Annotated in this window: 55 protein-coding genes and 1 riboswitch (1 of these 56 cut by a window edge); of the genes, 21 read left to right on the forward strand and 34 right to left on the reverse strand. The window is 65.7% G+C overall.

What is annotated here, in order from left to right; genetic code table 11:
* Positions 1–342 precede the first annotated feature (342 nt).
* The 6 genes from yacG to miaB form a co-directional block, all read right to left on the reverse strand.
* On the reverse strand, positions 343–537 hold the full coding sequence (gene yacG / locus ACSVIK_RS15475) for a DNA gyrase inhibitor YacG (protein ID WP_442445154.1): 195 nt from the start codon (positions 535–537) through the stop codon (positions 343–345).
* Positions 534–1,145 (reverse strand): dephospho-CoA kinase, encoded by a 612-nt coding sequence (gene coaE / locus ACSVIK_RS15480; protein WP_442445155.1) that lies wholly within the window; start codon positions 1,143–1,145, stop codon positions 534–536. Before coaE ends, yacG begins: the two co-directional genes overlap by 4 nt.
* Positions 1,146–1,230: 85 nt before the next feature.
* The gene (locus ACSVIK_RS15485; RefSeq protein ID WP_442445156.1) at positions 1,231–2,070 is read right to left on the reverse strand and encodes an HlyC/CorC family transporter; all 840 of its coding nucleotides are present in this window, start codon (positions 2,068–2,070) and stop codon (positions 1,231–1,233) included.
* Positions 2,071–2,076: 6 nt separating this feature from the next.
* A complete protein-coding gene (gene ybeY, locus ACSVIK_RS15490) occupies positions 2,077–2,556 on the reverse strand; it encodes an rRNA maturation RNase YbeY (RefSeq protein WP_442445157.1) in 480 nt (159 codons plus the stop codon).
* On the reverse strand, positions 2,549–3,541 hold the full coding sequence (locus ACSVIK_RS15495; RefSeq protein WP_442445158.1) for a PhoH family protein: 993 nt from the start codon (positions 3,539–3,541) through the stop codon (positions 2,549–2,551). Before ACSVIK_RS15495 ends, ybeY begins: the two co-directional genes overlap by 8 nt.
* An 87-nt stretch (positions 3,542–3,628) precedes the next feature.
* On the reverse strand, positions 3,629–4,972 hold the full coding sequence (gene miaB / locus ACSVIK_RS15500) for a tRNA (N6-isopentenyl adenosine(37)-C2)-methylthiotransferase MiaB (protein WP_442445159.1): 1,344 nt from the start codon (positions 4,970–4,972) through the stop codon (positions 3,629–3,631).
* Positions 4,973–5,199: 227 nt separating this feature from the next.
* Between miaB and ACSVIK_RS15505 the strand changes: the two genes are divergently transcribed.
* Entirely contained in the window at positions 5,200–5,523 is a 324-nt protein-coding gene (locus ACSVIK_RS15505; protein ID WP_013717157.1) for a DUF1820 family protein, read from the forward strand.
* A 92-nt stretch (positions 5,524–5,615) separates the two neighbouring features.
* On the opposite strand, the gene ACSVIK_RS15510 is transcribed toward ACSVIK_RS15505, so the two are convergent.
* From ACSVIK_RS15510 to ACSVIK_RS15530, 5 genes are all read right to left on the reverse strand, one after another.
* Entirely contained in the window at positions 5,616–6,164 is a 549-nt protein-coding gene (locus tag ACSVIK_RS15510; protein WP_268179093.1) for a tetratricopeptide repeat protein, read from the reverse strand.
* A gap of 106 nt (positions 6,165–6,270) precedes the next feature.
* Positions 6,271–6,903: a DUF6962 family protein gene (locus ACSVIK_RS15515; RefSeq protein WP_442445160.1), complete on the reverse strand. Its 633-nt coding sequence runs from the start codon at positions 6,901–6,903 to the stop codon at positions 6,271–6,273.
* A complete protein-coding gene (gene hemL, locus ACSVIK_RS15520; RefSeq protein ID WP_442445161.1) occupies positions 6,903–8,192 on the reverse strand; it encodes a glutamate-1-semialdehyde 2,1-aminomutase in 1,290 nt (429 codons plus the stop codon). The genes ACSVIK_RS15515 and hemL overlap by 1 nt, the downstream gene beginning before the upstream one ends.
* Before the next feature lie 22 nt (positions 8,193–8,214).
* Positions 8,215–8,838 carry a thiamine phosphate synthase gene (gene thiE, locus ACSVIK_RS15525; RefSeq protein WP_442445162.1) on the reverse strand — a complete coding sequence of 208 codons (624 nt, stop codon included), beginning with the start codon at positions 8,836–8,838 and terminating at the stop codon, positions 8,215–8,217.
* Positions 8,835–9,632 carry a bifunctional hydroxymethylpyrimidine kinase/phosphomethylpyrimidine kinase gene (locus tag ACSVIK_RS15530; RefSeq protein ID WP_442445163.1) on the reverse strand — a complete coding sequence of 266 codons (798 nt, stop codon included), beginning with the start codon at positions 9,630–9,632 and terminating at the stop codon, positions 8,835–8,837. Before ACSVIK_RS15530 ends, thiE begins: the two co-directional genes overlap by 4 nt.
* Positions 9,633–9,988: 356 nt before the next feature.
* Here ACSVIK_RS15530 and ACSVIK_RS15535 point away from each other — a divergent pair, with 356 nt between their 5' ends.
* The 4 genes from ACSVIK_RS15535 to ACSVIK_RS15550 all read left to right on the forward strand — a co-directional run bounded on the left by ACSVIK_RS15535 (position 9,989) and on the right by ACSVIK_RS15550 (position 15,294).
* On the forward strand, positions 9,989–12,382 hold the full coding sequence (locus tag ACSVIK_RS15535; RefSeq protein WP_442445164.1) for a 7TM diverse intracellular signaling domain-containing protein: 2,394 nt from the start codon (positions 9,989–9,991) through the stop codon (positions 12,380–12,382).
* Between the two features lie 186 nt (positions 12,383–12,568).
* Positions 12,569–13,210, forward strand: a complete 642-nt coding sequence (locus tag ACSVIK_RS15540; RefSeq protein ID WP_442445165.1) for a TetR/AcrR family transcriptional regulator — start codon at positions 12,569–12,571, stop codon at positions 13,208–13,210.
* Positions 13,207–14,856 (forward strand): acyl-CoA dehydrogenase family protein, encoded by a 1,650-nt coding sequence (locus ACSVIK_RS15545; RefSeq protein ID WP_442445166.1) that lies wholly within the window; start codon positions 13,207–13,209, stop codon positions 14,854–14,856. Before ACSVIK_RS15540 ends, ACSVIK_RS15545 begins: the two co-directional genes overlap by 4 nt.
* Before the next feature lie 12 nt (positions 14,857–14,868).
* Positions 14,869–15,294: a PaaI family thioesterase gene (locus tag ACSVIK_RS15550; protein ID WP_442445167.1), complete on the forward strand. Its 426-nt coding sequence runs from the start codon at positions 14,869–14,871 to the stop codon at positions 15,292–15,294.
* A 435-nt stretch (positions 15,295–15,729) separates the two neighbouring features.
* Here the strand turns inward: ACSVIK_RS15550 and ACSVIK_RS15555 are convergent, their stop codons facing one another.
* Positions 15,730–16,473 (reverse strand): carbonic anhydrase, encoded by a 744-nt coding sequence (locus tag ACSVIK_RS15555; RefSeq protein WP_442445168.1) that lies wholly within the window; start codon positions 16,471–16,473, stop codon positions 15,730–15,732.
* A gap of 325 nt (positions 16,474–16,798) precedes the next feature.
* Positions 16,799–17,002: riboswitch (cobalamin riboswitch) on the forward strand.
* A gap of 39 nt (positions 17,003–17,041) precedes the next feature.
* Between ACSVIK_RS15555 and ACSVIK_RS15560 the strand changes: the two genes are divergently transcribed.
* Both ACSVIK_RS15560 and amn read left to right on the forward strand, forming a co-directional pair.
* Positions 17,042–17,728, forward strand: coding sequence for an energy-coupling factor ABC transporter permease (locus ACSVIK_RS15560; protein ID WP_442445169.1), 687 nt, complete (start codon positions 17,042–17,044; stop codon positions 17,726–17,728).
* A gap of 96 nt (positions 17,729–17,824) precedes the next feature.
* The gene (gene amn, locus ACSVIK_RS15565; protein ID WP_442445170.1) at positions 17,825–19,297 is read left to right on the forward strand and encodes an AMP nucleosidase; all 1,473 of its coding nucleotides are present in this window, start codon (positions 17,825–17,827) and stop codon (positions 19,295–19,297) included.
* An 86-nt stretch (positions 19,298–19,383) separates the two neighbouring features.
* Here the strand turns inward: amn and ACSVIK_RS15570 are convergent, their stop codons facing one another.
* Positions 19,384–19,611: a hypothetical protein gene (locus ACSVIK_RS15570; protein WP_442445171.1), complete on the reverse strand. Its 228-nt coding sequence runs from the start codon at positions 19,609–19,611 to the stop codon at positions 19,384–19,386.
* Between the two features lie 16 nt (positions 19,612–19,627).
* On the opposite strand from ACSVIK_RS15570, the gene ACSVIK_RS15575 reads away from it, so the two are divergent.
* Positions 19,628–20,242 carry a hypothetical protein gene (locus ACSVIK_RS15575; RefSeq protein ID WP_442445172.1) on the forward strand — a complete coding sequence of 205 codons (615 nt, stop codon included), beginning with the start codon at positions 19,628–19,630 and terminating at the stop codon, positions 20,240–20,242.
* A 2-nt stretch (positions 20,243–20,244) separates the two neighbouring features.
* Here ACSVIK_RS15575 and ACSVIK_RS15580 read toward each other — a convergent pair whose 3' ends face one another.
* Positions 20,245–21,216, reverse strand: a complete 972-nt coding sequence (locus ACSVIK_RS15580) for a threonine dehydratase (RefSeq protein WP_442445173.1) — start codon at positions 21,214–21,216, stop codon at positions 20,245–20,247.
* Positions 21,217–21,296: 80 nt separating this feature from the next.
* Between ACSVIK_RS15580 and ACSVIK_RS15585 the strand changes: the two genes are divergently transcribed.
* Positions 21,297–22,640, forward strand: a complete 1,344-nt coding sequence (locus ACSVIK_RS15585; protein ID WP_442445174.1) for an aminotransferase-like domain-containing protein — start codon at positions 21,297–21,299, stop codon at positions 22,638–22,640.
* Here the strand turns inward: ACSVIK_RS15585 and ACSVIK_RS15590 are convergent.
* Complete coding sequence (locus tag ACSVIK_RS15590; RefSeq protein ID WP_442445232.1) at positions 22,630–23,073, reverse strand: acetyltransferase; 444 nt, start codon at positions 23,071–23,073, stop codon at positions 22,630–22,632. The genes ACSVIK_RS15585 and ACSVIK_RS15590 overlap by 11 nt on opposite strands.
* A gap of 59 nt (positions 23,074–23,132) precedes the next feature.
* Positions 23,133–24,164: an NADPH-dependent aldehyde reductase Ahr gene (gene ahr, locus ACSVIK_RS15595; RefSeq protein ID WP_442445175.1), complete on the reverse strand. Its 1,032-nt coding sequence runs from the start codon at positions 24,162–24,164 to the stop codon at positions 23,133–23,135.
* A gap of 174 nt (positions 24,165–24,338) precedes the next feature.
* On the opposite strand from ahr, the gene ACSVIK_RS15600 reads away from it, so the two are divergent.
* Positions 24,339–24,908: a pseudouridine synthase gene (locus tag ACSVIK_RS15600; protein ID WP_442445233.1), complete on the forward strand. Its 570-nt coding sequence runs from the start codon at positions 24,339–24,341 to the stop codon at positions 24,906–24,908.
* 136 nt (positions 24,909–25,044) lie between these two features.
* Here ACSVIK_RS15600 and ACSVIK_RS15605 read toward each other — a convergent pair whose 3' ends face one another.
* The 6 genes from ACSVIK_RS15605 to ACSVIK_RS15630 form a co-directional block, all read right to left on the reverse strand.
* Positions 25,045–25,437: a globin gene (locus ACSVIK_RS15605; RefSeq protein ID WP_442445176.1), complete on the reverse strand. Its 393-nt coding sequence runs from the start codon at positions 25,435–25,437 to the stop codon at positions 25,045–25,047.
* Positions 25,438–25,490: 53 nt separating this feature from the next.
* Positions 25,491–25,709 (reverse strand): DUF2788 domain-containing protein, encoded by a 219-nt coding sequence (locus ACSVIK_RS15610; protein ID WP_268179077.1) that lies wholly within the window; start codon positions 25,707–25,709, stop codon positions 25,491–25,493.
* 156 nt (positions 25,710–25,865) lie between these two features.
* Complete coding sequence (locus tag ACSVIK_RS15615) at positions 25,866–26,345, reverse strand: Lrp/AsnC family transcriptional regulator (protein WP_442445177.1); 480 nt, start codon at positions 26,343–26,345, stop codon at positions 25,866–25,868.
* Positions 26,346–26,665: 320 nt separating this feature from the next.
* Positions 26,666–27,085, reverse strand: a complete 420-nt coding sequence (locus ACSVIK_RS15620; RefSeq protein WP_442445178.1) for an MAPEG family protein — start codon at positions 27,083–27,085, stop codon at positions 26,666–26,668.
* Between the two features lie 80 nt (positions 27,086–27,165).
* Entirely contained in the window at positions 27,166–28,065 is a 900-nt protein-coding gene (locus ACSVIK_RS15625) for a cation diffusion facilitator family transporter (protein WP_442445179.1), read from the reverse strand.
* Between the two features lie 4 nt (positions 28,066–28,069).
* Entirely contained in the window at positions 28,070–28,489 is a 420-nt protein-coding gene (locus ACSVIK_RS15630; protein ID WP_442445180.1) for a polyribonucleotide nucleotidyltransferase, read from the reverse strand.
* Between the two features lie 175 nt (positions 28,490–28,664).
* Here ACSVIK_RS15630 and hrpB point away from each other — a divergent pair, with 175 nt between their 5' ends.
* Both hrpB and ACSVIK_RS15640 read left to right on the forward strand, forming a co-directional pair.
* Positions 28,665–31,208: an ATP-dependent helicase HrpB gene (gene hrpB, locus ACSVIK_RS15635; protein ID WP_442445181.1), complete on the forward strand. Its 2,544-nt coding sequence runs from the start codon at positions 28,665–28,667 to the stop codon at positions 31,206–31,208.
* A 7-nt stretch (positions 31,209–31,215) separates the two neighbouring features.
* Positions 31,216–32,022, forward strand: a complete 807-nt coding sequence (locus tag ACSVIK_RS15640) for a prolipoprotein diacylglyceryl transferase family protein (protein WP_442445182.1) — start codon at positions 31,216–31,218, stop codon at positions 32,020–32,022.
* 3 nt (positions 32,023–32,025) lie between these two features.
* Here ACSVIK_RS15640 and ACSVIK_RS15645 read toward each other — a convergent pair whose 3' ends face one another.
* Both ACSVIK_RS15645 and ACSVIK_RS15650 read right to left on the reverse strand, forming a co-directional pair.
* The gene (locus ACSVIK_RS15645) at positions 32,026–32,760 is read right to left on the reverse strand and encodes a substrate-binding periplasmic protein (RefSeq protein WP_442445183.1); all 735 of its coding nucleotides are present in this window, start codon (positions 32,758–32,760) and stop codon (positions 32,026–32,028) included.
* A gap of 186 nt (positions 32,761–32,946) precedes the next feature.
* Positions 32,947–34,038, reverse strand: coding sequence for an endonuclease/exonuclease/phosphatase family protein (locus ACSVIK_RS15650; protein WP_442445184.1), 1,092 nt, complete (start codon positions 34,036–34,038; stop codon positions 32,947–32,949).
* Between the two features lie 123 nt (positions 34,039–34,161).
* Here ACSVIK_RS15650 and ACSVIK_RS15655 point away from each other — a divergent pair, with 123 nt between their 5' ends.
* Positions 34,162–35,007, forward strand: coding sequence for an SDR family oxidoreductase (locus ACSVIK_RS15655; protein ID WP_442445185.1), 846 nt, complete (start codon positions 34,162–34,164; stop codon positions 35,005–35,007).
* Positions 35,007–35,753 (forward strand): substrate-binding periplasmic protein, encoded by a 747-nt coding sequence (locus ACSVIK_RS15660; protein WP_442445186.1) that lies wholly within the window; start codon positions 35,007–35,009, stop codon positions 35,751–35,753. The genes ACSVIK_RS15655 and ACSVIK_RS15660 overlap by 1 nt, the downstream gene beginning before the upstream one ends.
* 140 nt (positions 35,754–35,893) lie before the next feature.
* On the opposite strand, the gene ACSVIK_RS15665 is transcribed toward ACSVIK_RS15660, so the two are convergent.
* Both ACSVIK_RS15665 and ACSVIK_RS15670 read right to left on the reverse strand, forming a co-directional pair.
* Positions 35,894–36,298 (reverse strand): VOC family protein, encoded by a 405-nt coding sequence (locus ACSVIK_RS15665; RefSeq protein ID WP_442445187.1) that lies wholly within the window; start codon positions 36,296–36,298, stop codon positions 35,894–35,896.
* A gap of 190 nt (positions 36,299–36,488) precedes the next feature.
* Positions 36,489–37,157 (reverse strand): YciC family protein, encoded by a 669-nt coding sequence (locus ACSVIK_RS15670; protein ID WP_442445188.1) that lies wholly within the window; start codon positions 37,155–37,157, stop codon positions 36,489–36,491.
* Between the two features lie 156 nt (positions 37,158–37,313).
* Here ACSVIK_RS15670 and ACSVIK_RS15675 point away from each other — a divergent pair, with 156 nt between their 5' ends.
* The 3 genes from ACSVIK_RS15675 to ACSVIK_RS15685 all read left to right on the forward strand — a co-directional run bounded on the left by ACSVIK_RS15675 (position 37,314) and on the right by ACSVIK_RS15685 (position 39,888).
* Positions 37,314–37,793, forward strand: a complete 480-nt coding sequence (locus ACSVIK_RS15675) for a LabA-like NYN domain-containing protein (protein ID WP_442445189.1) — start codon at positions 37,314–37,316, stop codon at positions 37,791–37,793.
* An 8-nt stretch (positions 37,794–37,801) separates the two neighbouring features.
* A complete protein-coding gene (locus ACSVIK_RS15680) occupies positions 37,802–38,401 on the forward strand; it encodes a 3'-5' exonuclease (protein ID WP_442445190.1) in 600 nt (199 codons plus the stop codon).
* Positions 38,402–38,541: 140 nt separating this feature from the next.
* Entirely contained in the window at positions 38,542–39,888 is a 1,347-nt protein-coding gene (locus tag ACSVIK_RS15685; protein ID WP_442445191.1) for a DEAD/DEAH box helicase, read from the forward strand.
* Between the two features lie 6 nt (positions 39,889–39,894).
* Here ACSVIK_RS15685 and ACSVIK_RS15690 read toward each other — a convergent pair whose 3' ends face one another.
* Positions 39,895–40,350, reverse strand: a complete 456-nt coding sequence (locus ACSVIK_RS15690; protein WP_442445192.1) for a DUF2214 family protein — start codon at positions 40,348–40,350, stop codon at positions 39,895–39,897.
* A 49-nt stretch (positions 40,351–40,399) separates the two neighbouring features.
* Positions 40,400–41,788 carry an MATE family efflux transporter gene (locus ACSVIK_RS15695; protein WP_442445193.1) on the reverse strand — a complete coding sequence of 463 codons (1,389 nt, stop codon included), beginning with the start codon at positions 41,786–41,788 and terminating at the stop codon, positions 40,400–40,402.
* Positions 41,789–41,927: 139 nt separating this feature from the next.
* Between ACSVIK_RS15695 and ACSVIK_RS15700 the strand changes: the two genes are divergently transcribed.
* The 4 genes from ACSVIK_RS15700 (at position 41,928) to ACSVIK_RS15715 (ending at position 50,863) form a co-directional block, all read left to right on the forward strand.
* Entirely contained in the window at positions 41,928–46,826 is a 4,899-nt protein-coding gene (locus ACSVIK_RS15700) for an alpha-2-macroglobulin family protein (protein WP_442445194.1), read from the forward strand.
* 83 nt (positions 46,827–46,909) lie between these two features.
* The gene (locus ACSVIK_RS15705; protein ID WP_442445195.1) at positions 46,910–47,437 is read left to right on the forward strand and encodes an REP-associated tyrosine transposase; all 528 of its coding nucleotides are present in this window, start codon (positions 46,910–46,912) and stop codon (positions 47,435–47,437) included.
* A gap of 72 nt (positions 47,438–47,509) precedes the next feature.
* A complete protein-coding gene (pbpC, locus tag ACSVIK_RS15710) occupies positions 47,510–49,834 on the forward strand; it encodes a peptidoglycan glycosyltransferase PbpC (protein WP_442445196.1) in 2,325 nt (774 codons plus the stop codon).
* Positions 49,835–49,927: 93 nt separating this feature from the next.
* Positions 49,928–50,863 (forward strand): SdiA-regulated domain-containing protein, encoded by a 936-nt coding sequence (locus ACSVIK_RS15715; RefSeq protein WP_442445234.1) that lies wholly within the window; start codon positions 49,928–49,930, stop codon positions 50,861–50,863.
* A 21-nt stretch (positions 50,864–50,884) separates the two neighbouring features.
* Here the strand turns inward: ACSVIK_RS15715 and ACSVIK_RS15720 are convergent, their stop codons facing one another.
* The 6 genes from ACSVIK_RS15720 to ACSVIK_RS15745 all read right to left on the reverse strand — a co-directional run.
* Entirely contained in the window at positions 50,885–51,367 is a 483-nt protein-coding gene (locus tag ACSVIK_RS15720) for a GNAT family N-acetyltransferase (RefSeq protein WP_442445197.1), read from the reverse strand.
* Positions 51,368–51,383: 16 nt separating this feature from the next.
* Complete coding sequence (locus ACSVIK_RS15725; RefSeq protein ID WP_442445198.1) at positions 51,384–51,938, reverse strand: DUF4136 domain-containing protein; 555 nt, start codon at positions 51,936–51,938, stop codon at positions 51,384–51,386.
* Between the two features lie 16 nt (positions 51,939–51,954).
* The gene (locus tag ACSVIK_RS15730; RefSeq protein WP_442445199.1) at positions 51,955–52,551 is read right to left on the reverse strand and encodes a DUF4136 domain-containing protein; all 597 of its coding nucleotides are present in this window, start codon (positions 52,549–52,551) and stop codon (positions 51,955–51,957) included.
* An 88-nt stretch (positions 52,552–52,639) separates the two neighbouring features.
* The gene (locus ACSVIK_RS15735) at positions 52,640–53,389 is read right to left on the reverse strand and encodes a methyltransferase (RefSeq protein ID WP_442445200.1); all 750 of its coding nucleotides are present in this window, start codon (positions 53,387–53,389) and stop codon (positions 52,640–52,642) included.
* Complete coding sequence (locus tag ACSVIK_RS15740) at positions 53,386–53,691, reverse strand: nucleotide pyrophosphohydrolase (RefSeq protein ID WP_442445201.1); 306 nt, start codon at positions 53,689–53,691, stop codon at positions 53,386–53,388. The genes ACSVIK_RS15735 and ACSVIK_RS15740 overlap by 4 nt, the downstream gene beginning before the upstream one ends.
* Positions 53,692–53,918: 227 nt before the next feature.
* Positions 53,919–54,667, reverse strand: the 3' portion of a protein-coding gene (locus tag ACSVIK_RS15745; protein WP_442445202.1) for a MaoC family dehydratase. Its footprint extends 109 nt past the window's final position; only the last 749 of its 858 coding nucleotides appear in the window; its start codon lies off the right edge, out of view — the gene reads right to left on this strand; its stop codon occupies positions 53,919–53,921.

Genomic DNA, 54,667 nt, shown 5'->3' on the forward strand with positions numbered 1-54,667 from the left:
ACCTCTTCCACGACGATTCCGTTCGCCCTCCTGGGCGGGCTCTGCACGCGCCTGAACCTGAGGTAACCCAGAATTAGCGCAAAGTGTTTGAGAGGTCAGCCGTAGGGCGGACTCAGGAGCCTAAGCGAACAGTCCGCCGGGCCATGTCAAGTTCGGCACCAAGGCTCATGCCTAATACTCTCATCAACGGCGTACTGCTTCGCGAGTACGCCCTACTAGAACACGCCGAGCAGCCTGTGGAGTGCCGGTTCGTTCAGGCGCGCAAATGCGCCCTTTCAGGAGGCCGAACGAAGCGAGACCCGGATGGCGGGGGCGTTTCTTTGCCTAGCGAGAGCGCGCCGCTCAGTGCTGCCTGGTCGGCAGGTCGCCGCTGAACAGCTCGTCTTCCAGATCGTTGCCCGGAATGGCATGTTCTTCGGCCGCCCAGGCGCCCAGGTCGATCAGCTTGCAGCGTTCGCTGCAGAACGGTCGGTAGGTGCTCTCGGCTTTCCATTCCACGGGTGCGCCACAGGTCGGGCATTGAACGATGGTGGTCATGCTTGGCCTCCACGCAGGGTCAGATAAAAGTCATGCAGGCGCTCGACCTCACGATCCAGCCAGGCCAGATCACGGTCGTTGCACAGCACGTCGTGGGCATGGCGCAGGCGCTCTTCGCGGCTGGCCTGCGCCTGCAGGATGGCGCGCACCTGCTCTTCGTTGGTGGTGTCGCGGGCCATGGTGCGTTCGATCTGCAGCGCTTCCGGCACATCCACCACCAATATCCGGTTGGTCAGGCGATGCTGGCCGGACTCGATCAGCAGCGGCGACACCAGAATGGCGTAGGGCGACTCGGCACGGGCCAGCACCTGCACGATCTCCTGGCCGATCAGCGGGTGTAGCAGGGCTTCCAGCCAGCGCCGTTCCTCGGGGGCGGCGAAGATACGTTGGCGAAGCGCGGCGCGATCCAGCGTGCCGTCGGCCTGCAGGATGTCCGCGCCGAAATGCTCGACGATCTTCGCCAGCGCCGGGCGGCCCGGCTCGACCACCCAGCGCGCGGCGTGGTCGGCGTCCACCGTGTGCACGCCGCGGTCGATGAAGGCCTGGGCGACGGCGGTCTTGCCGCTGCCGATGCCGCCGGTCAGGCCGAGAATCCAGGGTTTCATCACGAGGTTGCGATCCCGTTGCTGCTCAAGGGCGCGATTGTAGGGGGGATTGCCTGAGGACGCGAACGTCGCGCCTCAGGCCGGAGGCTCAGCGGCTGACCGGCGTCAGGCGCAGTAGGTGGATGCGGCGGCTGTCGGCGTTGAGCACGCGGAAGCGGAATTCGCCGATCTCGGTGACTTCGTTGCGCTTGGGCAGGTGGCCGAAAGCGTTCATCACCAGGCCGCCGACGGTGTCGTACTCGTCGTCGGAGAACTGGCTGTCGAACGTTTCGTTGAAACTGTCGATGGGGGTCAGCGCCTTGATCAGGTAGTCGCCGGAGGGCAGCGGCTTGATGTAGCCGTCTTCCTCGACATCGTGCTCGTCCTCGATGTCACCGACTATCTGCTCCAGCACGTCCTCAATGGTCACCAGGCCGGCGACGCCGCCGTATTCGTCGATCACCACGGCCATGTGGTTGTGGTTGGCGCGGAACTCGCGCAGCAGCACGTTGAGGCGCTTGGACTCGGGCACGAAGGTGGCCGGGCGCAGCAGATCCTTGATGTTGAAGTTGGGCTGGTCGCCCTGCAGGATCAGCGGCAGCAGATCCTTGGCCAGGAGGATGCCGATGACGTCGTCGAGGCTCTCGCCGATCACCGGGTAGCGCGAGTGAGCCGCTTCGATGATGGCCGGGAGGAACTCCTGCGGCGTCTGGTTGGCCTTGATGCTGATCATCTGCGAGCGCGGCACCATGATGTCGCGCACCTGCAGGTCGGCGACCTGAATGGCGCCTTCGACTATGGTCAGCGCTTCGCTGTCGAGCAGTTTGTTCTGGTGGGCTTCGCGCAGGACTTCCAGCAGTTCCTGGCGGTTTCTCGGCTCATGAGCAAAAGCCTGGGTCAGCTTGTTGAACCAGGACTTCTGCTCGTTGCTCGATCGGTCTTCGCTCATGGCGTTTTACTCAGGATCCTTTTCATTAGGAGGTTCGTCGCCGGCATAAGGGTCGGGGTGACCCAGTTCGGCGAGCAATTGTCGTTCCAGATCTTCCATCTCGAGGGCTTCGTCTTCCTCGATATGGTCATAGCCCAGCAGGTGCAGGCAGCCGTGGATCACCAGATGCGCCCAGTGCGCTTCCAGTGCCTTGCCCTGTTCGGCTGCTTCGCGCTCGACCACCGGCACGCAGATCACCAGGTCGCCCAGCAGCGGGATGTCGAGAATTCCATCGGGAATCTCGGCGGGGAAGGACAGGACGTTGGTGGCGTAGTCTTTGTGTCGCCAGGTGTGGTTCAGCTCGCGGCCTTCGGCCTCGTCGACCAGGCGGATGGTCAGCTCCGAGTCGGCGCTGCGTTGGCGCAGCGCCAGTTCGCACCATTGGCGCAGTTGCGCCTCGTCCGGGTGCTGGCCGTCAGTGGCCAGTTGCAGGTCGAGTTCAAGCATCCTTGTTCTCGACCTTGGCGTTCACTCGGGCATCGTGGCGCTCGTAGGCCTCGACGATGCGCTGCACCAGGGGGTGGCGCACCACGTCCTTGGGTTGGAAATGGGTGAAGCTGATGCCTGGCACTTCGCGCAGTACTTCGATGACATGGGCCAGGCCGCTCTTGGTGCCGCGCGGCAGGTCGACCTGGGTGATGTCGCCGGTGATCACGGCGGTGGAGCCGAAACCGATACGGGTGAGGAACATCTTCATCTGCTCGACGGTGGTGTTCTGACTCTCGTCGAGAATGATGAAGCTGTTGTTAAGCGTACGGCCGCGCATATAGGCCAGCGGCGCAATCTCGATCACCTGTTTCTCGATCAGCTTGGCGACGTGGTCGAAGCCGAGCATTTCGTAGAGGGCGTCGTACAGCGGGCGCAGGTAAGGATCGATCTTCTGCGCCAGGTCGCCGGGCAGGAAGCCGAGCTTCTCGCCAGCCTCCACCGCCGGGCGCACCAGCAGGATGCGTCGCACCTGTTCGCGCTCCAGCGCGTCCACCGCGCAGGCCACGGCGAGGTAGGTCTTGCCGGTACCGGCGGGGCCGATGCCGAAGTTGATGTCGTTGTCGAGGATCGCCTTGACGTAGCGCTGCTGGTTGGCGCCGCGCGGCTTGATCACGCCCTTGCGCGTACGCAGGGTCACCTGCGGCACATTGCTGGGGTTGACCAGTTCCTCGACGCCGGACTCCTGCAGGTACAGGTGCACCAGATCGGGCGACAGCTCGGTGGCTTTGGTTTCGCGGTACAGCTTGCGCAGCAGGGTCTCGGCGGCCTGGGCCTTGTCGGCGCTGCCGAGCAGCTCGAACTGGTTGCCACGGTTGCGGATTTCCAGACCGAGGCGCTCTTCGATCAGGCGCAGGTGCTCGTCGAACTGGCCGCAGAGGTTGGCGAAACGGTGGGCCTCGAAGGGCTCGAGGGTGAAGCGATGAGGTTCTAGGGAAGCGTTCAAGGTGATGGTGTGATCGTCACTTGTCTGGGTATGGAAAGGCAGCATAACGCCGGGCGCCGACAACGCAAAGTGTAGGCAAATACGGCTTTAGTGGAGGGTCTCAGTATCCAGCAGGGTGCCGCGTAGCGAGTGCGGCAGGGCGTCGTCGATATGCACGTCGACGAACTGGCCGATCAGGCGCGGATTGTCGCAACGGAAATTGACGATGCGGTTCTGCTCGGTACGGCCCTGGAGCATGCCCGGGTCCTTCTTCGAGTAGTCGCTGACCAGGATGCGCTGCACCGTGCCGACCATGCGCCGGCTGTTCTCGAAACCGTTCTGGTTGATGCGGTGCTGCAGCAGAGCCAGGCGCTGCTTCTTCACCTCTTCCGGGGTGTCGTCGGCCAGATCGGCGGCCGGAGTGCCGGGGCGCGAGCTGTAGATGAAGGAGAAGGAGAAGTCGAACCCGACGTCCTCGATCAGCTTCATGGTCTGCTCGAAATCCTTCTCGGTTTCGCCGGGGAAGCCGACGATGAAGTCCGAGCTGATCAGGATGTCCGGCACGGCGGCGCGCAGCTTGCGGATGCGCGACTTGTATTCCAGCGCGGTGTGGTTGCGCTTCATCGCTGCGAGAATGCGGTCGGAGCCCGATTGCACCGGCAGGTGCAGGTATTTCACCAACTGCGGGATCTCGGCATGGGCGGCGATGATGGCGTCGGAGAACTCCAGCGGGTGGCTGGTGGTGTAGCGGATGCGCTCGACACCATCGAGGGCCGCCACGGCGTGCAGCAGCTCGGCGAAGTCGGCGATATGGCCGTCCGGGGCTTGCCCACGATAGCCGTTGACGTTCTGCCCGAGCAGGGTGACTTCCTTCACGCCCTTCTCGGTGAGGGAGGTGATTTCCATCAGCACGTCGGCCAGCGGGCGGCTGACTTCCTCGCCACGGGTGTAGGGCACCACGCAGAAGGTGCAGTACTTGCTGCAGCCTTCCATCACTGAGACGAAGGCGCTGGGGCCATCGACGCGCGGCTCGGGCAGGCGGTCGAACTTCTCGATCTCGGGGAAGCTGATGTCCACCTGGGCGGTCTTGGTCACGCGCGCGGCGTCGATCATCTCCGGCAGGCGGTGCAGGGTCTGCGGGCCGAATACCACATCGACATAGGGCGCACGGTCGCGGATCGCTGCGCCTTCCTGGCTGGCCACGCAGCCGCCGACGCCGATCACCAGATCCGGGTTGGCCTGCTTCAGCTCGCGCCAGCGGCCGAGCTGGGAGAACACCTTGTCCTGCGCCTTCTCACGGATCGAGCAGGTATTGAGCAGGATCACGTCGGCTTCTTCGGGTTTTTCCGTAACCTCCAGGGCCTGATGCTCGCCCAGCAGGTCGACCATGCGCGAGCTGTCGTACTCGTTCATCTGGCAACCGTGGGTTTCGATATAGAGCTTCTTGGTCATGGCACTGTCTGAGGTGGTTAAAAAATGACCGCGCATTATAGGGGAGCGGCGGGCGACAGGCTACAAGCTTCAGGCGGCAGGCAAGCGCGTCGTCGGGTAGCCCGGATGCAATCCGGGGGCTTGCGCCGTTCATTCCCGGATTGCATCCGGGCTACGCTTGCCTGCCGCCTGCCGCCTGCCGCCTTGTGCTATCCTTCGCGCCCCGTTTTTCCTGACTTCGAGTCTTCATGAGCAAGCGTGATCCCATCTACAAGGTGATTTTCCTCAACCAGGGCCAGGTGTACGAGATGTATGCCAAGCAGATCTATCAGAGTGATCTGTGGGGTTTTCTGGAGGTGGAGGAGTTCGTCTTCGGTGAGCGTAGCCAACTGGTGGTCGACCCCAGCGAGGAAAAGCTCAAGGCGCAGTTCGAGGGCGTGGTGCGCAGTTTCGTGCCGATGCACGCGATCATCCGCATCGACGAGGTGGAGCGCCTGGGCACGGCGAAGATCAGCGAAGCCAAGGGCGGCGGCAACGTGATGCCGTTCCCTATGCCGATGCCGGACAAGTAAGCGACAAGCTGCAAGCCACAAGCTTCAAGCTGGCTCGGTGCATATCTTGGCTTTTACTTGCCGCTTGGGGCTTGCAGCTTGCGGCTGCTCTTTCAGGGCAAGGGTGCGAAAGGCGAGCGGCTTTCGGCGGTCTGCAGTTCCAGCAGGTAGCTGCGGAAGATCTGTCCCAGCACCTGGGTGGCGATTTCCAGTTCGTCGCGACGCATCTGCGCCGACACCAGGTCGGCGGTGTCCATGGCTTCGTCCGAGCCGTTGACCGAGGCCATCTTCAACACGATGTAAGCCTGCACGTTGTTGGCCGGTACGCCTTCGCCACGGAAGAACATGGTGCCCAGGCGCAGTTGCGCTTCGGCATGGCCCTGCAGCGAGGCGCGCTCGAACCAGCTCAGCGCCTGCTTGAGGTCGCGCGGGGTGCGCTTGCCGTCGTAGTAGTACTCGCCCAGATCGAAGGCGGCCTGAACGTTGCCGCTGCGCGCCATCTCCTGGCAACTGGCGAGGGCTTCGGGCATGTCTTCGGCTGGGCCGCTCAGGGCACAACTGCCGGTCGCCGGGATCAGCAGTGAATTGCCGCCTGCGAACGCAAACAGCGGGAGGAAAAGCAACAGGCAGCCCATGGACAGGCTGCGGCCGGTGCGAGTCATCTGAATAACGGTGCCTCAGCGGTTCGGGGCGGGTTACGGGCCCGGTCGGCGCGATACGTGCCGACCGATGCATTATGGAATAAACCGCGCGCTTGTTACAAAGCCTTTACCGCACCGGCTTGCGGGCGCTCCCCGGCAGGCTCAACAGTAGCCAGGCCAGCAAGGGGTAAGCCGCTGCGAGCAGCAGGTGGAACAGGTCGACACGGCGCAGCGGCCCGATCACGCCCTCGCTGCCCACCGCCAGGCCAGCCAGTAGAAACAGGCCCACCACGGCGGCTGCAGTAATCGCGGGGGCACGCCGTGGCCACTGCAGTGCACCGGCATAGAGGATCAGCGCCAGCGTCGCCAGATGCAGCGCCAGGCGGTACTCCTCCAGGTGGCCGAACTGGCGGAACAGCTCGAAGAAGGCGCACAGCCCGAGGACGATTCGCCCCCAGTTCGGCCGGCTCCAGACCCAGCCACGGCCCAGTGCCAAGGCGGCGGCGCCGAGCAGCGGCAGGCCGAGAAAGCTGCTGGCCTGGGAGAGCCAAAGATGCGCGGCCTGCCAGCTCGGGTCTAAGCCGTAGCGGATTACGCCGACACTGGCGGCGGCTGTCGGCAGCAGGAAGCCGAGCAGGGCGCAGAACAGCGCCGGCTGATCGCCCTCGCCATGGCGCCTGCGTACCCGGCCAATCAACCAGGCGCAGGCGGCGCAAGCCAGGGCCAGCAAGGCATCGCTGAAGGCGGTGCTGTACTGCATCAGGCTTTTTTCAGCTCGGCGAAAGCGCGCTCGGCGGCGTCCAGGGTGATGGCCAGTTCCTTGTCGCCATGGGCGATGGAGGTGAAACCGGCCTCGAAGGCGCTCGGTGCCAGGTACACGCCACCGTCCAGCATCAGGTGGAAGAAGCGGTTGAAGCGCGCGCTGTCGCTGGCCATCACGTCGGCGAAGGTGACGATGTCGTCTGCACCGCTGAAATACAGGCCGAACATGGCACCCGCCTGGGTGGTGACGAAGGGGATGCCTGCGGCATCGGCGCGCTCCTGCAGGCCGGCGAGCATGCGCGAGGTGTAGTCGGCGAGTTCGGTGTGGAAGCCCGGACGGCTGATCAGCTTGAGGGTGGTCAGGCCGGCGGCCATGGCCAGCGGGTTACCCGACAGGGTGCCGGCCTGGTACACCGGGCCGAGCGGGGCGATGCACTCCATGATCGCGCGCTTGCCGCCGAAGCAGCCCACCGGCATGCCGCCGCCGATGATCTTGCCGAAGGTAGTCAGATCCGGGGTGACGCCGTAGTGCGCCTGGGCGCCGCCGAGGGCGACGCGGAAACCGGTCATCACTTCGTCGAAGATCAGCACTACGCCATGTTTGTCGCACTGCTCACGCAGGCCTTCGAGGAAGCCCGGCGCCGGCGGCACGCAGTTCATGTTGCCGGCCACCGGCTCGACGATGATGCAGGCGACTTCCTGACCGACCTGCGCCAGGCATTCGGCGACGGCGTCGATGTCGTTGAACGGCAGGGTCAGGGTGTGCTTGGCGAAGGCAGCCGGCACCCCGGCGGAGTTCGGCACGCCCTGGGTCAGGGCGCCAGAGCCGGCCTTGACCAGCAGGCTGTCGGAGTGGCCGTGGTAGCAGCCCTCGAACTTGATGATGCTGTCGCGGCCGGTGTAGCCACGGGCCAGGCGGATGGCGCTCATGGTCGCCTCGGTGCCGGAGCTGACCATGCGCACCATCTCCATCGACGGCACCAGGCCGCACACCAGCTCGGCCATCTCGGTTTCCAGCGCGGTCGGCGCGCCATAGGAAAGGCCGTGTTCCAACTGACGACGCACCGAGTCGAGCACATCCGGGTGGCTGTGGCCAAGGATCATCGGGCCCCAGGAGCCGACGTAGTCGACGTAGCGCTTGTCGTCTTCATCCACCACATAGGCGCCTTCGGCGTGCTTGAAGAACAGCGGCGTGCCGCCGACGCTGCGGAAGGCGCGCACCGGCGAGTTGACGCCGCCTGGGATGTGCTTTTGGGCATTGGCGAAGAGGATTTCGGAGCGGGACATGTCAGGTTCTCTCTGCAAAAGGTCAATCGAACAGCGCGGCGAAGGCGCGGGCGCGGTCTTCCACCTCAAGGGCGGAGTCCGCAGCGAACAGGGCGTGGATCACGGCGACCAGGCTGGTGCCGTGGGCGATCAGGCCTGGGGCGGTTTCCAGGGTCACGCCGCCGATGGCGACGATGGGCTGGGCAAAGCGTGCGCGGGCCTGCTCCAGCAGCTCCAGGGTGGCCGCCGGAGCGCCGGGCTTGGTGTGGGAGTTGAAGAAGCGGCCGAAGGCGATATAGCTGGCGCCTTCGGCCACAGCGCGCTCGGCCAGCTCCAGTTGGGCATGGCAGGTGCCGCCGATCACGGCCTCGGTGCCGAGGCGGGCGCGGGCTGCGGCCAGCGAGCCGTCGCTTTGGCCCAGGTGCAGGCCGACGCCCAGGCGCGCGGCCAGCTCCAGGTCGTCGTTGATGATCAGGCTGGCGCCGTGGCGCTGGCACAGTTCGGCCAGAGCCTGGGCCTCATCGAAACGGCGTGCGGCATCGGCGGACTTGTCGCGGTACTGCAGCAGACGTGCGCCACCGATCAGTGCCGCCTCGGCGTAGGGCAGCAGCTTGCCGCCGGCCAGCAAAGGCGTGTCGGTAATGGCGTAGAGACCGCACAGGCTCATTGGCCGTAATCCAACGGCAGGCGGCGTGGCACGTACTGGCCGTGGCCGGGTTGTTCGGCGTCGCGCAGGGTGCGCCATGTGTAATCCAGGGCACTGTTCACGGCGCTGACCAGTTCTTCGCCCAGCGCCAGGCGACCGGCCAGGGTGCTGGCCAGGGTGCAGCCGGAGCCATGGTAGCTGCCGGGCAGGCGCGCGCAGGTGAAGGTATGACGGCTGCCATCGCGGCTGTACAGGCGGTTGTGCACTTCGGCTTCGTCGCCGTGGCCGCCAGTGATCAGCAGGTGCTCGATATAAGGCAACAGTTTTTCGGCGCACTCGTCAGCGCTGCCTTGCGGCAGTTCGGCGAGGATGCGCGCTTCCGGCAGGTTCGGCGTGGCGATGGTGGAGACGGCGAACAGGCGTTCGCGCATGGCATAGCCGACGTCGTCCTTGCCCAGCGCGCCGCCGCCGCCGGCGCGCAGTACCGGGTCGCAGACCAGCGGCACGCCCGGCAATTGGCTCATCACTTCGAGCACGGTGTCGACCATGTCCACCGAGCCGAGCATGCCCAGCTTGACGGCGGCCACCGGCATGTCGGCGATCACGGCACGGGTCTGGGCCAGTACCCAGCCGCGGTCGAGTACGCGAAAATCACTGACATTGACCGTGTCCTGCACGGTCAGCGCAGTCACTGCCGGGGCAGCGTGGCAGCCCTGGGCGAGCAGGGCTTCGATATCGGCCTGCAGGCCAGCACCACCGCTGGGGTCGTGACCGGACATGCACAGCACTACGGGGCGAAAGTTTGGCGTTTTCATGGTGCGCGAGCTTATCACTAACAGGCCGTTGAAAAACGTCAGCGAGGCAGGCTGGCCTAGGCAAAAACAGCCGAAAAAGCGCAGTTTACGAGTTGTAAATAGCATTTTGACTGGGCTCGCACACGAGGCTGTTTTTAACGACGGCCAGGCAACGCAGGTAGTTTTTCAACAGCCTGTTAACCGTTGGTGCAGGCCGCTGCTGTGATCTTGTCCGGCAGAAAAGTGGGGCGAATCTGGCCAAGTGCCCAGGCAGCCCCTAGAGTAGTGCGTTTCGTTTATCAAGTTTCCCTGGCGCGGCGATTCGGGCGGTGGAGTCACGCACTCCCGCTGGCGCTCGACAGGCTTCGTGGGGTCGTATGGGTCGCCTGTTCCTGCTCGTGTTGAGCCTGGTTCTTTCTTCGTTCGTCGCTGCAGCCACCTTCGACGAGCAGATGCGCGCGCTGCCGCTGGGGCAGAGCATCTATGTGTTCGAGGACGTGCGCGGCGACGCCAGCATCGACGATATCGTCTCGCCGGCGCTGGAGCGCAGCTTCATCCAGCATGACCAGTCCGTGCTCAATGCCGGTTACTCGCGCTCGGTGTTCTGGTTGCGCCTGGATCTGGAGTATCGGCCGCAACAGGCGAGTGGCCCGCGTTCCTGGCTGCTGGAGCTGGCCTACCCGCCTCTCGACCATGTGGAACTGTACGAGCAGGAAGGTGGCGGCCGTTTCCATCTGACCCAGCGCACGGGCGATGCCCTGCCGTTCGACAGCCGTCAGTTCCGCCAGAACAACTACCTGTTCGAGCTGCTGTTGCACCCCGGTGAGCCCAAGCGCCTGTACCTGCGCCTGGAGAGCCAGGGTTCGATCCAGGCGCCGCTGACCCTGTGGGCGCCCAACGCTTACCTGGAAGAACAGCCAGGGCGCATCTACGTGCTCGGCATCATCTACGGCGTGCTGCTGGTGATGCTGGTGTACAACCTGTTCATCTATCTCAGCGTGCGTGACACCAGCTACCTCTACTACATCCTCTACATCGCTTCGTTCGGCCTGTATCAGGTGTCGGTCAACGGTGCCGGCATCGAGTACTTCTGGCCCAACAGCCCCTGGTGGGCCAATGCTGCCACGCCCTTTTTGATCGGTTCGGCGTCCTTGTTCGGCTGCCAGTTCGCCCGCAGCTTCCTGCACACCGCCGAGCACAGCCCCTGGGTCGACCGTGGGTTGATGTTGCTGATGGCCTGCGGTGCCACGGTGATGGTGTTGGCGCTGACCATCAGCTATGCCACGGCGCTGCGCCTGGCCACCTACCTGGCGCTGTGCTTCACCGTGCTGATCTTCGCTGCCGGCATTCTGGCCTGGTTGCGCGGCATGCGTGTGGCGCGCTATTTCATCTTCGCCTGGACGGCCTTCCTCGCCGGTGGCGCGATCAACACACTGATGGTGCTGGGCTATCTGCCCAACGTATTCCTCACCATGTACGCCAGCCAGATCGGTTCGGCCATCGAGGTCGGCTTGCTGTCGTTGGCGCTGGCCGACCGTATCAACGCGATGAAGGAGGAGCGTGCACGCATCCTCCAGGATGCCAGCCACAAACTCGAAGCGCTGAACCAGGAACTGGCCGACAGCAACCGCTTCAAGGACGAGTTCCTCGCCACCGTCACCCACGAGCTACGCACGCCGATGAACGGCGTGATCGGCTCGCTGGAACTGATGCAGACGGTGAAGATGGATGTCGAACTGGAGCAGTACCAGAAGACCGCTGCTGCCTCGGCGCGCGACATGATGCGCATGGTCAACGACATCCTCGCGCTCACCGAGCTGCAGGCCGGCAAGCTCTACCCACGGCGGCAGGCCTTCAGCCTGCGTAGCCTGTTCGATGACCTGCGCGCGCAGTACGCCCCCCGGGCCGAAGAAAAGGGCCTGGCGTTTCATCTGCGCCTCGACGACAGCCTGCCGGACGTTGTCGAAGGCGACGCCGACAAGCTGGCCCAGGCCCTGGGTTACCTGCTGGACAATGCCATCAAGTTCACCCACGAAGGTGAGGTGCGCCTGCAGGTCATGGCCGCTGGCCGGACGGGCGACAGCGTGCCGCTCAGGGTACAGGTCAGCGACACCGGCATTGGTTTCGACCCTGACCAGGACATGCTTTACCAGCGCTTCCGCCAGATCGATGGTTCCATGACGCGCAAGTACGGCGGTCTCGGCATCGGCCTGGCCTTGTGCAGGCAACTGGTGGATCTGCTCGGCGGCAGCCTGGAGCATCACTCCGTGCCAGGGCAGGGCAGCCGCTTTCTCGTCGAGGTGCCGTTGACGCAGCCGCAGCAGGTGGCTGGCAGCATGCCGCGCCCAGCGCGTGGCCCGCTGGGCAAGGCCGTGCGCACGCCCCAGCAATGCACGGTGCTGGTCGTCGAGGACAATGCCATCAACCAGTTGGTGACGCGCGGCATGCTGCTCAAGCTCGGCTACCGCGTGCGCACTGCCGACAACGGCGCCGATGCTCTGGAATTGCTGCGCAACGAACGGGTGGATGCCGTACTGCTGGACTGCCAGATGCCGATCATGGACGGCTTCGCTACCTGCCGCGCGTTGCGCACGCTGCCAGGCTGTGCCGAGGTGCCGGTGCTGGCCATTACCGCCCACAGCCACAGCGGTGACCGCGAACGCTGCCTGGCAGCCGGCATGAGCGACTACCTGGCCAAGCCGGTGAAGTTCGACGAGCTGCGCGTCCTGCTGCATGACTGGGTGCTGTACCGCGCCACGGCAGACGCCTGACTCTCTCGCATTGATTCACCCTCCTGCAGGGGCACATGGGCAGCGCTGCCCATGCCTGTCTGCGCGACGCCCATTCGTCCATCCTTTGCCGAAGACGCTTTTCCAGCCGCCTGTTTGGCCGAAACGCCTCTTTAGCCATGGTCTGAATCCTGATTCACTCAAAGCCAGTGAACGAGGATTCAGACCATGGCCTACCGCCTCAGCGAAGCTCAACTCGACCGTGACCAGGCCCTGCGTGCGCGCATACTCGACTGTGCCCTGCTGCGGGTGGCGGAGGGCGGCTTCGCCGCCCTGACCATGCAGGCCCTGGCCGAGGACGTGGGCATCGCCACCGGCAGCCTGTACCGGCACTTTCGCAGCAAGGGTGAACTGGCCGCCGAGGTCTTTGCCGTGGCCAGTCAGCGTGAGGTGGATGCCCTGGCCGCGGATCTGCGCGGCCCAGGCAGTGCCGCTCAGCGCTTGTGTCTGGGCCTGGAAAAATTCGCCGCCCGTGCCTGGCATAGCCGGCGCCTGGCCTTCGCGCTGATCGCCGAGCCGGTGGATACCCAGGTCGACGAGCAACGCCTGCTCTACCGTGAGGCCTACGCCGAACTGTTCATCGACCTGCTCGAGGAAGGTGCGCGCAGCGGCGAGTTTCAGGTCGAGCAGATCGGCCTGGTGGCGGCCTGCCTGGTTGGCGCCATCGCCGAGGCCTTGGTCGGGCCGCTTTCCCCGCCGGCGCGCGCTGCCCGTGAAGCCGGATATCCCACCCTGGAACTGGCCCAGGTCAGCGCCAGCCTTGCCACCTTCTGCCTGCGCGCCGTCGGCGCCAAGGAGACCACGCGATGAAACCCAGCCTGCTCGCCGAAACCCACGAGGTGTTCAACCAGGTGCCTAGCCTGGATGGTGCCAATCTCTATCGCCTCGACCTGCCGCTGCAGGAGTGGGTGCGTCGCTATGGCGGCGCCTGGGCGGACGAACGCCTTGTCGCCTATGGCGCCCTCGCCGGTGGTTCCCTGATGCAGGCAGGCTTTCTTGCCAACGAAAACAAGCCGGTGTTCAAGAGCCATGATCGCTACGGCAACCGCATCGACCTGGTGGAATTTCACCCGGCCTATCACGAGCTGATGCGCACGGCCATCGAGCAGGGCCTGCCTTCGCTGCCCTGGACCGACCCGCGTGCTGGCGCTCATGTCGCACGCGCCGGCCTCACCTACATGCACAGTCAGGCCGAGGCGGCCAGCGGCTGCCCGCTGACCATGACCTTCGCCGCCGTGCCGGCCATCCGCCTGCAGCCCAACGTGGCCGAGCAGTGGCTGCCGAAGATCCTGGCCACCGAGTACGACCCGCGCAACCTGCCGATGGAGCAGAAAGCCGGGGTCACCATCGGCATGGCCATGACCGAGAAACAGGGCGGCACCGACGTGCGCGCCAATACCACCCGCGCCTATCCCATCGGCATCGGTGGGCCGGGGCAGGGCTATGAACTGGTCGGGCACAAATGGTTCTGCTCGGCGCCGATGTGCGATGCCTTCCTCACCCTGGCCTACACCGACAAGGGCCTCTCCTGCTTCCTGCTGCCGCGCCACCGCCCGGACGGCACGCGCAACGCCTTCTACATCCAGCGCCTGAAGAACAAGCTGGGCAACTGGGCCAATGCCTCCAGCGAAGTGGAATACCGCGGTGCCTTCGCCTGGATGCTCGGCGAGGAAGGGCGTGGCGTGCCCACCATCATCGAAATGGTGGCCATGACCCGTTTCGACTGCATGGTCGGCTCCAGTGGCCTGATGCGCCAGGCATTGACCCAGGCCGCGCACCACTGCGCGCACCGCCAGGTGGGCGGCAAATTGCTGGCTGACCAGCCGCTGATGCAGAACGTGCTCGCTGACCTGGCGCTGGAAAGCGAAGCCGCGCTGGCGCTGTGCATGCGCATGGGCCGCGCGCTGGATCACCTGCATGACGAACAGGAAGACAAGTTCGCCCGCCTGGTCACCGCCGTGGGCAAGTACTGGATCTGCAAGCGCGCGCCGGAAATGATCTACGAGGCCAGCGAATGCATGGGCGGCGCGGGTTACGTCGAGGAAACCATCATGCCGCGCCTGTACCGCGAGGCGCCGGTCAACTCCATCTGGGAAGGCTCGGGTAACGTGCAATGCCTGGACGTGCTGCGTGCGCTGTCCAAGGAGCCTGGCGTGCTCGATGCCTTGTTCGCCGAGCTGGGCGACGGTCATGGCGATGCCCGCCTCAAGGCCCATATCCAACGCCTGAAAGCCGACTTCGCCGACACCGCCGACATCCAGTATCGCGCCCGCCAGCTCACCGAAGACATGGCCGTGGCATTGCAGGCCAAACTGCTGCTGGAGGCCGGCAACAGCGTGGTGAGCGACGCCTTTATCGCCAGCCGCCTGGAAGGCCATGGCCGTGTCTACGGCACCCTGCCGCGGGGCGTCGACGTTGAAGCGCTGCTGGCGCGTAGCACACCACACCTGGTCTGATCGGAGAGGCGCATGCAAGCTCATCCGCGTTACCGGGAGCTGGTGGAGCAGGGCTTCGCCAACGCCAACTTCATTCAGGATATGGGCATCCGCGCCAGCGCTTGCGGGCCGGGGTGGGTCGAGGCGGAGCTGGACATCCTGCCGCGCCACCTGCAGCAGAACGGCTTCATCCATGCCGGCGTGCAGACCACCCTGGCCGACCACGCCGCCGGCGCGCTGGTGGCCGACGGGCAGACGGTGCTGACCCTGGAATTCAAGGTCAACCTGCTGCGCCCGGCGCGCAGCAGCCGCCTTTACTGCCGTGCCCAAGTGCTCAAGGCCGGGCGCCAGGCCACTGTGGTCGAGTCCGAGGTGTTCGGCGAGGAGAACGGCCAGAAACGCCTGTACAGCAAGGCTTCGGTGACCATGGCGGTGGTGACGCTGGCAGAATCGTCTTGAACCCGTATCGACGCGCTATGCTGTGCGCGAAGGTTTGTCATGGGCCGCCCGCGGGCCTGATCGGCCTGCTCAAGCTGCCTCGATCTTTAACAAGGAACAGTTGGTAGATTTTTAGCGCCTGATTTTTCCTTTGAGAACAATTGGTTTCGCTAAGGATGTTCCCCGCGTGAGCGGGGATGAACCCGCGAAGCACCACGACGCACGAATCTTTATGAGCGAGCTCTGCTCGCGAGCCTGGGCGATCCAAAAAGCTCCGCGAGCAGAGCTCGCTCCTACAGGTCAGGCGTGTTCCCCGCACCAGCGGGGATGAACCTCCCGTCGGGCAGCAGCGCCTTCGACTACAGGCGTGTTCCTCACGCCGACGTAGCCAGGGGCTCAGGTCTAGTCGCGCGATGATGCAATGCACCGGCTATCCAGCCGGTGCATCAGGGGACATCAGTCTTCGCTTTCCAGTACGGTTCGTCCATTGAGCGCCTGGATCGGGCGGGCGTTCTTCGTGTACAGGTGCTGGAACTGCGCCAGTTGTTCGTGGGACAGCTCGACTGGCTGTTTGAGTACGCGCCATTGCACGTCCTCACTGCATGGCGGGGTGGTCAGCGAGCCGGCGAAGGCGTAGTAGCCCTGTTGCTGCGGCAGTACGGTTTGTGGGGCGAAGTTGCTTGCCAACTCGACTTTTTCCCCCACCTTGTCCGGCATGGCCTTGAAGACTGAGTCCAGTGCCTGGTTTTTCGCCCCTTCCTTGAACAGCACAGCCACTACCGCCAAATGACCATCGGTAGACTGGTGAACGAAGTGCGCCACCATCGGGAAACCCTTGCCTGCGATGTGCTCTTCGCTGGGTGTGTGGAAATGGAATTGCACCAGGCGGTAGGGTTTGCCGTCGATCTCGATGCTGCCTGCATTGCTCAGATTCACCTGGACGGTGTGACCGTTATTCACCACTTCGGCTGGGCTGGCCTGGTAGTTGAAGGCAATGCGAGGCAGCGCTGCGCGGGTGGCATGGCTGATGTCGATCGGCGATTGCGCATGGCCGAGTGCGCAGGTTTCGTAGCCTGGATCCAATTGTGCCCAGTGTTCGGGGCCTTCCTTGCCTTTGTAGCTCCAGTGCGGTTGCTGTTCGGCCGCCATGGCGCCGGTTGCGAACAGAGCTGTTAACGCAACGATCAGGGTCTTCTTCATGTGCGCTCTCGTTACTGGATGAGGGTTCTAAAGGCTCGCGTGGCCCGCAGCCGATGCGAGTTTGGAAATACTACGCATGGCTTGTAATAAAAAGTTACATCTGCATGGACGTGGTGTGACGCACCGCTTATTCGCAGCAGCTTCGGCTACGTTCAAGACAGTATCCGTTCAGGTGGCGAGACTTTCTGGCAGCGGGAGCATCTCGGCGCCTCGCGCAGCTAGCTGGCGTATGGGTGACAAGCTCGGATTGCCGACCAAGCACATCGCACAGGGCGGAGGTGGGCGGTGCCTTGAACGCGAGTACTGTCTTTTGCCCTGGCTGCGGAGTAAGGTTGCCACCGATGGTTCCTGCGCGCCCCGGTGCGTGTGGATGAAAAGGGAACAGGGTGCGGCGAATCTCGCCAATGCCCTGGCTGCCCCCGCAACTGTAAACGGCGAGCGATGCCCCTCATGCCACTGACTGCGGTCGGGAAGGCGGGCGGAGTGCCAAGCCGTGAGCCAGGAGACCTGCCATCGAACCCATCGATCCTCCAACTCGCCGCGCGGTGGGCGCGGCCAAGGAACTTGCATGCATATCGAACCGGGCGTCGTCGAAGGCGCCAAGATCTTCCTCAGTTACGCAACGGCAGTCGGCGCCTTCGGCCTGACGGCCAAACTGGCGCGCGATGCCATTCGTGATAACGGCGGGGCGGCTGCCCTGGCCCTGCGCAGCCTGCTGACCACCGCGCTGGTGTTCTGCTTCTTCGAGGTGTTGCCACACCATGCCGTGGGCGTTTCCGAGGTGCACCTGATCCTTGGCTCCACCCTGCTGTTGCTGTTCGGCGCCGGTGCCACCGCCATCGGCCTGGCCGCTGGGCTGCTGTTGCAGGGCCTGTTGTTCGCCCCGTTCGATCTGCCGCAGTACGGCATGAACGTCACCACCCTGCTGGTGCCGCTGTGGGCCATCAGCGTGCTGGCCAAGCGCATCGTCGCGCCAGGTACCGCCTATGTCGACCTCTCCTACAAGCAGGCACTGGCGCTGTCGACCGCCTATCAGGGCGGCATCGTCGCCTGGGTCGGCTTCTGGGCCTTCTATGGTCATGGCTTTTCCAGCGACAACCTGGCAGCCGTGGGCAGCTTCGGCCTTGCCTACATGAGCGTGATTCTGGTCGAGCCATTGATCGACCTGGGTGTGCTGGCCGGGGCCAAGGCGCTGGCGCGTTTCAGTCAAGGGCCGCTGTTCAACGTGCGTTTGCATCAGGCGGCTGCCAGATGAGGGGCGCGGCGACCGAATTCTTCGGTCGCCGCGCTATGTTTTGCCGCGAGGTTGCAGGCAAGATAGGGGCGTTCGTTCAGTCAGGAATACGCCCACGTGAAAGTCTGTTCCGATGATTTCGTCGTTGTTCACACCCCCGAAGAGGCGGTCGACCGCCTGGCCGCGTTGTATGAGGAAGCCACCGGCGCTCTGAGCCAGGCCCTCAAGCGCTATCTCAAGGCGCGCGTGCGCCCGGATGCCGACGAGCACTGCCTGTTCCGTTATCCCGAATTGCGCCTGGCCTACCTCTGTCAGGGCGAGGTGCCTACCACCGTGCGCGCCTATGCCAAGATCCAGGTGCCGGGCATCTACGCCATCACCGTGACCCAGCCGGCGGCCTTCCGCAAATACCTGCTGGAGCAACTGCGCCCGCTGATGAACGACTTCACCCTGCGCGTGGAGGTTGGCCGCAGCCAGCAGAACATCCCCTATCCCTATGTGGTCGAGGGTGGCGATGAACTGGCCGGCAGCGGCGTGACCGCCGCCGAACTGGCGCGGGTGTTCCCCAGCACCGACCTGTCCGCCGCCACCGACGGCACTGCCGATGGCCTGTACGACTGGGAGAACATCGACCCGCTGCCGCTGGCGCTGTTCGACGCCGCGCGCACCGATTTTTCCCTCAAGCGCATCCAGCACTACACCGGCGGTGACTGGCGCCACGTGCAACCCTGGATTCTGCTGACCAACTACCACCGCTATGTCGACCAGTTCATCCGCCATGGCCTGGACATGCTGCAGACTGACTCGCGTTTCACCCGCATGGTGTTGCCGGGCAATGTGGTGGTCGAGCGCGGCATGGCCGAAGGCGAGATGCAGGCGATCATCGAGAACGTGGTCTGGCACCGCTACCAGATGCCGGCCTATCACCTGCAGGCCGAGGACGGCCATGGCATCACCCTGGTCAATATCGGCGTTGGCCCGTCCAACGCCAAGAACATCACCGACCACCTGGCCGTGCTGCGCCCGCACTGCTGGCTGATGATCGGCCACTGCGGCGGCCTGCGTCAGTCGCAGACCATCGGCGACTACGTGCTGGCTCACGCCTACATGCGCCGCGACGGCATTCTCGATCGAGTATTGCCGCCGCATATCCCGCTGCCAGCGCTGGCCGAGGTGCAGCAGGCGTTGCAGGAGGCAGCCAAGCAGGTCACCGGCGAGCAGGGTGACGAGTTGAAGAAGCGCCTGCGCACCGGCACCGTGCTGACCTACGACGACCGCAACTGGGAACTGCGCTGGGCCCAGGAGCGACCGTTGATCAACCTGTCGCGGGCGGTGGCGGTGGACATGGAGAGCGGCACCATTGCAGCGCAAGGCTATCGCCTGCGGGTGCCCTACGGCACGCTGCTGTGCGTGTCGGACAAACCCCTGCACAGCGAGATCAAGCTGCCCGGCGCCGCTGGCGCCTTCTACGAGCGCGCGGTGACTCAGCACCTGCATATCGGCATCGCCGCGCTGGAGTTGATGCGTAGCCAGCTCAATTCGCTGCACTCACGCAAGCTGCGCAGCTTCGACGAGCCGCCGTTCCGTTGAGTTTCTGAGACAGAGGCGTGGCCTGGTGCACAGTCCGGCCACGCCCTGGCAGCACTTGTCCGCGCTCTGCTTTAGACTCGCCCTCGTCATGGACGAACGAGGTAATACGCATGGAACAGGCACGTTTGCTGCTGACCGCGTTGTGGGAACCCTTCAGCTTTTTCAGTCTTTTTCTCTACACCGGCTTGGCCTTGTTGCTTGGCGCGGTTGTCGGCCTGTTGCTGGCGTTCAAGCTGCAGCGTTTGGGCTGGCTTGCGCGTAACAAGCGTTGGCACCACTGGCTGCTCAAACTCTACTTTCTGCTGGCTGCTCAAACTCTACTTTCTGCTGTTGCCCCTGGCCGGAGGATTCCTCGGCTTTCAGGGTGGGTTGCTGTATGGCAGCCAGCAGCAGATCAATCGCCATCTCGACAGTTATGCACCCGTGGTGCAGGAGCTGGCCGATGGTGTCTGGAGCGACTTCCAGGCTTATGTCGAAGCGCAAGGCCAGCAGGGCGCCCTGGCGGTACGCGATGCCAGCGTGCAGGAGGTACTTAACCAGCTAGCGCTGGACTACCTGCGCAGCGAACGGCTGCTGGAGGCCGAGGCCCGTGCCGACGCCTCGACGGCCGAGCGTATCGCCTTCGAGCTGTTCGACCGCCTGCGCGCCAGCCTGCTGGGCAAAGCGCTGGGCGAGCTGGCGGTGGAGGAAACCGCCCGTTACAGCGGGCTCAACGAGAAGGTGCTGAGCCAGGTGCTGGATGCGCGCATCGAGCAACTGTTCCAGGCTGAGTTCCTTCTCGGGCTGCTCAAGAAGCAGATCGGCCACGTGTTCAAACCGTTCTATATCGCTTTGCTGCTTCAGCTTGGCTTGCTGCTGGCCTTGATCGCGGCCGAGTGGGGGCTCTCGCGCTGGTTGCGGCAGACGTCTGTTCGCCTGCCTGCCGAGCCGCTTGCCACGGCCTGAGTTCAGGCGGCCGCCGGCGCCTCGTCACGCAGCAGTTCGGCCAGCGCTGCGCGGTCGATATTGGCGCCGCTGAGCACCACGGCCACGCGTTGCCCGGCGTTGAGTTCGCGCTCCTGCATTAGCGCGGCCAAGGCCGCCGCGCCGGCACCTTCGGCAAGGTTGTGGGTGTCTTCGTGATAGGCGCGGATGGCGGCGCGGATTTCCTCGTCGTCCACCTGCACGACGCGTGCGGCGCCGGCGCGGAGCATGTCCAGCGTCAGTTGCTGCGGCTGGCGGCAGGCCATGCCGTCGGCCAGGGTCTCGGCGCGTTCGGTCTGTACCAGGCGGCCCTGCTCGAAGCTGCGCGCATAGGCATCGGCGCCGCTGGCGACCACGCCGACGATCTCGGTGTCGAGGCCGAGCAGGTCGCGAGTGCGGATCATCCCGCAGATACCCGAACCGAGGCCGATGGGCACATACACCCGGCGCAGATTCGGCACCGCTTCCAGCAGCTCCAGGGCATAGGTGGCCACGCCGCGCACCAGATCCTCGTGCAGCGACGGCACCCAGTGCAGGTCATCGCGTTCGGCCAGGCGCGCTGCTTCGGCGCGCGCTTCATCGAAGTCGCGGCCATGCTCGATCACCTCGGCGCCGAGGGCGCGCATCGCCGCGTTCTTCTCGCGGGCGTTGCCATGCGGCACCAGAATGCGGATCGCCAGGCCTGCCTGACGTGCGGCCAGGGCCAGGCTCTGGCCGTGATTGCCGCGGGTGGCGGTAACCAGCCCACGCACCTGGGGCTCGCGACGCAGCAGGGCGTCGATATAGACCAGCCCGCCGCGCACCTTGAAGGCGGCAGTCGGGGCGTGATTCTCGTGCTTGACCCAGACCTCGCAGCCCGTGCGCTGTGCCAGCAGTGGCCAGCACAATTGCGGCGTGGGCGCCATATGGCGGTGAACCAGTGCAGCGCTCTGGCGCAGTTGGGCGAGGTCGAACATGGCGGGTGCTCCTGGTGGCGTTGACCTCGATGCTAGTGCGGCGCATTGTATGGGTAAATCTTTATATTGCATGGCAAACAATGTGGCTACCTGATCTTGGCGATAGTGCCTTACCCACCTACCTGGCCCTGGTCGAAGCCATCGCCGCTGCCATTGGCCGTGGCGAGCTCAAGCCCGGCGAACGCCTGCCGCCGCAGCGGCGCCTGGCCTGGACGCTGGGGATCAACCCGAGCACGGTAATGCTTGCCTACCGCGAGGCGGCGCGGCGGCATCTGGTTTCCGGCGAGGTCGGGCGTGGCACCTACGTGCTCGCCGGCAGCCGCGAGGCCAGTTTGTTTCGCCTCAAGCAACCGACCGCGCAGGGCGAGGTCATCGACCTGTCGACCAATGTGCCGGTACATGACCCGGATAACCACGACCTGTCCGCCAGCCTCGCTGCGCTGGCGGCACGGGGCGAGCTGGATGCCCTGCAGGCTTACCCGTCGGCGGCGCTGGTCGAGCGTGCCCATCTGGCCGGTGCCACCTGGCTGCGCCGACGGGGACTGATGCTGGCGCCGGGTGGCCTGCTGCTCTGCGCCGGTGCCCAGCAGGGCGTGTCAGCGGCGCTGCTGGCGCTGTGCGAGGCGGGTGAGCCGATTCTGGTGGAGCGCTACACCGCGCCGGGGATCAAGGCCGCTGCACGTCAGTTGCGCCTGCCGCTGCATGGCGTGGCGATGGATGGGCGCGGCATTCTGCCCGATGACCTCGACCGCCAGGCCCGTGCCACCGGCGCCCGTGTCGCGGTGCTTACCCCTTGCCTGCAGAACCCCACCGGCGCCTGCCTGGACGGCGAGCGCCGCGCCGCCATTGCCGAGGTGGCGCGGCGACGCGGGCTGTGGATCGTCGAGGACGATGTCTACGGCGTACTGGGCAGCGAGGCGCCGCTGGCGGTGCAGGCCCCCGAGCGCTGTCTGCTGATCAGCAGCCTGTCCAAGAGCGTGGCGCCAGGTTTGCGCCTGGGCTTTATCGCCGGTGCGCCGGAGTTGCTCGAACGTATCGACCCCGAGGCGCAGGCCACGCGTTGGGCGGTGACGCCGCTGAGCCTGGCGCTGGCCTGTGAGTGGATCGAAAGCGGCATCGCCGAACAGCGTCTGGCCTGGCAGATCGACGAGCTGCAACAACGCTGGCGCCTGGCTGCGCGCGTGCTCGGGCCGCGTATGCCGCAGGGTAGGGCAGTGGCGCCGCATCTATGGCTGGATGGCGCGTCACCGGCGGGCCTGGCCGAGGCTTGTCGGCAGCATGGTGTAGAAGTGGTGCCGGCTGAGGTATTCGCGGTCGAGGCCAATCCGGGCTGCGCCGTGCGCGTCAGTCTCGCGGCGGCGGCCAGCCGGGTGCAGCTCAAGCAGGCGCTGGAAGGGATTGTGGCCGCTTGGCCTATTGGCTGAGCGTCATATGCAGGATGGGGAAGGGCCGGCCGCCACCATCCAGGCGTGAGCGGTCGGTCACGACGAAGCCCAGATGCTGGTAGAAACCCACGGCCTGTGGGTTCTGCTCGTTGACGTCGACGCGGGTGGCGCCCAGTTCGTCGATGGCGTGAAGCATCAGCCGCTTGCCCACGCCCTGGCCGTGGCAGGCGGGGTCGACGAAGAGCATTTCCACCATGCCTTCGCTAGTGCCGAGAAAGCCCAGTATCCGCCCTGATTCGTCCCGTGCGCAGGTCAATTGCACGGCCGGGAAATACTGCTCGCGCAGCAACGGCTTGATCACCTGCAGGTCGCTTTCCGGGAGGAAGTGGTGGGTGGCACGCACGGCAGCCTCCCAGATTTCCACCAGGATGGGCAGTTCGGCGTCGGTAGGGGTGTCGAGCATCAGTGGCATGGCGGCAGGTATCGAGAGTCGAGCAGGGCGCAGAGCATGCCAGCTCTGCGCCCATGCTGTCATTGGCTGGCGTCCAGCACCACGCGGTAGCGCGCCTTGCCGCTGCGCAGATGGTCGATGGCCGCATTCACCTGACTCATGGGGAAGTGCTCGACCTGCGGCAGGATCTGGTGCCGCGCGCAGAACTCGAGCATGGTGGCCATGGTTTTCGGCGAGCCCACCGGCGAGCCGGAGAGGCTCTTCTGCTGCGGGATCAGGTTGAATACGTGCACCGGGATGGCGCTGGGCACGATGCCGACGAAGTGCAGCCGGCCCTTGCCACGCAGGGTGGCGATCAGCGCCTGCCAGTCGAGGTCGGCGCTGGCAGTGACCAGGAGGAAATCCAGGGTGCCGGCAATCGCCTTCAGCGCCGCGCTGTCGGTGGAGGCCACCACCTTGTGCGCCCCCAGGCGCTTGGCTTCATCCTGCTTGTTCAGCGACGAGGTAAAGGCGGTGACGTCGCAGCCCCAGGCGTTGAGAAAGCGCAGCGCCAGGTGGCCGAGACCGCCGATGCCGACCACGCCGACGCGATCGGTGGGTTTGATGTCGAATTCCAGCAGTGGGCTGAACACCGTGGAGCCGGCGCAAAACAGCGGGCCGACCAGCGCCGGGTCGAGGCCTTCGGGCAGCGGCACGGCCCAGGCCCAGTGCGAGCGCAGGCGGTCGGCGAAACCGCCGTGGCTGCCAACGATGGTCGGCTTCACCGAGCGGCACAACTGGTGCGAACCCTCCATGCACGAGCCGCAATGCATGCAACTGCCCTTGTACCAGCCGATGCCGACGCGCTGGCCCAGCTTGAGGCCGCGCGCCTGTTCGCCGAGGCGGACGATGGTGCCGACCACCTCATGGCCGGGGATGAAGGGGTAGCGCGCGTTGCCCCATTCGTTGTCGATCATCGACTGGTCGGAATGGCAGATGCCGCAGTATTCCACCGCGACCTCGACCTCTTCGGCGCCGAGCGGGCCAGGGTCATAGCTCAGGCGCTCCAGTGGCGCCTTGGGCGTGGTGGCGGCCCAGCCGGTGAAGGTGGCGAGTTCGGCGCTGTTGCTCATCGGTGGCTCCTGCATGCAGAGGGTGAATCAGCAGCTTAGCTGTCATTGTCGATCAGGGAAGCACCATCAGCGGCGTTTATCGTGGGTTACACTGCGTAGCCTTGTCTGACCGAAGCCCGTTGCATGTCGCGCCCTCGTCCTCCCGCCAATCGCCGTCCTGCCGCCCCACGCCGAGTGGCCAAGGCGCCACCTGCACAGCCGCGCCTGTTGCTGCTCAACAAGCCGTTCGATGTGCTCACCCAGTTCAATGACGACCAGGGCCGCGCCACGCTCAAGGATTTCGTCGAAGTGCCGGGCGTGTATCCGGCCGGGCGCCTGGATCGCGACAGTGAAGGCTTGCTCTTGCTGACCAACGACGGCCGTTTGCAGTCACGTATTGCCGACCCGAAACACAAGTTGCCGAAGACCTACTGGGTACAGGTGGAGGGCGAGCCGAGCGAGGCGCAACTGCAGCAGCTACGTGATGGCGTGACGCTCAACGACGGCCCGACCTTGCCGGCCGAAGCGCGCCTGCTGGATGAGCCCGAGTTGTGGCAGCGCAACCCGCCGGTGCGCTTTCGCAAGAGCGTGCCGACCGCCTGGCTGGAACTGGTGATTCGCGAGGGGCGCAACCGTCAGGTGCGGCGCATGACTGCTGCGGTGGGTTTGCCCACGCTACGCCTGGTGCGCGTGGCCATCGGCCCCTGGCGGCTCGATGGCCTGCAGCCCGGTCAGTGGCGTGAGGTGCCTGCACGGCTGCCATGAGAGGCCGTGGCTGCGAGCAGAGGCGTTGGTGCGCACAGCGCACCCTACGGTGGTAGCACCTAATCGACGAGGCAGGGCGTGCTCAGGAATGCGGGCGATTTGTCGCAGATGATGACCCTGGCGCAACTGACTTGGATCAATAACCGGCCTTGATCACGGCGATACCTTTGTTCAGCACTTCACGCCAGGCCTGGCGCACATCCGCGTCGCATTCCTTGTCGTGCTCGCTGATGGTCAGCAGCAGCGCGTCGAGCCACAGGTCGTAGAGTTCGGGGCGGATGTCCAGACGCTGGCGCGAGTGCGATTCACCGAGGGCACGCAGCTTGGTGTCGGGCATGCCGCGGGCGTGCATCACCAGATTGAGGATGCCCTGGCGTAGCAACTGCTTCTGCGCGGCCATGTCGGTGTCGACGAATTTCTCACGGATCAGCGGCGAGCTGGCGAGGAAGTGGCGGTAGAACGCATCGAAGAAATCCGGGCTGGCGCAACAGCGTCCATAGCTTTGCATCACACGATTGGCGGCGGTCATTGAGGTTCCTTGTGAATGACGAGTGGCAGGCAGCCTGGGTTTCCGGATGAGGTTCAGCCGTGAATGCCGCGGGTGACCTCGATGATGTAGGTGATGATCGGCTTGGCCAGGAACGCGAACAAGCATAGCCCCAGGCCGAGAAACAGGATAGCGGTACCCAGGCGACCGGCCTTGGACTTCTTGGCCAGATCCCAGATGATGAAGAACATGAACAGGATCAGCCCGCCCACTAGGACGTACATCATCAGGGCTTCGAATTGTTCGGTTTCCATTGCGGCCTCATGCACCTGCTGGCGCCAGAGTGAAGACTCTGGCGCCGGATGAAGGTGCTTTCACGCGGGCATCGAACGGCTCCACGGAAAGCGCGGGGCGTCGATTATACGCCTGCGCGCTCAGGGTCGCAGTAAAGCCGGTCACGTCTGCGTCGATCAGCCGCGCAGGTGCTGCAAAGGCAGTTGGGTGCTGGACAGTATCTGTTGCAGGACGAAACTCGAACGCACGCTGGAAACCCCGTCGATCCGCGTCAGCGTACCCAGCAGCAGCTTCTGGTAGTGATCCATGTCCGGCACCACCACCTTGAGCTGGTAGTCTGCGTCGATCCCGGTGACCAGGCAGCATTCCAGCACCTCGGGGCATTTGCGAATCTCTTCCTGAAAATGCTCGAAGCGCTCGGGGGTGTGGCGATCCATGCCGATCAGCACATAGGCGGTCAGGCTCAGGCCGAGCTTCTTGCGATCGAGCAGGGCCACCTGGCCGGTGATGTAGCCGTCGTCTTCCAGTTGCTTGACCCGCCGCGAGCAGGGCGAGGGCGACAGGCCGATGCGTTCGGCCAGCTCCTGATTGGACAGCGCAGCGTTGCGCTGCAATTCGGCAAGAATGTTCAGGTCGTAACGGTCGAGTTTGTCCATTTTTTCATTGGCTCATTATTTGATTGCGCTAAATATTGCTCCTTTGGTGATTGGTTGCGCAATCGGTAAGTTTGTAAGCAATATTCGCAATCTTCTCTCGGCGCGGCAGGCGTAAGCTTTCTCTCAGTTTCACGGCCCGGACGAAAAGTCCTACCGGCCTCGCCCAACCAGGTGAGCTGGCGCCGACGATCCTACCGGATCGCACCGGCACCCGGGTCCGCACTGCCCAACCAGGCAGGCGACGAAAGCGGCGACACCATTGCCAGTACCGGACACGAAAAAGGGGAGGCCATGTGCCTCCCCTTTTTCGTGCGCGCTGATCAGGCCAGGCCGCTCAGACGCAGCAGCCACCAGGCGAGAATCAGCATCTGAACCAGCAGGCCGCAAAAGCGCAGCCAGACGAACAGTGGGCGGGTGCTGATCAAGTGCATCGAGGATTGGAACAAGCGTGCGCCCAGCAACAGGCCCGCCAGTGGGTCGGTAATCCCGGTCTGCCCGGTGTGCATGGCATAGAGCAGCACTGCCGCTTGCAGAGGCAGATTCTCGATGCAATTGGCATGCGCACGTGCCAGGCGCTGGGCGAAGGTGCCGGGTGTGTTACTGCCATCCGGGACGAACGCATTGACCTTCATTCGGCCGCTCAACACCAGCAGGCCGCGTTGATTGACGATCAGGAACACCAGTAGCAATGGCCAGGCGACCAAGCCAAGCAGGGCAATGGCAGAGGGAGAGATAACCATGGTGGCTCACCGTTTTGGGGTTGGGCCACGCAGTGTAGTGGTTTTAGAGTATTTGCTCTAGTTTGGCTTCGGATGATCGTTCATGGCGCGGCGGTTCGCCCGCGCGCGACGATTTCACTCGGGTCGGCATGCACCAGCACTTCGGCTTGCGGGTAGTTCTGGCGAATCGCCGCTTCCACCGCTTCGCAGTGCGCGTGGGCTTCGGACAGGCTCATCTCGCCGTTCAGTTCCAGGTGCAATTGAACGAACCAGTGCGTGCCGGAGATGCGCGTGCGCAGGTCATGGGCACCGAGCACGCCGGGTACGGCCGTGGCCAGCGCATACATGTGCTGCGAGGTTTCGCTGGGCAGCTCTTCATCCATCAGCACGGCGATGGCGCCGCGCACGATGCTGATGGCGCTCCAGAAGATGTAGACGGCGATGCCGATGGCGAAGATGGCATCCATCTGCTGCCAGCCCAGGCGAGTCAGCAGCAGGGCGACGAGGATGCTGGCGTTGAGCAGGATGTCGGAGCGGTAGTGCAGGGAATCGGCGTGGATGGCGGTGGAGCCGGTTTCGCGCACCACCTTGCGCTGGAACGCCAGCAGGGCGACGGTCAGGGCCAGCGACAGCAGCATCACGGCGATACCGGCGCCTTCGGCAGCCAGCGGCTGCGGCGATTGCAGGCGCTCGACGCCCTGCAGGCCGATGAGGATGGCGCTGACGCCGATGAACAGCGCCTGGCCGAGACCGGCCAGCGCCTCGGCCTTGCCGTGGCCGTAGCGGTGATCGTCGTCCGCCGGGCGCAGGGCGAAGTGCACGGCGATCAGGTTGATCAGCGAGGCGGCGCTGTCGAGCAGCGAGTCGGTGAGGCCGGCCAGCAGGCTCACCGAGCCGCTCAGCCACCAGGCGACGGCCTTGGCCAGCACCAGGGTCAGCGCCACCGCCAGGGCTGCCCGGGTGGCCAGGCGCATCAGCCTGGCATGTTGCGGATTGGGCATGGCTTCAGGCGGCCGGACGCAGGCCGTAGGCGGCCAGTTGCTGGCTGCTGCCGCTGTGCTGGATCAGACGCGGGTCGTCGAGCGGCAGTTGCTCGCCGGTCTGGTTTTCGATCAGTTGCTTGAGCGCCAGTTGGTCGACCTGGCCATCGGCGCCGATGACCTGCTTGAGCTGCTGCGGATCGACCTGGGCGGTCTTGCCCTCCGGCAGGTAGATGGCGCCGGTGGCGAAATCCACGGCGAAGGCGATCAGGCCGGGAATCACGTAGAAGAGGATGCCGATGGCATTGGCGCCGGCGATCAGCGGGTCGATCTTGCCTTCGATCTGGCCGCGACGATCCGGGTAGAAGATGGTGCCGCAGGCACTGAGTTGAGCGAGCAGGGTAGCGGCGATGACGCCAGCGATGACACGGGATTTCGTGCGCATGAGCACCTCCAGGAAAAAGTGGCGCAACTATAGCAGTTCGACATTGCAAAACCGTTGAGCGGGCCGGCTCGGTCGAGCCCGGGCGCTTCATCGTGCCGGCGTTGCCGGTAATCCTCAGACCGGCCAGCACCCTGGCGGTTCGCCGTTATAATCGTCGGCTTGCTGTGGAGAGCCCATGAACACCCTGCCCATCGATGCCCTGCTGCCTGCCCTGCGCGATGCCCTGAGCGCCCGCCACGAAGTGGTGCTGGAGGCGCCGCCCGGCGCCGGCAAGACCACCCGCGTGCCACTGGCCTTGCTCGATGCGCCCTGGCTCGCCGGGCAAAGCATCCTCATGCTCGAACCGCGCCGCCTAGCCGCCCGCGCCGCTGCCGAGCGCCTGGCCAGCGAGCTGGGCGAGCGCGTGGGCGAGACGGTCGGCTACCGCATCCGCCTGGACAGCAAGGTGGGGCCGAACACCCGTATCGAGGTGGTCACCGAGGGCATCCTCGCCCGTCGCCTGCAGGACGATCCGGCGCTGGACGGCGTCGGCCTGGTGATCTTCGACGAATTCCACGAGCGCAGTCTCGACGCCGACCTGGCCCTGGCGCTGACCCTCAATGGCCGCGCCATGTTCCGCGCGGCGGACAGCGGCGAGGCGTCGCTCAAGGTGCTGCTGATGTCCGCCACGCTAGAGGGTGAGCGCCTGGCCGCGCTGCTTGGCGATGCGCCGGTGCTGCGCAGTGAAGGGCGCATGTTTCCGGTGGATATCCGCTGGGGTGCGCCGTTTCAGCCGGGTGAATGGATCGAGCCGCGGGTGCTGCAGACGGTGCAGCAGGCATTGGCCGACGAGCCCGGCAGCCTGCTGGTGTTTCTGCCCGGCCAGGGCGAGATTCGCCGCGTTGCCGAGCAACTGGGCGAGGTGCTGGCGGGGCGTGACGATATCCTGCTCTGCCCGTTGCATGGCGAACTGGATCTGAACGCCCAGCGCGCGGCCATCGAGCCGGCGCCTGCAGGCAAACGCAAGGTGGTGCTGGCCACCAATATCGCCGAGACCAGTTTGACCATCGACGGCGTGCGTGTGGTGATCGATGCCGGCCTGGCGCGGGTGCCGCGCTTCGATCCGGCCAGCGGCATGACCCGCCTCGATACCCAGCGCATCTCCCGTGCCTCCGCCACGCAGCGCGCCGGTCGTGCCGGGCGCCTGCAACCGGGCGTCTGTTATCGGCTGTGGTCGCAAGCGCAGCACGAGCAGCTCAGTGCCTATTCGGGTGCGGAAATTCTGGCGGCCGATCTCGCCGGGCTGGCCCTGCAACTGCTGCGCTGGGGTGTGACGCCGCAGGAGCTGAGCTGGCTCGACGTGCCGCCACCGGCCGCCTATGCGCAGGCGCTGGATCTGCTCGGGCGCCTCGGTGCGCTGGACGAGCGCGGCGCGCTGAATACCCATGGCCAGGCCATGGCCGAACTGCCCAGCCACCCGCGCATCGCCCATCTGCTGCTGCGTGGTCAGGCGTTGGGGCTCGGCCCGCTGGCCTGCGACCTGGCAGCACTGCTGTCCGAGCGCGACATCATGCGCGGCGGCCAGGGTGGCGGCGCCGATCTACACAGCCGACTGGCTCTGCTCAGTGGCGAAAGCCGCGCCGCGCGCTCAGCCCAAGGTGGCGTACAGCGGGCGCGGCAACTGGCCAAGCAATTTCAGGGGCTGCTCAGGGGGAAGGCGGTGAGCCAGGCCGTAAGCGACCCCGGGCACCCGCGCTGGCTCGGCTGCCTGTTGGCCTTCGCCTACCCGGATCGCATCGCCCGGCAGCGCCGCGCCGGTGGCGCCGACTACCGTCTGGCCAATGGCCGCGCCGCGCAGTTCGGCGAAGCCGATGCGCTGATGAAGCATGAATGGCTGGTGGTGGCCGATCTGGGCAGCCGTCAGGGCCAGCGCGAAGAGCGCATCTACCTCGCCGCCGAGCTCGACCCGGCGCTGTTCGAGAGCGAGCTGGCCGAGCAGGTGACGACGCTGGATCTGCTCGACTGGGACGAGCGCGAAGGTGTGCTGCGTGCCGAACGCCAGCGCAAGGTGGGCGAACTGGTGCTGGAGCGCCAGGCGCTGGCCGCGCTGGACGACGAGGCGCGCAGCCGCGCCCTGGTCGGCCTGGTGCGGCGCAAGGGCCTGGAACTGCTGCCCTGGACGCCCGAGCTGCGTCAGTGGCAGGCGCGCGTGGCACTGTTGCGTGAGCTGGATATGCAGCAGCAAGGGCAGAGCGAATGGCCGGACTTGTCCGATACCGCGTTGCTGGCCAGTCTGGAGCAGTGGTTGACGCCGTTCCTGGGCAAGGTCAATCGCCTCAGCCATTTCGCCAACCTCGACCTGCCTTCGATCCTGCAGACGCTATTGCCCTGGCCGCTGCCGCAACGCCTCGATGAACTGGCGCCGCGCACCTTGGCGGTGCCGTCCGGCTCGCGCATCGCCATCGACTACGGGGAAAACCCGCCGGTGCTCGCCGTGCGCCTGCAGGAGCTGTTCGGCCTGGCCGCCACGCCGCGCATCGCCGCTGGCCGCCTCGGCCTCAAACTGCACCTGCTGTCGCCGGCACGCCGCCCGGTGCAGGTGACCCAGGATCTGGCCAGCTTCTGGGCCAACACTTACATCGATGTGAAGAAGGATCTGAAAGGCCGCTATCCCAAGCATTACTGGCCGGATGACCCCTTGATCGCCGAGCCCACGGCGCGGGCCAAACCGAGAAAGTGAGAAACCGATGCTGACCCTGAACGTCGGGCCGCTGGCCCTGGGAATCACCCATATCCTGCTGTTCGGCAGCCTGCTTCTGGCCACGCTGGTTGGTTGGCTGATCGGTCGCCGCCATGGCTGCAACCCGGAAAGCCAGTTGTTCCGCATGCTCATGCTCGGGCTGTTGGTGGCGCGGCTGGCCTTCGTATTGTTGTATGCCGAGTTCTACCGCGATGCGCCGTGGCGCGTGGTGGATATCCGCGATGGCGGTTTTATCGCCTGGCCGGGCGTGCTCGCCGGGCTGGCCTTGGGCGCCTGGTATCTCTGGCGCCAGGCACGGCTGCGCCGGCCGCTGGGCGTGGCGATGAGTGTCGGCCTGGCCCTGTGGCTGGGCGGCAGCCTGCTGTTGCAGGCGCTGGAGCAGGGCACGCGGCTGCCCGACCTGCAGGTGCAGGACGCTCTGGGCCGCACGGTGAACCTGCGCGATTACACCGGCCAGCCGTTGGTGATCAATCTCTGGGCCACCTGGTGCCCGCCGTGTCGGCGCGAGATGCCGGTATTGATGCAGGCGCAGCAGCGCGAAACGGGCGTCACCTTCCTCTTCGTCAATCAGGGTGAGGGGGCCGAACAGGTCGCTGACTTCCTCTCTGCTCAGCACCTGGAGCTGGACAACCTGTTGCTCGACGGCAGCACCCAGCTCGGCAGCCTGGTGGGGTCGCGGGCACTGCCCACTACGCTGTTCTATGACGCCGAGGGCCGGCAGGTAGGTAGCCATCTCGGTGAGCTGTCGCAGGCCAGCCTGGAGCACTCGCTGGCCCGCTTGCGCCGCGACTGAGGTTCAGTGCAACCACAGCGTCTCGCCACTGTCTTCAAGCTTCTGGTAGACACGGTCGAGGTCGTCACGCAGGCGTTCGGCGCCTGCTGCGTGGCCTGAGTAGATGAGCCGCAGCGGCAGGCGCTGCACTTCGACGAAGGGCAGCTCGGTCATGTTCAGCTCATGCTTTGCCTGCTCGATGGGTGCCTGGTAGTCCAGCAGGTAATCCGCGCGCCTGAGCATGAGCATCTCCACGGCCGCCGTGTGGCTGGCGGTGCGGTGCTGGGTGATCGCCCACGCCGGATCCTGCAGCCAGCGATTGATGCACTGCCAATAGCTGTAGCCGGTAATCAGAATCAGGCTGCTTCCTTGCAGGTCGTCCGGCAGGCGCGGGGCTGGTGTATCGGGGCGAAAGTACAGGTTGAGCACGACTTCACCGAGCAGGTGGCGGCTTTCCAGGGTGTGCCCAGCCAGTTCCGCCTTGCCTGGGGCGCCGACCCAGAGCTGCACGCTGCCGTCGCGCAGGCCGTTGTACAGGCGGGCGCTGGGGTAAGCGCGGAACTCGGCCTGGTAACCGGCCTCTTCGAGCAGGCGTGCGGCCAGTTCCAGCCCCGAGCCACTGGGCAGGCCTTGAGCATCGGTATAGGAAATGGGTGGAAACTCGTAGTAGCCCACATGAATGCGGGGTGGGGCGGCGTTCGCGTGGGCGAGCAGCAGCCACAGCAGGGCGAAGGATATCGGGCGCAGGCGTTTTGTCATTGTTAGCTGAGGATGGAGAAGTCGCGGGGGCCTGTCTAGCAGACTGTTGAAAAACTACCTGCGTTGTCTGGCCGTCGTTAAAAACAGCCTCAAAATGCTCATTTACAGAACATAAACTGCGCTTTTTCGGCTGTTTTTGCCTAGGCCAGCCTGCCTCGCCTACGTTTTTCAACGGCCTGCTAGGGGCTACTGCTGATGCGGCAGGAAGAAGCGACCGATCACCGGCAGGTGGTCGGAGATGGCCTGCGTATCGTGCTGCCGTACCTGGCTGCTGAAGGGCGTCAGGCGCTGGCTGTAGAACAGGTAGTCGAGGGTGCGATCCGGGCCGCTGGCGGCGGGGTCGTTGGGGAAGTGGGTGTACCACTGCGCCTGTTCGGCACCGTTGGCCTGCGACAGGCTGGGGATCATCGGGTAGCGACTGGCGAGGGCCAGCAGTTCGCTGTTGGCGGCGTACCAGCCACGCTGCCCCGGTGGCAGATGCTGAAACTGGCCAGGCGGCAGCAGATTGAGGTCGCCACCCAGGATCCAGGGCAGGTCGTTGGCCTTGAGTCGCTGCAACAGCGCGTCGGTCATCGCCACCTGGCGCTGCATGGTGTCATCGCCCTGGGCGAAGGCATCGAAATGGGTATTGATGGCCACCAACTCGCCGCCACCGCGGATCGGCAGGTAGCTGAGCAGCAGGGCGCGTTTGAGCTGGAACAGCCAGCTGATCGGATCGCTGGGCATCTCCGGTAATTGCAGGCGCTCGGCGCGGCTGATCTGAAAGCGGCTCAGGGTGCCCAGCTTCATCCCGACGCTGCCGAGAATGCGCGGGTGCGGGACGAAACCGGCCTTCCAGTAGAAGGCCTGGCTGGCGCAGGGGTAGAGCTCGCCCAGGCGTTCTTGCAGCAGCGCGAGCTGATCCTGATAGTCAGTGGCCCGAGCGCCGTCGTGCAGTTCCTGCAGCAGCACCAGATCCGGTTTCTCGTCGCGCAGGATGCGCACCACCTCGTCGAGACTGGTGGCCAGGTCGGTGGCGCTGGGGCGCTCGTCGGGGCCGTCGCCGCCGGGCAGGTCGTACCAGAACACGTGGCGTTTGCCAGCCAGATATTGCACGTTCCAGGTCATTACCTTGAGTGCCTGGCCCGGTTGCAGCATTGGCACCTGGCCGTTGCAGGCGGTCGCTGCCGGCTCTTGCGCCTGCGGTTGCCAGGTCAGGGCATAGAGCGCCACGCACAGCCCGCCGAGCAGTAGCACCAGAGCCAGTGCGAGTAGGCGAACGAGGCGGGAACGGGGCATGGCGGTGACGGCGATCGGCTTGCAGGAGCGGGGCAGGATAACCGACTGAGCCGGCAACGCCCAGGCAAGGGTGGTGTAGCGCAGGCCAGGGTGCTAGAAAGAGTCGAGGACAGGAGAACGCTCATGCATCGCAAGGTATTCGCCAACAAGGTATTCGAGCGCAAGGTGGTGGTGATCAGCGGTGGCTGTGCCGGGATCGGCCGGGCGCTGGCCCTGCGCATGGCCCAGGCCGGGGCGCGGCTGGTGATTCTCGACCTCGATCAGGCGGCGCTGGACAGCCTGGTGCAGCACCTGGCCGATCACCACAATGTCGAGGCGCTCGGCCTGCTCTGCGACGTGGCCGACGCCGACGCGGTGCAGCGGGCCATGGCGCTGGCGGTTGATCACTTCGGCGGCATCGACGTGCTGATCAACAATGCCGGCGTCACCCACCGCAGCACCTTCGCCGATACCAGCCTGGCGGTGTTCCAGCGGGTCATGGCGGTGAACTACTTCGGCGCCCTGCATTGTACCCAGGCGGCCCTGCCCAGCCTGATCGCACGTGGCGGCCAGATCATCGTGCTCAGTTCGCTGTCGGGCATCGCTCCGTTGCTCTATCGCAGCGCCTACAACGCCAGCAAGCACGCATTGCACGGCCTGTTCGAGACCCTGCGCTTCGAGCTCAAGGGCTCCGGGGTCAACGTCATGCTGGTGTGCCCCGGTTTCACCGCCACCGACCTGCGCAAGAACGCCCTGGTGGGCGACGGCTCGGTGGCCGCGCAACCGCCACTGGCCATGGGCAAGGTGGCTTCGCCCAGAGACGTGGCCGAAGCCATCTACCGGGGCGCGCTCAAACGCAGGCGTCTGCTGGTGCTGTCCAACGTCGACTGGCGCGCACGGATTCTCGCGCGCTTCTTCCCACGGCTGTTCGAGCGGGCGCTGCTGCCGCGCCTGTCCGGGCTCAAACCGGCTCGCTCGGAGCGGGCTTGATGCGCCGCTGGCTGCTGGGGCTGCTGTTGCTGCCCTTGCTCTGCCGTGGCGCCGAGCCCGAGCAGCTGCGGGTGATGACCGACCTCTGGCCACCCTTTCGCATGCGCGATGAAACCGGGGCGTTCATTGGTCTGGACATCGACCTGCTGGCGGAGCTGTCACGGCGTAGCGGGCTGCGCTTCGAGATCGAACAGGCGCCCTGGGCGCGTGGCCTGGCAGAGCTGGAACAGGGGCGGGCGAGCCTGATGACCGGCCTGGCGAAGACTCCCGAGCGGGAGCGTTACATCCAGTATCTGGACAAACCCTACTACCGTTGCTCGCCACGCTTCTACGCCACTCCGGCGATTGCCGTGCTGCTACGCGACTATGCCAGCCTGCGCGGCTTGCGCATCGGCTATGTGCTGGAATCGGTCTACTTCGAGCCTTTCGATACGGATCGCGCGCTGGACAAGTTCGGCGTCAACAACGAGGCGCAACTGCTCGACATGCTCGTGTTGGGGCGCATCGACGCCCTGGTGGGCACCGACTGCCAGGTCGACCATGCCCTGCTCGACCCGGCGCTTAGCGGGCGCATCGTCAAGGCGGCCTATCACCCGCAGGCGCAGATCGATCTCTACATCGGCTTTTCGCGGCGGCGACCGGCGCACCTGGAGCAGGTGCAGGCCGCCCTCGACAGCATGCTTGCCGACGGCTGGGTCATGCGCGCTGCGCAGCGTTATCGCACCGGTGGCCCCGTAGTGCCCTAACAGGCCGTTGAAAAACGTAGGCGAGGCAGCCAGTGCAAGGCAAAAACAGACGAAAAAGCACAGTTTACAAGTTGTAAATGAGCATTTTGAGGCTGTTTTTAACGCAGCAATGGCAACGCAGGTAGTTTTTCAACAGCCTGCTAAGCCTGGTTCTGATCCCAAAACGCCGCCTCGATCTTGTGGCCGTCTAGGTCGCGCACGAAACAGCCGTAGTAGGGCGCGCCATAGTCCGGGCGCGGCCCTGGTTGGCCCTCGTCCTTGCCACCGGCTGCCAGTGCCGCCTGGTGAAAGGCATGCACCGCAGCCTTGTCCGGGGCGATGAAGCCGAAGTGGCAGCCGTTGCCGAGGGTTGCCGGCTGGCCGTCGATGGGCGTCTGCACCCAGAACTCCGGGTAGTCGCGGCCGAAGGCCACGGCGCCAGGGTGGCGCATGATCTCGCGGCAGCCCAGGGTGGCCAGCACCTGGGCATAGAAGGCGCTGGCCGCCTCGAACTGGTTGGTGCCAATGGAAACGTGAGACAGGATGCTGGGGTTGCTGTCACTCATGGTCGCGTCCTCGCGTGTCGAGTGTGCAAGCCTAGCAGGCCGTTGAGAAACGTAGGCGAGGCAGGCAAGACAATACCGATGGCGGCCCCGCAAAAACAGCCGAAAAAGCGCAGTTTACGTTTTGTAAATGAGCATTTTGAGGTCGTTTTTAACGCAGTATTGCCAACGCAGGTAGTTTTTCAATGGCCTGCTAGTCGCTGTCTCGCGGCTCTGCCGACGACTCGGGCTCCAGCAGCATGAACAGACGGAAGACCACCACCACGGCGAGCAGTTGAGCGAAGCCGCTGGCCGTTTGTTGCAGCACCCAAGGCAGGCTGTCAGCGCGCTCTGGCAGCGTCCACCAGTCCAGCAGCCAGAGTGGCACCAGCACGCAGGCCAGGCAGCTGAATATCGGCAGGAAACGTCCCTCGGTCAGCGCAAAGCTGTTCTGCATGGCCCGCAGCGGTGGCGCCTGCTGCAACACCAGGAAGAGTTCGGCGAAGGCCAGGCGCACCATGATCCAGATACCCGGCACGATGAACAGCGACAGGCCGAGCAGGATCGCCAGCGTGCTGAAGCCCACCAGCAGCGCGAAGCGTGGCCAGAGCTGCAGGGCTGCCGCCAGCAGTTGCCCCTGACTGGCCTGCCGGCCATGGCTACGGGCATGCAGGAAGAGAATCAGCGGCGCGGCATACAGCGGGTAGAACAGCGCCCCGAGGAGGATGGCGTAGGCCGGGTTGGCGTTCTCACCGAGTTGCGCGGCGAGCAGGGCCTGGCAGATGGCCTCGAGCAACAGCAGGGGCAGGCACAGGCGAGCGATGCTGAACAGATGGCGGCTGAAGAAGAACCAGGCGTCGCTCAGCACGGACAGAGCATTCATCGGTGGGCTACCTGTGGCGCGAAGGGGGCAAAGCGATTCAAGAGAACTCCTGGGAGGAATCGAGCATGGCGCAAGGATAGGGTGCGTGACATGACCAGGCCAGCCCCGTCCGGCTCTGGCATACTGATTCGACTCATTTTTCCCAGAGGATTCCCGGTGAAGAAGATCGCCGTATTCGCCGACGTGCAGAACCTCTACTACACGGTGCGCCAGGTGCATGGCTGCCATTTCGATTACAGCGTGCTGTGGGCCGAGGTCAGCCGCCGTGGTGTGATAGTCGAGGCCTATGCCTATGCCATCGACCGGGGTGATGCCAAACAGCAGCAGTTCCAGCAGATCCTGCGCAAGCTCGGCTTCACCGTGAAGCTCAAGCCCTACATTCAGCGCGCCGATGGTTCGGCCAAGGGCGACTGGGACGTGGGCATCACCATCGATGTGCTCGACGCCATCGAGCGCGTCGACGAGATCGTCCTGGCTTCCGGCGATGGCGATTTCGACCTGCTGCTCGAACGCGTGCGCAGCCGCGGCGTCGAGGCCATCGCCTTCGGCGCACCGGGGCTGACCGCGCAGTCGCTGATCCGCGCCGCCAGCCTGTACGTGCCCATCGAGGGCGAACTGCTGCTTCACAAGCTCTGAGGTTTTACGTGGAATCCATTGCCGTCATCGACTTCGAGACCACCGGCGTGTCGCCGACCCAGGCGCGTGCCACCGAGATCGGCGTGGCCATCATCGAGGATGGACGCATCGTCGACCGCTATCAGAGCCTGATGAACAGTGGCTCCTGGGTGCCCCCCTTCATCGAGCAACTGACCGGCATCAGCAATGCCATGCTGCGCAGCGCGCCACCGGCGCATCAGGTGATGAACGAAGTGGCCGACTTCATCGGCGAGCGGCCCATGCTGGCGCACAACGCGGCCTTCGACCAGAAATTCTGGGATGCCGAACTGGCGCGGGTGCGCCGCCGCCGTTCGCAGCCGTTCGCCTGTTCCTTGCTGCTGTCGCGGCGCCTGCTACCCGAGGCGCCGAGCTACAAGCTGGGCAACCTCAACACCTGGGCCGGCCTGCCGGACACCGGCCGCGCCCACCGCGCCCTGGCGGATGCCGAGATGGCGGCGAACCTGACCTTGCACCTGTTCCAGCTGCTACGCGAACGCCATGGCCGCCATCAGGCCGACCATGCCTTCCTCTGCCAGTTGCAGAACCTCTCGGCGGCCAAGGTGCGAGCGCTGCTGGCCACAGCGTAGCCCGGATGCAATCCGGGGACTGCCTTGCCGATTTCCCGGATTGCATCCGGGCTACCTGGCTTGCGTCTGCATGCGGGCTCCTACAGGAAGGCCGGCGCGGGTAAACTGCGCGTCTGTTTCCTTTCCGATTCGGTTGCCCCATGACCTTCGCCTCCCTCGGCTTGATCGAGCCGCTGCTGCGCACCCTCGCCGATCTCGACTACCAGACTCCGACCCCGGTACAGAGCCAGGCCATCCCCGCCGTGCTCAAGGGCCGCGACCTGATGGCAGCGGCGCAGACCGGCACCGGCAAGACCGCCGGTTTCGCCCTGCCGTTGTTGCAACGGCTGACCCTGGAAGGCCCGCAGGTAGCCAGCAATTCGGTGCGCGCGCTGGTGCTGACGCCGACTCGCGAGCTGGCCGAGCAGGTGCTGCAGAGCTTCCAGGCCTACGGCCAGTACCTGCCGCTGAGCAGCTATGCGGTATACGGCGGGGTCAGCATCAACCCGCAGATGATGAAGCTGCGCAAGGGCGTCGATGTGTTGGTGGCCACGCCAGGCCGCCTGCTCGACCTGTACCGGCAGAACGCGGTGAAGTTCGCCCTGGTGCAGACCCTGGTGTTGGACGAGGCCGACCGCATGCTCGACTTGGGTTTCGCCCGCGAGCTGGACGAGCTGTTCAGCGCGCTGCCGAAAAAACGCCAGACCCTGCTGTTCTCCGCCACCTTCTCCGATGCCATCCGGCAGATGGCCGGCGAGCTGCTGCGCGACCCTGTGTCGGTGGAAGTCAGTCCGCGCAATGCCGCCGCCAAGAGCGTCAAGCAGTGGCTGATCCCGGTGGACAAGAAGCGCAAATCCGAGCTGTTCCTGCACCTCTTGCAGCAAAAGCGCTGGGGCCAGGTGCTGGTGTTCGCCAAGACGCGCAAGGGCGTCGACCAGCTCGAACAGGAACTGCTGGCCATGGGCGTGGCCGCCGACTCGATCCACGGCGACAAGCCACAACCCAGCCGCCTGCGCGCCCTGGAGCGCTTCAAGGCTGGCGAAGTGCAGATTCTGGTGGCCACCGACGTGGCCGCGCGCGGGCTGGATATCGACGACCTGCCGCTGGTGGTCAACCTCGACCTGCCGATCAATGCCGAGGATTACGTACACCGCATCGGCCGTACCGGCCGCGCCGGCAGCACCGGTGAAGCCATCTCCCTGGTGTGCGCCGACGAGGTGGATCAACTGGCGGCCATCGAGAACCTGACTCAGCAACTGATCAAGCGTGTCGAAGAGCCGGATTTCATTCCCGATCACCGCGTCCCGCTGACGACGGTCGGCGGCCAGGTGCTGAAGAAACCCAAGAAGCCCAAGCAGAAGCTCATCCCCGGCGCGGCCAAACCCGCCGGCAAGGGCAATATCCATCTGGGCCGCTGGTTCGAGGACGACGATGCCAAGCCGAAAGCCAAGGCGGTGCGTAAGGTGCCGAGTTTTGGTGGCAAGCCCAAGGGCGGCAAGAAGACTTGAGAGCTGTCAGCCCATTACGCCAAAGCCACGCGCCATCAGCGTGGCCAGCAGCGGGATGACCAGCAACAGCAGCAGCTCCAGGCGAATGCTCCAGGTCACCAACGCGATCTGCCGGGGGTTGGGCTCGGGCACCTGGCCGGCCCGCAGGGCCTTGCGCCAGTTGAAGAACACATAGGTGGGCAGGATCGACAGCAGGGCGGCGAGGATGAACAGCCCGACCTTGGCATGGAACAGGAAGTTGCCCAGGTAGTAGTCCGCGCCCTTGCCGAACCACAGCACCCGTGCCAGGCCGGTGAGCAGCACGATAACGGCGCAGGCACCGTAAGCGATGTCGGTGATCATCAGGCTACGGACACGCTGGAGATCCAGCGGCGCCTTGAACAGCACGTGCTCGACGCTGAGCAGGGCGAACAGAGCGAAGATCGCGATGAAGTGCAGGTAGGCGGCGAAAGCGGTGATCATGGACATCTCCAGAGGTCAGGGCGTTGGTTCACTGCGATTGCGCTCGACTTCATTGACGGCTAGCTGGGCTCTGAGCATTGACGGTCTCTCCTGAGCTACGAGGCGGGAACCATTGGCCATGGCGGCTCAGTTGCCAAGCATAGACGCCCAGTAGCAACGCGCGCAGCCCCATGAAGCTGAGGAAGGCCAGCCACAGGCCATGGTTGCCCAGGCCGTGCAAGGCGAGGGCGATCGGCAAGGCCAGCAGCAGCGCGGCGAGCATGGCGTTGCGCATCTCGCGGGCGCGGGTGGCGCCGATGAACAGGCCATCGAGCAGATAGCTCCATACCGCCAGCAGCGGCAGCGCGGCCAGGTACGGCAGAAATTGCGCAGCCAGCTCGCGCACCTCGGCGATATTGGTCAGCAGGTTGACGAACATCTGCCCACCGAGCAGGAAGAACAGGGCGAAGCCGAGGCTGGCCAGCAGCGACCAGGCGCCGGCCACCAGTAGGGCGCGACGTAGGGCGCTGCGATCCCGCGCGCCGAGGGCATGGCCGCACAAGGCCTCCACCGCATGGGCCAGGCCGTCGAGGGCGTAGGCGGTCAGCGTCAGGCCGTTGAGCAGCAGGGCGTTGGCCGCCACCGTGGCATCGCCCAGGCGCGTGCCCTGCACGGTGATGAGGAAGAACACCAGTTGCAGAGCCAGGGTGCGGATGAAAATGTCGCGATTGACCGCCAGCAGCGGTCGCCAATTGCGCCAGCGGCGCAGCACGGCCAGGTCGAGCTGGCCGGGGTAGCGGGCGAGCGCCGCACGCGTCAGCCACAGGCCGATCAGCGCGCCGCTCCATTCGGCGATCACCGAGGCCCAGGCGGCGCCGGCCACGCCCCATTCCAGGCCAAGCACGAAGAACAGATCCAGGCTCACGTTGAGTAGGTTGGCGGTGAGCAGGATGATCAGCGGGCCACGCGCGCTCTGCGTACCCAGCAGCCAGCCGATCAGGGCGTAGCTCGCCAGGCTGGCGGGCAAGCCGAACAGGCGGATGTGAAAATAGGCGCGGGCCAACTGATCCAGCTCGGCCGAAGGTTGCATCAGGCCCAGCGCCGCCTGGCTGAAGGGCAGGGCCAACAGGCTCAGCAGCAGGGCCAGCAGCACGCCCAGGCCGAGCCCTTGCAGCAGCACCTGACGCAAGGCGCCGCCATCCTCGCGCCCGGCGGCCTGTGCGGCGAAGCCGGTGCTGCCCATGCGCAGAAAGCCCATGGCCCAGGTCAGCAGGGTATAGAGGCTGCCGCCGACCGCCACCGCCGCCAGTTGATGGGCGTGCGGCAGGTGGCCGATCACGGCGGTGTCGACCAGCGCCACCAGCGGGATCGACAGGTTGGAAAGGATCATCGGCGCGGCCAGTGCCCAGACCTTGCGCTGGGTCGGGGCATGGCGCCAGGCATCGAGCAGGGCGGACATCGCAGGCTCCGGCAAAGCGGCGAGTATACGGTGTTCACGGACTGTGCACGGCTTGGCGAAATTCGTCGCTGCATCACGTCCTATCATGGCCGCTCGGCTATAGTGTCGATTTTCGCGCACCCTTCTCCCGGAGCCCGCAATGCCGAACAAAGGACTGCTTCTGGCCCTGGTGCTGAGCCTGCTCAGCGCTTGTGATTCCTCCCAACCCCCTGCCACCGTGAGCAGCCCCGCGCCTGCCGCGCAACAGGCCCAGGCGGCCAAGCCGGCGGTCGATCGCGAGGCCCTGGCCAAGCGCTATGCCGGTCGTGAGCTGGAGGTGGTGGACGTTTCCGAAGTGCAGCTCGATGGCGCCAGCGCGCTGTCGGTGACCTTTTCCGTGCCGCTGGATCCCGATCAGCGTTTCGCCGAGCGCCTGCATCTGGTCGACAGCAAGGACGGCAAGGTCGATGGCGCCTGGGAACTCACCGACAGCCTCAACGAGCTGCGCCTGCGCCATCTGCAGCCGCAGCGCAAACTGGTGCTGACCATCGACGCCGGGCTCAAGGCGATCAACGGCAGCAAGCTGGCCGCCGAACAGGTTAGCCGCTTCGAGACCCGCGACCTGCAGGCCAGCGTCGGTTTCGCCAGCCGCGGTTCGCTGCTGCCGACCCGTCTGGCCGAGGGCCTGCCGGTGATCGCACTGAACGTCGACAAGGTCAACGTCGAGTTCTTTCGCATCAAGCCCGAGGCCTTGCCGCGCTTTCTCTCGCGCTGGGGCCGCGCCAGCAACCTGGACACCTGGGAGGCGCGTGAGCTGCTGCCCATGGCCGAGCTGGTCTATGGTGGTCGCTTCGACCTCAACCCGGCGCGCAACACCCGCGAAACCCTGCTGCTGCCGATTGCCGGCCTGGAGCCGTTCAAGCAGCCGGGGGTGTACCTGGCGGTGATGCGCGAGGCCGGCAGCTACAGCTATTCGCAACCGGCGACGCTGTTCAGCCTCAGTGACATCGGCCTCTCCGCGCACCGTTACCGCGACCGTCTGGACGTTTTCACCCAGGCCCTGGAGGGCGGCGCGGCGCAGTCCGGCGTGCAGCTCGAACTGCTCGATGGCGATGGCGCGCTGCTGGCCGAGGGCAAGACCGATTCCGCCGGCCACGCGCAACTGCCTTTACCAGCCAAGGCCGAGGTGCTGCTGGCCAAGCAGGACGAGCAGACCAGCCTGCTGCGCCTGAACGCACCGGCGCTGGATCTGGCCGAGTTCGACATCACCGGCCCGGCCGCGCATCCACTGCAGTTCTTCGTGTTCGGCCCGCGCGACCTCTATCGCCCCGGTGAAACCGTGCTGCTCAACGGCCTGCTGCGCGATGCCGATGGCAAGCCGGTCAAGGCCCAGCCGGTCAGCGTCGAGGTGCGCCGCCCGGACGAGCAGGTCAGCCGCAAGTTCGTCTGGAACGCGGGTGACGATGGCCTCTATCAATACCAGTTGCCACTGGCCGAGGAGTCACCGACCGGGCGCTGGCAACTGCTGCTGGATCTTGGCGACGGCCATCCGCAGGTATACGAATTCCTGGTCGAAGACTTCCTGCCCGAGCGCATGGCACTGGAGCTCAAAGGCCAGGACGGCCCCATCGCACCGGGCGACGAAGCCAGCTTCAGCGTCACCGGGCGCTATCTCTATGGTGCCCCGGCGGCGGGCAATCGCCTGTCCGGGCAGCTTTACGTGCGACCGCTGCGCGAAGCGGTGGCTAGCCTGCCGGGCTACCAGTTCGGCGACATAACCGAGGCGGATCTGACCCAGGATCAGGAGCTGGAGGAGCAGAATCTGGATGAGCAGGGGCATGCCACCCTTACCCCGGAAAACCGCTGGGGCGATGCCCGCTCGCCGTTGCGTCTGATCCTCCAGGCCAGCCTGCAGGAGTCCGGTGGTCGGCCCATCACCCGTCGGGTGATCCAGCCGGTATGGCCGGCCGAGCGCCTCCCTGGCGTGCGTGGGCTGTTCGATGGCGAAGAGGTGGATGCCGACAGCATGGCCGAGTTTGAGGTGCTGGTGGCCGATGCCGAGGGCAACAAGCTGGCTGCCGACAACCTCAACGTGCGCCTGGTGCGCGAGCGCCGCGATTACTTCTGGAGCTTCTCCGACGGTGAAGGCTGGCGCCACAACTACACCGAGAAATTCCTCACCCTCAGCGACGAGCCGCTGAAAGTCGCGGCCGGTGGCACGGCCAAGGTCAGCTTCCCGGTGGAGTGGGGCCCGTATCGGGTCGAGGTGGTGGACAAGCAGACCGGCCTGGTCAGCAGCCTGCGCTTCTGGGCCGGCTATCGCTGGCAGGACAATGCCGACGGCGGTGCGGTGCGCCCCGATCAGGTCAAGCTGGCGCTGGACAAGCCCGGCTATGCCGCAGGCGATGTGGCCAGGATCACCGTCACCCCACCGGCTGCCGGCAATGGTTACCTGCTGGTGGAGTCCAGCGACGGTCCGCTGTGGTGGCAGGAAATCAGCGTGCCGGCTGAAGGCAAGACCTTCGAGCTGCCCATCGATGAGAAATGGGCACGGCATGATCTGTACCTCAGCGCCCTGGTGATCCGCCCCGGCGAGCGCCAGGCGCAGGTCACGCCCAAGCGTGCGGTGGGCCTGCTGCACCTGCCGCTGGAGCGCGCGCCGCGCAAGCTGGCGGTGAGCCTGCAGGCGCCCGAGAAGATGCGCCCCAAACAGCCGCTCAAGGTCAAGGTGAGCGCGCGCAACGCCGACGGCAGCATCCCCGACAAGGTGCACGTATTGGTGGCGGCGGTGGACGTGGGCATCCTCAACATCACCGATTTCGCCACGCCCGATCCCTTCGCCAGCTTCTTCGGGCGCAAGGGCTATGGTGCCGATCAAATGGACATCTACGGGCAACTGATCGAGGCCCAGGGCCGCGTCGCCAGCCTGGCCTTCGGCGGTGATGCCGGCCTCGAAGCCGGCGGCAAGCGCCCGGATACCAGCGTGCTGATCGTCGCCCTGCAGAGCGATGCGCTCAAGCTGAACGAGCAGGGTGAGGGCGAAGTCAGCCTGGACATCCCTGACTTCAACGGCGAGCTGCGGCTGATGGCACAGGCCTGGAGCGACGAGCGCTTCGGCATGGCCGAGGCCAAGACGGTGGTGGCCGCGCCGCTGATCGCCGAACTGTCGATGCCGCGCTTCCTGGCCGGCGGCGACGAAACCACCCTGGCGCTGGACGTCACCAACCTCTCCGGCGCCGCGCAGAAGCTCGACGTGCAGCTCGACGTCAGCGGCCAGTTGCGCTTGCTGGGCAACGCCCAGGCGCCGCTGAGCCTCAAGGACGGCCAGCGCACCACCCTGCGCATCCCGGTGCGCGCCGAAGGTGGACTGGGCCAGGGGCATATTCAGGTCAAGGTGCAGGGCCTGAGCCTGCCCAACGAGCAGCTCGACAGCTTCAGCCGCGACTGGACGCTGGGCGTGCGCCCGGCCTACCCGGCGCAGTTGCAGCACTTCCGCGCGGTGCTCAACGAGGGCGAGTCGTTCAGCCTGCCCACCGGCACCCTCAATCAGTTCGAGCCGGCTGGGCTGGAGGCGGTGCTGGCGCTGTCGAGCCGCCCACCGCTGAATCTGGGTGAGCAGATCCGCGCGCTCAAGGCCTATCCATACGGCTGCCTGGAGCAGACCACCAGCGGCCTGTATCCGTCGCTCTATGCCGATGCCGCCAGCTTGAAGAAACTGGGCCTGGAAGGTGAGCCGGACGAGCAGCGGCGCAAGAGCATCGAGCTGGGCATCGAACGCCTGCTCGGCATGCAGCGGCACAATGGCGGCTTTGGCCTGTGGAGCGCCGAGAGCGAGGAAGAGTACTGGCTCACCGCCTATGTCACCGACTTCCTCCTGCGCGCCCGTGAGCAGGGCTTCGGCGTGCCTTCAGAAGCCTTGAAGAGGGCAACCGACCGCCTGTTGCGCTACCTGCAGCAGAGCAGCCTGATCGAAGCCAGCTACAGCCAGGATTCCGCCCATACCCGCTTCGCCGTGCAGGCCTATGCCGGTTACGTGCTGGCGCGTAGCCAACAGGCGCCCCTGGGTGCGCTGCGCAGCCTGTTCGAGCGGCGTGGCGACGCGCGCTCCGGCCTGCCGCTGGTGCAACTGGCCGCCGCGTTGAAGCTGATGGGCGATGCGCCGCGTGCCGACCAGGCGCTGGCCCAGGGCCTGGTCAAGCAGCGCGATGGCGAGCGCTGGATGGCCGATTACGGCAGCGCCCTGCGTGACGAGGCGTTGATTCTCGCCGTGCTGGAAGAGCAGGAAATGGCGGCCGGCCAGCGTGAACCGCGGCTGTTCGACCTGGCCGATGAACTGGCCAGCCGGCGCTGGTTGTCGACCCAGGAGCGCAACGCGCTGTTCCTCGCTGGGCGCGGCATTCTAAGCAAGCCGGAGCAGGCCTGGAGCGCCAAACTGGCCAGCGGCGCCTTCCAGTTCGAGCTGAGCGACCAGCAGCCGGGCCTCAAGCTGGAGCGTGGCGAACTGGCCGAGCCGCTGAGTGTGAGCAACGCCGACAGTGCCACGCTGTACCAGCAACTGACCCTCTCCGGTTACCCGACCCAGGCGCCGCGTGCTGGCGGCGAGAACCTCAGCATCGAGCGCGAATACCTCGGCATGGACGGCCGCCCGCTCGACCTGCAGCGCCTGAACAGCGGCGAACTGGTACTGGTGCACCTGGCCGTGCGCGCCAAGCAGCGCGTGCCTGATGCCCTGGTTGTCGACCTGCTGCCCGCCGGCCTGGAGCTGGAGAACCAGAACCTGGCGCAGAGCGCGGCCAGCCTCGACGACGCCGGCGGCAACGTCAAGCAGTGGAGCCGGGCGATGCAGAACGCGCGCATCAAGCATCAGGAATACCGTGGCGACCGCTACGTGGCAGCGGTGGATGTGGATGGCTACGGCACCACCCACCTGCTCTACCTGGCCCGCGCCGTGACCCCTGGCAGCTACCGCGTACCGCCACCGCAGGTGGAGTCCATGTACCGGCCGAACTGGCAGGCCCTGGGCAGTGCGCCGCAGGGGATGGTGGTGCGGGGGAGGTAAAAGCTTCCCTCGGCGAGCACCGCAGCCACAGGAGACGTAGCCCGGATGCAATCCGGGGATTTTCGAGCACAGGGAGGTGCCGGATGGTCAACTATCGTAGAGCCAAGGTAGCTGGCGGCTGTTATTTCCTGACGCTGACCCTACGAGACAGGCGCAGTGATTTACTGTTCAGACAGGCTGCCCTGCTGCGGCAGTGCTTGCGTGATACACAGGCACAACGGCCTTTTCGCTTACCCGCTCTGGTGATTCTGCCGGATCATCTGCACATGCTGATGGTACTGCCGCCCGATGATGCCGATTTCTCCGCGCGCGTCCGTATGTTCAAGGCTTCGTTCGTGGCAGTACTGCGGCAACAGGCAGGGAGCAAGGTGTGTACCAATGCCAAGGGCGAAGCCAATATCTGGCAGCGACGTTTCTGGGAACATCTGATCCGTGACCAACAGGATTACCGCAATCATCTGGATTACATCCATATCAACCCGGTCAAGCATGGCCTGGTTGCGCGCGTGCAGGATTGGCCGCTCTCCAGCTTTCATCACTACGTGCGCCAGGGCTTGCTGCCTATCGACTGGGCTGGCGATGCGCCGGATATCGTCTGTGCCGGGGAATGAACGTGGTCCCGGATTGCATCCGGGCTACAGGTGCCGCGTAGCCCGGATGCAATCCGGGGGCTTGTGCTGACCATGCGATTCAAACGCTGGCGCCGCTGGCTCCTTATCCTCCTGCTCCCCCTGGCCCTGCTCTGGCTCGCCGACCGTCTGTTCCCGCTGCCCTTGCCCGAGGACGATCTGGCCCGCGTGGTGCTGGCCGAGGACGGCACGCCTCTGTGGCGTTTCGCCGATCATGACGGCGTGTGGCGTTACCCGGTGACGCCGCAGGAGGTCTCGCCCTATTACCTCGACGCGCTGCTGACCTACGAGGACCGCTGGTTCCGTCAGCACCCTGGGGTGAACCCGCTGTCGCTGCTCCGTGCGGCCTGGCAGAACCTCTCCGGGGGGCGCGTGGTGTCCGGTGGTAGCACCCTGTCGATGCAGGTGGCGCGGCTGCTCGACCCGCATGGGCGCGATCTGCCCGGCAAGCTCAAACAGCTCTGGCGTACCGCGCAACTGGAGTGGCACCTGTCCAAGGACGAAATCCTCACGCTGTACCTCAATCGCGCTCCCTTTGGTGGCACCCTGCAGGGCGTGGCAGCGGCCAGTTGGAGTTACCTGGGCAAGCCGCCGAGCCAGCTCACTCGCGCCGAGGCGGCGTTGCTCGCGGTGCTGCCGCAGGCGCCCAGCCGGCTGCGCCCGGATCGTCACCCGGAGCGTGCTCAGGCCGCGCGCGACAAGGTGCTCAGGCGTCTGGCCGAGTTCCGCGTGTGGCCGCAGGCGCGGATCGATGAAGCCCTGGAAGAGCCGGTGTTCCTCGCCCCACGTCGCGAACCGAGCCTGGCGCCCTTGCTGGCGCGGCGGCTGAACCGCCCGGGCAGCCCGCCGTTGATTCGCACCACCCTCGATGCCTCGCTGCAACTGCGCCTGGAAGACCTCTTGCTGGGTTGGCGTGCGCGACTGCCGGAGCGCACCTCGGCGGCGATTCTGGTGGTCGAGCACGAGAGCATGGCGGTGCGCGCCTATCTCGGCTCGGTGGATATCGGCGATGCCGCGCGCTTCGGCCATGTCGACATGGTGCGTGCGCTACGCTCGCCCGGCTCGACGCTGAAACCCTTCCTCTACGGCCTAGCCCTGGACGCCGGGCTGATCCACTCCGAGTCGCTATTGCAGGACGTGCCCCGGCATTACGGCGACTACCGCCCTGGCAACTTCGCCGCCGGCTTCACCGGCCCGGTGTCGGCCAGCACGGCCCTGGCCACCTCGCTCAATCTGCCGGCGGTGCAACTGCTCGAAGCCTACGGGTCCAAGCGTTTCGCTGGCGAGTTGCGCAGTGCTGGTGTGCCGATCCGCTTGCCGGCGCTGGCCGAACCCAATCTGGCGCTGATCCTCGGTGGTGGCGGCACCCGCCTGGAGTCGCTGGTCGCGGGCTACAGTGCCTTCGCCCGCGGCGGCATGGCCGCGCGGGTGCGCCTGCAACCGAGCGATACCTTGCGCGAACGGCGCCTGTTATCGCCAGGAGCGGCCTGGATCATCCGCCGTATTCTCAGCGGCCAGGCGCGCCCGGATCGCGACCCGCGTGCGCAACTGGCGCAGCGCCCGAGCCTGGCCTGGAAAACCGGCACCAGCTATGGCTTTCGCGATGCCTGGGCCGTCGGTGTCGGCCCGCGTCATCTGATCGGCGTGTGGATCGGTCGCCCGGACGGCACGCCGGTGCCTGGCCAGTTCGGTCTGGCGTCCGCCGCGCCGCTGCTGCTGCAGGTGCATGATCTGCTGGTGGGCCGCGACAGCCAGCGTGGCCTGGCGCCGCCGCCTGATCCGCAGCCAGCCGAGGTCGGTGTCGCGGCCATCTGCTGGCCGCTTGGCCAGCCACTGGCCAAGGACGATGCCAATTGCCGCCGTCAGCGCTTCGCCTGGACGCTGGAGGGCACCACGCCACCGACCCTGCAGGCTGCTGATCAGCCTCTGGGCAGCGGTCTGCGTGAGCGCTACTGGGTGAATGCCAGGGGGCTGCGCGTGGCCCCCGATTGCCCGGGCGCCGAGGCGCGCGAGTTGCTGCTCTGGCCGGCGCCGCTGGAACCCTGGCTGCCGCGCCGCGAGCGCCATGCCACGCGCTTGCCGGCCAGCGACCCGAGCTGCCCGCCGCCACCCAGCAGCCAGGCAGCGCCGCTGAGCATCGTCGGCGTTCGTGAGGGTGATCGCCTGCGCCGTCCGCAGAGCAGCGGCGAGCCGTTGCGGTTGAGCTTGTCCACCCTGGGCGGCAGCGGTCAGCGCTGGTGGTTCGTCGATGGTGAGCCGCTGGGTGAAACACCGGCCAACGGCACCTTCAACCACGGCTTCCCCCCTGGCCGGCACCAGCTCAGCGTGCTCGATGCCGGTGGGCAGACGGCCAGGCTGGAGTTCAGCGTCGGCCCCTAGCAGACCTCTGGCTTGCTAAGCGTGCCCACGCGACGTATTGCAACAGAAGCTCGGCAGACTGGCGCTCGTCTACCTGCAAACGAGCACGTCGTGATGATCGCTGTTGCCAAGGGGATGCTGGGAAAGCTGAATGCCCTCAGTCCATGGAAGTGGACGCTGTTGCTGGCCTTGTTGTTGTTCGCTTACCAGATCCGGGTGATGCATCTGGACGAGCGTTTGTATTACTGGATCAAGACCTCCCTGCATCAAGAGCAGTGGCAGAGCCGCAGTCTGTGGCTGCCGCAGTACCGGGTCAGCATCGATGCCAAGCCGGTCGCTGGCGTGGACAAGAACTTCTCGGGCCTGAGCTATGACGCCGACCGCCAGCAGCTCTGGGCCGTGCTCAACGGCCCGGAGCAGTTGCTGCGCCTGAGCCTCGACGGCGAGGTGCTCGACCGCCATGTGCTGCAGGGCTTCGATGATGTCGAGGATGTCGCCTACCTGGGCGATGACCTGTTGCTGCTGGTGGAAGAGCGCAAGCAGGCGCTGGTGATCGTGCCGGTGCCCGCCCCCGGCAGCACGCTGCAACGCCAGAACCAGCGCGCCCTTACCCTGACTATCGATGCTGGCGACAACCAGGGTTTCGAGGGGCTCGCCTATGACTCTGGCAGCGACCGCCTGTTCGTGGTCAAGGAGCGCAAACCGCGCAAGCTCTACGAGATCCGTGGCCTGCGGCGCAGCCTGGATGGCGACTTTGGCCTCGAAGTGATCGACCGTCAGGCCTGGGTCGACCAGGCTTCGTTCGCTCGTGATCTGTCCGCTGCACACTTCGATCAGCGCACCGGCCATCTGGTGCTGCTCAGCGACGAGTCCAAGCTGATGGTGGAACTAGGCGCCGATGGCGAGCTGATCAGCTTCCGCTCGCTGCTACGCGGCTTCGCCGGCCTGCATGACAGCGTGCCGCAGGCCGAGGGGCTGACCTTCGACCCGCAAGGCAATCTCTACCTGGCCAGCGAGCCCAACCTGTTCTATCGCTTGGAGCGGCAGTGATAAAGGCTGTGTGAGCTCGCGCTATAAGTGCTTCTCCAACTGCACCAGGGCGACGCGAGCGCCATCCGGCGCGCGGCGTTCGACGATGGCGACGGGGCGATAGCCCAGGCGGGTATAGAGCAGCAGGCCGCCGGCATTGGCGTTGAAGCACGACACCTTCATCACTGAGGCCTTGTACTGATCGCGTGCGATCCCTTCCAGCACTTCCAGCAGATGCTGCGCCACGCCCTGGCTGCGCGCCCAGGGGGCGACCATCAGGTTGCCCAGGGCGCAGAATTCGCCGTGCTGCCATTGGTAGAAATTGGCGAAGCCGGCGACCTTGCCGTCGAGCGTGGCGACCGTGCTTTCGCGACGCTCGGCCATGGCGGCGGCGAGCTGGCCGACGTCCAGCGGCCAGGCAGCCTTGGGGTAGCAGAAGAACAGCTCCTCGGCGTTCTGTGGAAAACCCACTACTTCACTCAGATCGGCGGCGCTGGCCGGGCGGTGCTGCAGGGCTGGGTGCAAGTGTTCAGCTCCTCGTTCAGCGCGGCGGGTATTGCGAGAGTATCTGTGTCACCGTCTCGCGGATCGCCCGTTCGCGTTCGGCCGGGCTGGGTGGCTGGCTGCGCATGATCTGTTCGCCGCTGCCGCGCCAGACCAGCTTGCCGTCCTTCGCATCGTAGAGGTCGATCTGCAGGGTGGCCACCTTGTAGTCCACGCTGCGCGTCTCGGTGAAGGCCGGGCCACCCCAGTACCCGCCCCAATAGCCACCCCAGCCACCGCCGTACTGGGTGGTGATCTGATCCTGGCGTTGGTCGACGATCAGCACCGCTTGCACCTTGAGGTCGCCCTGGCCGTCGCCGGCCTGGCGCAGGCCGCGTTGTTCCAGTTGATCGTGCACCGCCTGGCTGATGCGCTGCTCGGTGAGATCGCTCTTGAGGCGGGCGTCGTCGGGTTGGTAGAGCAGCTTGTCGCTCATCCAGCTCCAGGTGCGGTAGGCACCGAAGTCGCGGCTGGGGTCGAAGTCGCGCTCCAGGCTGACGCTGGCACAGCCGCTCAGCAGCAGGGCGAGAAGCAGGCAGGGCAGGGTACGCATGCTGAACTCCTGAGGATCAATGTGGGGGGTAGCCGGCGAGTGCAGCACGAATGGCCGAGCGGATGGCTTCGGCCTGGTCGCTCCGATCCTTGCCGGCCAGGGCTTCGCCACTGCCTGACCAGACTACCTGGTGATCGCGTGGGTCGATCAGCTCCAGGCGCACCACTGCCACCTTCTGTTCGTAGGTGCGGACGATGGGGGTGCTGCCCCAGGCACCGTATTGACGGCCCCAGGGGCCGCCGCCGTAGTAGGCGCCGCTGTCGTCGTAGTACTGGCGCAGGCGGGTTTCCTGATTGAGGCGGGCGCTGACCAGCAGATCGCCTTGACCGTTCTGCGCCGGGCGCAGGCCAAACTGGTCGAGGCCGGCACTGACGCTGTCCGCCAGTTGCTCGCCACCGATCCAGGCGGCGCCGGATGGTGGCCGGCCACCGTCCCAGCTCCAGGTGCGGTAGCGCCCGTAGTCGCGCGGTGGTGCCGGGTAGGCGCTGCGGTCGAAGGTGTTGGCGGCCCCCGGCGGTGCCGGTGGCATGGGCAAGGATTCGGCCTGGTAGGGGTTCGGGCTCTGGCAGGCGGCCAGCAGGGGCAGAACGAGCAAGGCTATGAGGCAGCGCATGATGGGCTCCGTGGTCGCGCTCGACATCACGATATGGGTTCAGGCTACGCCGGGCTCTGTGGTTCGTCCAACCTGCCTTGAGGTGCGTTCAGCTTGGCCGACAGATCCAGTGCAGGTAGCGACCCAGGCCGGCGAAGCTGGGGTGGCGGCGGTACGCCAGCTCCATCTCCAGCAGGTCGACCAGCTCGGCCTTGGCCTGGAATTCCGGCGGCATGTAATCGTGGAACACGCGCACGCCGCTACGGCTTTCGACCTGCCAGTGCGCGCCGAGTTGCGTGGCCAGTTCGCGTGGATCGAGCGGGCGCTGCGGGGTCAGGCTCTGGCCTTCGCCCGCGAAGCGCTCCTTGCGCAGCTTGCGGAAATGCCCCTTGAGCAGGTTGCGGTAGATCAGCGCGTCCTTGTTGTAGAAGGCCAGCGACAGCCAGCCGTCCCTGGCCGTGAGCTGGTGCAGCACCGGCAGGATGGCCGCCGGCTCGGCCAGCCATTCCAGCACGGCATGGCATAGCACCAGGTCGTAGGGCTCCTGCAGTTGGCCGAGCAGGTCTTGCCAGGGCGCCTGGATGAAGGTGGCGTGCTGGCCAGCCTCGGCGAAGCGTTGGCGCGCGCCTTCCAGCATGGGCTCGGCCGGTTCGGCCAGGGTGACCTGATGGCCGCGCTGGGCCAGCCACAGGCTCATATGGCCGAGGCCGGCGCCTACGTCCAGTACACGCAGCGGGCGAACCGGCAGCGTCTCAGCCAGGTCGGCCTGCAACACGGCGAGGCGGATGGCGCCCTTGGCGCCGCCATAGATCTTCTCGGCAAAGCGGGTGGCGAGTTCGTCGAAGTGGCGGTCGCTCATTTGAGGAAGCGCCGTTCGTTATCGGCCAGCTTGTCGAGCACCACCCGGTTCATGTCCAGGCCCAGCTCGCTGCACAGTTGCAGCAAATAGAGCACCACGTCGGCCACTTCCTGGCCGGCGTGGGCGAGCTGTTCAGGGGGCAACTGGCGGGATTGCTCCTCACTCAGCCACTGGAAGATTTCCACCAGCTCGGCCATTTCCACGCTAGCGGCCATGGCCAGGTTCTTTGGGCTCTGGTAACGGCGCCAATCGTTGTGATCACGAATGGCGTGCGTGCGCGCGGTGAGTTCAGCGAGGTTCATGGTGCGGCTCCTGTCGAGCCGCATAGCTTCGGCGCGAACGCCATGCGCTGCAAGCAGCGCATCATCAAACCGTAGCCCGGATCCAATCCGGGAAGCCATGGCACGCAACTCCCCGGATTGCATCCGGGCTACGCGCTAATCCCTAGGGCCGTGCGCTGGCCGACGCGCAGTTGAAAAAAGCCGTCGCGGCTAAAGCCCCCCACAGGCGGGCTACGGAGGCACCTGCGTCAGTCCTCCAGCGGCTGCCAACTGCCCACCATGTGCGGCGTGTCGTTCTCGCCGATCAGGCGGAATTGGCCGCTGGGCCCCGGCTCGCTGGCCTGCAGGGCGACATGGGTGGGCAACAGTACCGGCTTCTGGAAGCGCACCTCCAACTGGTAGCCGGCCTGTGGCAGGTGCTGCTGCAGGGCGGCCAGGCTGCGCGCCTTGTTCCACAGACCATGGGCGATGGCACGGGGGAAACCAAACAGACGGGCGCTCACGGCACTGAGGTGGATGGGGTTGTAGTCACCGGCCACACGGGCATAACGGCGGCCGATATCGGCGCGCGCCGACCAGTCGTCCAGCGGCGCCAGGGGCAGCGGTGCCTGCTCGGTGCGCGGCTGCGTCTTGCCATCGAGGCGCAGGGCACGGCAGAGGATGCGGCTGTCGCCTTCCCAGAGCAAGCCGAGCTGATCTTCCAGGCGGGTGATCAGGCTGAAGCTGGCGCCTTTGTCATGGGGTTGCAGGTCGGCCACATGCACGCTGACCTGGAACGGCCCCACGCCGCCCAGCGGGCGTAGCACGCGGATACGATTCTCCAGATGCACCAGGCCGAGCAGCGGGAAGGGGAAGCGCTTGTCGGTGAGCAACTGCATCTGCAGGCCGAAGGCGAGGATATGCGGGTAGACTGGTGGCAGGTAGCTGCCCGCGCTGATGCCGCACACCTGGCGGTAGCGCGCCAGGTGCTTGGGATCCACCTCCACCCGGCAGCGCA

It is taken from the genome of Pseudomonas sp. NCHU5216 (assembly GCF_052156495.1).
GTDB lineage: Bacteria > Pseudomonadota > Gammaproteobacteria > Pseudomonadales > Pseudomonadaceae > Aquipseudomonas.

Excerpts from the sequence above, each read along its gene's own strand:
- yacG (WP_442445154.1), bottom strand. The coding sequence starts at position 537 with ATGACCACCATCGTTCAATGCCCGACCTGTGGCGCACCCGTGGAATGG.
- ACSVIK_RS15485 (WP_442445156.1), bottom strand. The coding sequence starts at position 2,070 with ATGAGCGAAGACCGATCGAGCAACGAGCAGAAGTCCTGGTTCAACAAG.
- ybeY (WP_442445157.1), bottom strand. The coding sequence starts at position 2,556 with ATGCTTGAACTCGACCTGCAACTGGCCACTGACGGCCAGCACCCGGAC.
- miaB (WP_442445159.1), bottom strand. The coding sequence starts at position 4,972 with ATGACCAAGAAGCTCTATATCGAAACCCACGGTTGCCAGATGAACGAG.
- ACSVIK_RS15505 (WP_013717157.1), top strand. The coding sequence starts at position 5,200 with ATGAGCAAGCGTGATCCCATCTACAAGGTGATTTTCCTCAACCAGGGC.
- ACSVIK_RS15510 (WP_268179093.1), bottom strand. The coding sequence starts at position 6,164 with ATGACTCGCACCGGCCGCAGCCTGTCCATGGGCTGCCTGTTGCTTTTC.
- ACSVIK_RS15515 (WP_442445160.1), bottom strand. The coding sequence starts at position 6,903 with ATGCAGTACAGCACCGCCTTCAGCGATGCCTTGCTGGCCCTGGCTTGC.
- hemL (WP_442445161.1), bottom strand. The coding sequence starts at position 8,192 with ATGTCCCGCTCCGAAATCCTCTTCGCCAATGCCCAAAAGCACATCCCA.
- thiE (WP_442445162.1), bottom strand. The coding sequence starts at position 8,838 with ATGAGCCTGTGCGGTCTCTACGCCATTACCGACACGCCTTTGCTGGCC.
- ACSVIK_RS15530 (WP_442445163.1), bottom strand. The coding sequence starts at position 9,632 with ATGAAAACGCCAAACTTTCGCCCCGTAGTGCTGTGCATGTCCGGTCAC.
- ACSVIK_RS15535 (WP_442445164.1), top strand. The coding sequence starts at position 9,989 with ATGGGTCGCCTGTTCCTGCTCGTGTTGAGCCTGGTTCTTTCTTCGTTC.
- ACSVIK_RS15540 (WP_442445165.1), top strand. The coding sequence starts at position 12,569 with ATGGCCTACCGCCTCAGCGAAGCTCAACTCGACCGTGACCAGGCCCTG.
- ACSVIK_RS15545 (WP_442445166.1), top strand. The coding sequence starts at position 13,207 with ATGAAACCCAGCCTGCTCGCCGAAACCCACGAGGTGTTCAACCAGGTG.
- ACSVIK_RS15550 (WP_442445167.1), top strand. The coding sequence starts at position 14,869 with ATGCAAGCTCATCCGCGTTACCGGGAGCTGGTGGAGCAGGGCTTCGCC.
- ACSVIK_RS15555 (WP_442445168.1), bottom strand. The coding sequence starts at position 16,473 with ATGAAGAAGACCCTGATCGTTGCGTTAACAGCTCTGTTCGCAACCGGC.
- ACSVIK_RS15560 (WP_442445169.1), top strand. The coding sequence starts at position 17,042 with ATGCATATCGAACCGGGCGTCGTCGAAGGCGCCAAGATCTTCCTCAGT.
- ACSVIK_RS15580 (WP_442445173.1), bottom strand. The coding sequence starts at position 21,216 with ATGTTCGACCTCGCCCAACTGCGCCAGAGCGCTGCACTGGTTCACCGC.
- ACSVIK_RS15585 (WP_442445174.1), top strand. The coding sequence starts at position 21,297 with ATGTGGCTACCTGATCTTGGCGATAGTGCCTTACCCACCTACCTGGCC.
- ACSVIK_RS15590 (WP_442445232.1), bottom strand. The coding sequence starts at position 23,073 with ATGCCACTGATGCTCGACACCCCTACCGACGCCGAACTGCCCATCCTG.
- ahr (WP_442445175.1), bottom strand. The coding sequence starts at position 24,164 with ATGAGCAACAGCGCCGAACTCGCCACCTTCACCGGCTGGGCCGCCACC.
- ACSVIK_RS15605 (WP_442445176.1), bottom strand. The coding sequence starts at position 25,437 with ATGACCGCCGCCAATCGTGTGATGCAAAGCTATGGACGCTGTTGCGCC.
- ACSVIK_RS15610 (WP_268179077.1), bottom strand. The coding sequence starts at position 25,709 with ATGGAAACCGAACAATTCGAAGCCCTGATGATGTACGTCCTAGTGGGC.
- ACSVIK_RS15615 (WP_442445177.1), bottom strand. The coding sequence starts at position 26,345 with ATGGACAAACTCGACCGTTACGACCTGAACATTCTTGCCGAATTGCAG.
- ACSVIK_RS15620 (WP_442445178.1), bottom strand. The coding sequence starts at position 27,085 with ATGGTTATCTCTCCCTCTGCCATTGCCCTGCTTGGCTTGGTCGCCTGG.
- ACSVIK_RS15625 (WP_442445179.1), bottom strand. The coding sequence starts at position 28,065 with ATGCCCAATCCGCAACATGCCAGGCTGATGCGCCTGGCCACCCGGGCA.
- ACSVIK_RS15630 (WP_442445180.1), bottom strand. The coding sequence starts at position 28,489 with ATGCGCACGAAATCCCGTGTCATCGCTGGCGTCATCGCCGCTACCCTG.
- hrpB (WP_442445181.1), top strand. The coding sequence starts at position 28,665 with ATGAACACCCTGCCCATCGATGCCCTGCTGCCTGCCCTGCGCGATGCC.
- ACSVIK_RS15640 (WP_442445182.1), top strand. The coding sequence starts at position 31,216 with ATGCTGACCCTGAACGTCGGGCCGCTGGCCCTGGGAATCACCCATATC.
- ACSVIK_RS15645 (WP_442445183.1), bottom strand. The coding sequence starts at position 32,760 with ATGACAAAACGCCTGCGCCCGATATCCTTCGCCCTGCTGTGGCTGCTG.
- ACSVIK_RS15650 (WP_442445184.1), bottom strand. The coding sequence starts at position 34,038 with ATGCCCCGTTCCCGCCTCGTTCGCCTACTCGCACTGGCTCTGGTGCTA.
- ACSVIK_RS15655 (WP_442445185.1), top strand. The coding sequence starts at position 34,162 with ATGCATCGCAAGGTATTCGCCAACAAGGTATTCGAGCGCAAGGTGGTG.
- ACSVIK_RS15660 (WP_442445186.1), top strand. The coding sequence starts at position 35,007 with ATGCGCCGCTGGCTGCTGGGGCTGCTGTTGCTGCCCTTGCTCTGCCGT.
- ACSVIK_RS15665 (WP_442445187.1), bottom strand. The coding sequence starts at position 36,298 with ATGAGTGACAGCAACCCCAGCATCCTGTCTCACGTTTCCATTGGCACC.
- ACSVIK_RS15670 (WP_442445188.1), bottom strand. The coding sequence starts at position 37,157 with ATGAATGCTCTGTCCGTGCTGAGCGACGCCTGGTTCTTCTTCAGCCGC.
- ACSVIK_RS15685 (WP_442445191.1), top strand. The coding sequence starts at position 38,542 with ATGACCTTCGCCTCCCTCGGCTTGATCGAGCCGCTGCTGCGCACCCTC.
- ACSVIK_RS15690 (WP_442445192.1), bottom strand. The coding sequence starts at position 40,350 with ATGATCACCGCTTTCGCCGCCTACCTGCACTTCATCGCGATCTTCGCT.
- ACSVIK_RS15695 (WP_442445193.1), bottom strand. The coding sequence starts at position 41,788 with ATGTCCGCCCTGCTCGATGCCTGGCGCCATGCCCCGACCCAGCGCAAG.
- ACSVIK_RS15700 (WP_442445194.1), top strand. The coding sequence starts at position 41,928 with ATGCCGAACAAAGGACTGCTTCTGGCCCTGGTGCTGAGCCTGCTCAGC.
- ACSVIK_RS15705 (WP_442445195.1), top strand. The coding sequence starts at position 46,910 with ATGGTCAACTATCGTAGAGCCAAGGTAGCTGGCGGCTGTTATTTCCTG.
- pbpC (WP_442445196.1), top strand. The coding sequence starts at position 47,510 with ATGCGATTCAAACGCTGGCGCCGCTGGCTCCTTATCCTCCTGCTCCCC.
- ACSVIK_RS15715 (WP_442445234.1), top strand. The coding sequence starts at position 49,928 with ATGATCGCTGTTGCCAAGGGGATGCTGGGAAAGCTGAATGCCCTCAGT.
- ACSVIK_RS15725 (WP_442445198.1), bottom strand. The coding sequence starts at position 51,938 with ATGCGTACCCTGCCCTGCCTGCTTCTCGCCCTGCTGCTGAGCGGCTGT.
- ACSVIK_RS15730 (WP_442445199.1), bottom strand. The coding sequence starts at position 52,551 with ATGCGCTGCCTCATAGCCTTGCTCGTTCTGCCCCTGCTGGCCGCCTGC.
- ACSVIK_RS15735 (WP_442445200.1), bottom strand. The coding sequence starts at position 53,389 with ATGAGCGACCGCCACTTCGACGAACTCGCCACCCGCTTTGCCGAGAAG.
- ACSVIK_RS15740 (WP_442445201.1), bottom strand. The coding sequence starts at position 53,691 with ATGAACCTCGCTGAACTCACCGCGCGCACGCACGCCATTCGTGATCAC.